Annotated in this window: 56 protein-coding genes (1 of these 56 cut by a window edge); 29 read left to right on the forward strand and 27 right to left on the reverse strand. The window is 64.1% G+C overall.

The annotated features are described in order from the left end of the window. The coding region (locus QCE48_RS14040; RefSeq protein ID WP_309794174.1) for a hypothetical protein at positions 1 to 190 on the forward strand (190 nt) is incomplete at its 5' end. 72 nt (positions 191 to 262) lie between these two features. Here QCE48_RS14040 and QCE48_RS14045 read toward each other — a convergent pair. Continuing rightward, positions 263 to 1,549 (reverse strand): SGNH/GDSL hydrolase family protein, encoded by a 1,287-nt coding sequence (locus QCE48_RS14045; protein WP_309787131.1) that lies wholly within the window; start codon positions 1,547 to 1,549, stop codon positions 263 to 265. 162 nt (positions 1,550 to 1,711) lie between these two features. Here QCE48_RS14045 and QCE48_RS14050 point away from each other — a divergent pair, with 162 nt between their 5' ends. Next, on the forward strand, positions 1,712 to 2,881 hold the full coding sequence (locus tag QCE48_RS14050; RefSeq protein WP_309787130.1) for a class I SAM-dependent methyltransferase: 1,170 nt from the start codon (positions 1,712 to 1,714) through the stop codon (positions 2,879 to 2,881). 1 nt (position 2,882) lies between these two features. On the opposite strand, the gene QCE48_RS14055 is transcribed toward QCE48_RS14050, so the two are convergent. Further along, positions 2,883 to 4,148 (reverse strand): TIGR03862 family flavoprotein, encoded by a 1,266-nt coding sequence (locus QCE48_RS14055; protein ID WP_309787129.1) that lies wholly within the window; start codon positions 4,146 to 4,148, stop codon positions 2,883 to 2,885. Positions 4,149 to 4,310: 162 nt separating this feature from the next. On the opposite strand from QCE48_RS14055, the gene QCE48_RS14060 reads away from it, so the two are divergent. From QCE48_RS14060 to QCE48_RS14100, 9 genes are all read left to right on the forward strand, one after another. Then, positions 4,311 to 5,807, forward strand: a complete 1,497-nt coding sequence (locus QCE48_RS14060) for an MFS transporter (RefSeq protein ID WP_309787128.1) — start codon at positions 4,311 to 4,313, stop codon at positions 5,805 to 5,807. Positions 5,808 to 6,031: 224 nt separating this feature from the next. Continuing rightward, positions 6,032 to 7,039 (forward strand): 1,2-phenylacetyl-CoA epoxidase subunit PaaA, encoded by a 1,008-nt coding sequence (paaA, locus tag QCE48_RS14065; RefSeq protein ID WP_309787127.1) that lies wholly within the window; start codon positions 6,032 to 6,034, stop codon positions 7,037 to 7,039. Positions 7,040 to 7,052: 13 nt separating this feature from the next. Next, a complete protein-coding gene (paaB, locus tag QCE48_RS14070; RefSeq protein WP_309787125.1) occupies positions 7,053 to 7,337 on the forward strand; it encodes a 1,2-phenylacetyl-CoA epoxidase subunit PaaB in 285 nt (94 codons plus the stop codon). Positions 7,338 to 7,349: 12 nt separating this feature from the next. Beyond that, complete coding sequence (paaC, locus tag QCE48_RS14075) at positions 7,350 to 8,150, forward strand: 1,2-phenylacetyl-CoA epoxidase subunit PaaC (protein WP_309787124.1); 801 nt, start codon at positions 7,350 to 7,352, stop codon at positions 8,148 to 8,150. Between the two features lie 4 nt (positions 8,151 to 8,154). Further along, on the forward strand, positions 8,155 to 8,685 hold the full coding sequence (gene paaD / locus QCE48_RS14080) for a 1,2-phenylacetyl-CoA epoxidase subunit PaaD (RefSeq protein WP_404983094.1): 531 nt from the start codon (positions 8,155 to 8,157) through the stop codon (positions 8,683 to 8,685). A 9-nt stretch (positions 8,686 to 8,694) separates the two neighbouring features. Continuing rightward, positions 8,695 to 9,783 carry a 1,2-phenylacetyl-CoA epoxidase subunit PaaE gene (paaE, locus tag QCE48_RS14085; RefSeq protein ID WP_309787123.1) on the forward strand — a complete coding sequence of 363 codons (1,089 nt, stop codon included), beginning with the start codon at positions 8,695 to 8,697 and terminating at the stop codon, positions 9,781 to 9,783. Between the two features lie 84 nt (positions 9,784 to 9,867). Beyond that, positions 9,868 to 10,692 (forward strand): DUF1835 domain-containing protein, encoded by an 825-nt coding sequence (locus QCE48_RS14090; RefSeq protein WP_309787121.1) that lies wholly within the window; start codon positions 9,868 to 9,870, stop codon positions 10,690 to 10,692. Between the two features lie 19 nt (positions 10,693 to 10,711). Further along, positions 10,712 to 11,317, forward strand: coding sequence for a TetR/AcrR family transcriptional regulator (locus tag QCE48_RS14095; protein ID WP_309787119.1), 606 nt, complete (start codon positions 10,712 to 10,714; stop codon positions 11,315 to 11,317). A gap of 223 nt (positions 11,318 to 11,540) precedes the next feature. Further along, positions 11,541 to 12,203: a GNAT family N-acetyltransferase gene (locus tag QCE48_RS14100; protein WP_404983339.1), complete on the forward strand. Its 663-nt coding sequence runs from the start codon at positions 11,541 to 11,543 to the stop codon at positions 12,201 to 12,203. A gap of 96 nt (positions 12,204 to 12,299) precedes the next feature. Here the strand turns inward: QCE48_RS14100 and QCE48_RS14105 are convergent, their stop codons facing one another. Then, complete coding sequence (locus tag QCE48_RS14105; RefSeq protein WP_309787116.1) at positions 12,300 to 12,800, reverse strand: Lrp/AsnC family transcriptional regulator; 501 nt, start codon at positions 12,798 to 12,800, stop codon at positions 12,300 to 12,302. A gap of 138 nt (positions 12,801 to 12,938) precedes the next feature. Here QCE48_RS14105 and hppD point away from each other — a divergent pair, with 138 nt between their 5' ends. Further along, positions 12,939 to 14,039, forward strand: a complete 1,101-nt coding sequence (hppD, locus tag QCE48_RS14110) for a 4-hydroxyphenylpyruvate dioxygenase (RefSeq protein ID WP_309787115.1) — start codon at positions 12,939 to 12,941, stop codon at positions 14,037 to 14,039. A gap of 93 nt (positions 14,040 to 14,132) precedes the next feature. Here hppD and QCE48_RS14115 read toward each other — a convergent pair whose 3' ends face one another. Next, positions 14,133 to 14,333, reverse strand: coding sequence for a hypothetical protein (locus QCE48_RS14115; protein WP_309787114.1), 201 nt, complete (start codon positions 14,331 to 14,333; stop codon positions 14,133 to 14,135). A 357-nt stretch (positions 14,334 to 14,690) separates the two neighbouring features. Here QCE48_RS14115 and QCE48_RS14120 point away from each other — a divergent pair, with 357 nt between their 5' ends. Next, positions 14,691 to 18,281, forward strand: coding sequence for an indolepyruvate ferredoxin oxidoreductase family protein (locus tag QCE48_RS14120; RefSeq protein WP_309787113.1), 3,591 nt, complete (start codon positions 14,691 to 14,693; stop codon positions 18,279 to 18,281). Between the two features lie 93 nt (positions 18,282 to 18,374). On the opposite strand, the gene QCE48_RS14125 is transcribed toward QCE48_RS14120, so the two are convergent. Both QCE48_RS14125 and QCE48_RS14130 read right to left on the reverse strand, forming a co-directional pair. Then, entirely contained in the window at positions 18,375 to 20,648 is a 2,274-nt protein-coding gene (locus QCE48_RS14125; protein WP_309787112.1) for an NADP-dependent malic enzyme, read from the reverse strand. A gap of 302 nt (positions 20,649 to 20,950) precedes the next feature. After that, on the reverse strand, positions 20,951 to 22,180 hold the full coding sequence (locus tag QCE48_RS14130; RefSeq protein ID WP_309787111.1) for an MFS transporter: 1,230 nt from the start codon (positions 22,178 to 22,180) through the stop codon (positions 20,951 to 20,953). A gap of 286 nt (positions 22,181 to 22,466) precedes the next feature. Here QCE48_RS14130 and QCE48_RS14135 point away from each other — a divergent pair, with 286 nt between their 5' ends. Continuing rightward, on the forward strand, positions 22,467 to 23,153 hold the full coding sequence (locus QCE48_RS14135) for an orotate phosphoribosyltransferase (RefSeq protein ID WP_116566667.1): 687 nt from the start codon (positions 22,467 to 22,469) through the stop codon (positions 23,151 to 23,153). Between the two features lie 76 nt (positions 23,154 to 23,229). Here the strand turns inward: QCE48_RS14135 and QCE48_RS14140 are convergent, their stop codons facing one another. Beyond that, positions 23,230 to 23,943, reverse strand: coding sequence for a response regulator (locus QCE48_RS14140; protein WP_309787109.1), 714 nt, complete (start codon positions 23,941 to 23,943; stop codon positions 23,230 to 23,232). A 290-nt stretch (positions 23,944 to 24,233) separates the two neighbouring features. On the opposite strand from QCE48_RS14140, the gene QCE48_RS14145 reads away from it, so the two are divergent. The 3 genes from QCE48_RS14145 (at position 24,234) to argC (ending at position 26,644) form a co-directional block, all read left to right on the forward strand. Further along, on the forward strand, positions 24,234 to 24,836 hold the full coding sequence (locus QCE48_RS14145) for a YbhB/YbcL family Raf kinase inhibitor-like protein (RefSeq protein WP_309787108.1): 603 nt from the start codon (positions 24,234 to 24,236) through the stop codon (positions 24,834 to 24,836). A gap of 170 nt (positions 24,837 to 25,006) precedes the next feature. Beyond that, complete coding sequence (locus QCE48_RS14150) at positions 25,007 to 25,573, forward strand: flavodoxin family protein (protein WP_309787107.1); 567 nt, start codon at positions 25,007 to 25,009, stop codon at positions 25,571 to 25,573. A 123-nt stretch (positions 25,574 to 25,696) separates the two neighbouring features. Further along, a complete protein-coding gene (gene argC, locus QCE48_RS14155; protein ID WP_309787106.1) occupies positions 25,697 to 26,644 on the forward strand; it encodes an N-acetyl-gamma-glutamyl-phosphate reductase in 948 nt (315 codons plus the stop codon). 251 nt (positions 26,645 to 26,895) lie between these two features. Here argC and QCE48_RS14160 read toward each other — a convergent pair whose 3' ends face one another. The 4 genes from QCE48_RS14160 to QCE48_RS14175 form a co-directional block, all read right to left on the reverse strand. Continuing rightward, complete coding sequence (locus tag QCE48_RS14160) at positions 26,896 to 27,261, reverse strand: response regulator (RefSeq protein WP_309787105.1); 366 nt, start codon at positions 27,259 to 27,261, stop codon at positions 26,896 to 26,898. Positions 27,262 to 27,268: 7 nt separating this feature from the next. Then, positions 27,269 to 27,709: a hypothetical protein gene (locus QCE48_RS14165; RefSeq protein ID WP_309787104.1), complete on the reverse strand. Its 441-nt coding sequence runs from the start codon at positions 27,707 to 27,709 to the stop codon at positions 27,269 to 27,271. A 220-nt stretch (positions 27,710 to 27,929) separates the two neighbouring features. Then, positions 27,930 to 28,553, reverse strand: coding sequence for a LysE family translocator (locus QCE48_RS14170; protein WP_309787103.1), 624 nt, complete (start codon positions 28,551 to 28,553; stop codon positions 27,930 to 27,932). Between the two features lie 95 nt (positions 28,554 to 28,648). Next, positions 28,649 to 29,521 (reverse strand): NAD(P)-dependent oxidoreductase, encoded by an 873-nt coding sequence (locus QCE48_RS14175; RefSeq protein ID WP_309787102.1) that lies wholly within the window; start codon positions 29,519 to 29,521, stop codon positions 28,649 to 28,651. Between the two features lie 106 nt (positions 29,522 to 29,627). On the opposite strand from QCE48_RS14175, the gene QCE48_RS14180 reads away from it, so the two are divergent. Both QCE48_RS14180 and QCE48_RS14185 read left to right on the forward strand, forming a co-directional pair. Then, complete coding sequence (locus QCE48_RS14180; RefSeq protein ID WP_309787101.1) at positions 29,628 to 30,386, forward strand: Mut7-C RNAse domain-containing protein; 759 nt, start codon at positions 29,628 to 29,630, stop codon at positions 30,384 to 30,386. A 77-nt stretch (positions 30,387 to 30,463) separates the two neighbouring features. After that, positions 30,464 to 30,736, forward strand: a complete 273-nt coding sequence (locus QCE48_RS14185; RefSeq protein WP_309787100.1) for a hypothetical protein — start codon at positions 30,464 to 30,466, stop codon at positions 30,734 to 30,736. Positions 30,737 to 30,751: 15 nt separating this feature from the next. Here the strand turns inward: QCE48_RS14185 and QCE48_RS14190 are convergent, their stop codons facing one another. The 5 genes from QCE48_RS14190 to QCE48_RS14210 all read right to left on the reverse strand — a co-directional run bounded on the left by QCE48_RS14190 (position 30,752) and on the right by QCE48_RS14210 (position 35,310). Then, the gene (locus tag QCE48_RS14190; protein WP_116566684.1) at positions 30,752 to 31,063 is read right to left on the reverse strand and encodes a cupin domain-containing protein; all 312 of its coding nucleotides are present in this window, start codon (positions 31,061 to 31,063) and stop codon (positions 30,752 to 30,754) included. Between the two features lie 10 nt (positions 31,064 to 31,073). After that, on the reverse strand, positions 31,074 to 32,381 hold the full coding sequence (locus QCE48_RS14195; protein ID WP_309787099.1) for an MFS transporter: 1,308 nt from the start codon (positions 32,379 to 32,381) through the stop codon (positions 31,074 to 31,076). Positions 32,382 to 32,600: 219 nt separating this feature from the next. Next, positions 32,601 to 32,915 carry a high-potential iron-sulfur protein gene (locus QCE48_RS14200; RefSeq protein ID WP_309787098.1) on the reverse strand — a complete coding sequence of 105 codons (315 nt, stop codon included), beginning with the start codon at positions 32,913 to 32,915 and terminating at the stop codon, positions 32,601 to 32,603. Between the two features lie 125 nt (positions 32,916 to 33,040). Continuing rightward, positions 33,041 to 34,147: an NAD(P)/FAD-dependent oxidoreductase gene (locus QCE48_RS14205; RefSeq protein WP_309787097.1), complete on the reverse strand. Its 1,107-nt coding sequence runs from the start codon at positions 34,145 to 34,147 to the stop codon at positions 33,041 to 33,043. Between the two features lie 185 nt (positions 34,148 to 34,332). Further along, on the reverse strand, positions 34,333 to 35,310 hold the full coding sequence (locus QCE48_RS14210; RefSeq protein ID WP_309787096.1) for an AAA family ATPase: 978 nt from the start codon (positions 35,308 to 35,310) through the stop codon (positions 34,333 to 34,335). 398 nt (positions 35,311 to 35,708) lie between these two features. On the opposite strand from QCE48_RS14210, the gene QCE48_RS14215 reads away from it, so the two are divergent. Both QCE48_RS14215 and QCE48_RS14220 read left to right on the forward strand, forming a co-directional pair. Further along, positions 35,709 to 36,227, forward strand: a complete 519-nt coding sequence (locus tag QCE48_RS14215) for a hypothetical protein (RefSeq protein ID WP_309787095.1) — start codon at positions 35,709 to 35,711, stop codon at positions 36,225 to 36,227. A gap of 44 nt (positions 36,228 to 36,271) precedes the next feature. Continuing rightward, positions 36,272 to 37,078, forward strand: a complete 807-nt coding sequence (locus QCE48_RS14220) for an endonuclease/exonuclease/phosphatase family protein (protein ID WP_116566694.1) — start codon at positions 36,272 to 36,274, stop codon at positions 37,076 to 37,078. 10 nt (positions 37,079 to 37,088) lie between these two features. On the opposite strand, the gene QCE48_RS14225 is transcribed toward QCE48_RS14220, so the two are convergent. Continuing rightward, positions 37,089 to 37,484, reverse strand: coding sequence for a response regulator (locus QCE48_RS14225; RefSeq protein WP_309787093.1), 396 nt, complete (start codon positions 37,482 to 37,484; stop codon positions 37,089 to 37,091). 239 nt (positions 37,485 to 37,723) lie between these two features. Here QCE48_RS14225 and QCE48_RS14230 point away from each other — a divergent pair, with 239 nt between their 5' ends. Further along, the gene (locus tag QCE48_RS14230) at positions 37,724 to 38,341 is read left to right on the forward strand and encodes an alpha-ketoglutarate-dependent dioxygenase AlkB (RefSeq protein WP_309787091.1); all 618 of its coding nucleotides are present in this window, start codon (positions 37,724 to 37,726) and stop codon (positions 38,339 to 38,341) included. A gap of 4 nt (positions 38,342 to 38,345) precedes the next feature. On the opposite strand, the gene QCE48_RS14235 is transcribed toward QCE48_RS14230, so the two are convergent. After that, the gene (locus tag QCE48_RS14235; RefSeq protein WP_404983337.1) at positions 38,346 to 38,720 is read right to left on the reverse strand and encodes a RidA family protein; all 375 of its coding nucleotides are present in this window, start codon (positions 38,718 to 38,720) and stop codon (positions 38,346 to 38,348) included. A gap of 83 nt (positions 38,721 to 38,803) precedes the next feature. Next, a complete protein-coding gene (locus QCE48_RS14240; RefSeq protein WP_309787089.1) occupies positions 38,804 to 39,817 on the reverse strand; it encodes a 1-aminocyclopropane-1-carboxylate deaminase in 1,014 nt (337 codons plus the stop codon). Positions 39,818 to 39,982: 165 nt separating this feature from the next. On the opposite strand from QCE48_RS14240, the gene QCE48_RS14245 reads away from it, so the two are divergent. Next, entirely contained in the window at positions 39,983 to 40,456 is a 474-nt protein-coding gene (locus QCE48_RS14245; RefSeq protein ID WP_309787087.1) for an Lrp/AsnC family transcriptional regulator, read from the forward strand. Positions 40,457 to 40,494: 38 nt separating this feature from the next. After that, entirely contained in the window at positions 40,495 to 40,992 is a 498-nt protein-coding gene (locus tag QCE48_RS14250) for an MgtC/SapB family protein (RefSeq protein WP_309787086.1), read from the forward strand. A 22-nt stretch (positions 40,993 to 41,014) separates the two neighbouring features. Here QCE48_RS14250 and QCE48_RS14255 read toward each other — a convergent pair whose 3' ends face one another. From QCE48_RS14255 to arsC, 4 genes are all read right to left on the reverse strand, one after another. Then, entirely contained in the window at positions 41,015 to 42,082 is a 1,068-nt protein-coding gene (locus tag QCE48_RS14255) for a hypothetical protein (RefSeq protein WP_309787085.1), read from the reverse strand. A gap of 91 nt (positions 42,083 to 42,173) precedes the next feature. Continuing rightward, a complete protein-coding gene (locus QCE48_RS14260) occupies positions 42,174 to 43,343 on the reverse strand; it encodes a GGDEF domain-containing protein (RefSeq protein WP_309787084.1) in 1,170 nt (389 codons plus the stop codon). Positions 43,344 to 43,559: 216 nt separating this feature from the next. Then, positions 43,560 to 43,847, reverse strand: coding sequence for a hypothetical protein (locus tag QCE48_RS14265; protein WP_309787083.1), 288 nt, complete (start codon positions 43,845 to 43,847; stop codon positions 43,560 to 43,562). A gap of 111 nt (positions 43,848 to 43,958) precedes the next feature. Further along, the gene (gene arsC, locus QCE48_RS14270) at positions 43,959 to 44,381 is read right to left on the reverse strand and encodes an arsenate reductase (glutaredoxin) (RefSeq protein WP_309788324.1); all 423 of its coding nucleotides are present in this window, start codon (positions 44,379 to 44,381) and stop codon (positions 43,959 to 43,961) included. 548 nt (positions 44,382 to 44,929) lie between these two features. Between arsC and QCE48_RS14275 the strand changes: the two genes are divergently transcribed. Beyond that, the gene (locus tag QCE48_RS14275) at positions 44,930 to 45,217 is read left to right on the forward strand and encodes a hypothetical protein (RefSeq protein ID WP_125469748.1); all 288 of its coding nucleotides are present in this window, start codon (positions 44,930 to 44,932) and stop codon (positions 45,215 to 45,217) included. Between the two features lie 85 nt (positions 45,218 to 45,302). Further along, complete coding sequence (locus QCE48_RS14280; protein WP_309787082.1) at positions 45,303 to 45,569, forward strand: cupin; 267 nt, start codon at positions 45,303 to 45,305, stop codon at positions 45,567 to 45,569. A gap of 109 nt (positions 45,570 to 45,678) precedes the next feature. On the opposite strand, the gene QCE48_RS14285 is transcribed toward QCE48_RS14280, so the two are convergent. Next, positions 45,679 to 46,122 carry a DUF2501 domain-containing protein gene (locus QCE48_RS14285; RefSeq protein ID WP_309787080.1) on the reverse strand — a complete coding sequence of 148 codons (444 nt, stop codon included), beginning with the start codon at positions 46,120 to 46,122 and terminating at the stop codon, positions 45,679 to 45,681. Between the two features lie 469 nt (positions 46,123 to 46,591). Between QCE48_RS14285 and QCE48_RS14290 the strand changes: the two genes are divergently transcribed. The 3 genes from QCE48_RS14290 to QCE48_RS14300 all read left to right on the forward strand — a co-directional run bounded on the left by QCE48_RS14290 (position 46,592) and on the right by QCE48_RS14300 (position 51,055). Next, positions 46,592 to 48,922 (forward strand): type VI secretion system Vgr family protein, encoded by a 2,331-nt coding sequence (locus tag QCE48_RS14290; RefSeq protein ID WP_404983336.1) that lies wholly within the window; start codon positions 46,592 to 46,594, stop codon positions 48,920 to 48,922. A 2-nt stretch (positions 48,923 to 48,924) separates the two neighbouring features. Then, positions 48,925 to 49,806, forward strand: a complete 882-nt coding sequence (locus tag QCE48_RS14295; RefSeq protein ID WP_309787078.1) for a hypothetical protein — start codon at positions 48,925 to 48,927, stop codon at positions 49,804 to 49,806. 79 nt (positions 49,807 to 49,885) lie between these two features. Further along, a complete protein-coding gene (locus QCE48_RS14300; protein ID WP_309787077.1) occupies positions 49,886 to 51,055 on the forward strand; it encodes a glycosyl hydrolase in 1,170 nt (389 codons plus the stop codon). A 604-nt stretch (positions 51,056 to 51,659) separates the two neighbouring features. Here the strand turns inward: QCE48_RS14300 and glmS are convergent. The 3 genes from glmS to ttcA all read right to left on the reverse strand — a co-directional run. Beyond that, the gene (gene glmS, locus QCE48_RS14305) at positions 51,660 to 53,477 is read right to left on the reverse strand and encodes a glutamine--fructose-6-phosphate transaminase (isomerizing) (protein ID WP_309787076.1); all 1,818 of its coding nucleotides are present in this window, start codon (positions 53,475 to 53,477) and stop codon (positions 51,660 to 51,662) included. 48 nt (positions 53,478 to 53,525) lie between these two features. Then, positions 53,526 to 54,887 (reverse strand): bifunctional UDP-N-acetylglucosamine diphosphorylase/glucosamine-1-phosphate N-acetyltransferase GlmU, encoded by a 1,362-nt coding sequence (gene glmU / locus QCE48_RS14310; protein ID WP_309787074.1) that lies wholly within the window; start codon positions 54,885 to 54,887, stop codon positions 53,526 to 53,528. A gap of 112 nt (positions 54,888 to 54,999) precedes the next feature. Then, positions 55,000 to 55,556, reverse strand: the 3' portion of a protein-coding gene (gene ttcA / locus QCE48_RS14315; RefSeq protein WP_309787072.1) for a tRNA 2-thiocytidine(32) synthetase TtcA. 406 nt of this gene lie beyond the right edge of the window; 557 of the gene's 963 nt are visible here — the last part of the coding sequence; its start codon lies off the right edge, out of view — the gene reads right to left on this strand; the stop codon is at positions 55,000 to 55,002.

A 55,556-nucleotide genomic window follows, 5' to 3' on the forward strand; every position in this document is an offset into this window, starting at 1 on the left:
ACCCTCAGTCGCCTTTGAAGTTCAGCCGCTTAACTACCGCCGCCACCCCTTCCGTTCTGCGTCGCTGCATCAGCAGCAGAGAAACGAGATTATGAAGAATCTTTTTCCCTCTGTCAACATCTTTTTTCGCTTTCGCTTCCAAATTTGCCGACTTCCGGAACCGCCTGTTCCCTTGGCGGCCTCGTTTTGAAACGAGGATGCGAATAGTAGGGCAACCCGGCGCCAATGACAAGAGAATGACGAAAATATTTTTGTCCGCCGTTTAATGAGCCTGCGTGGACGCCATCGCTTCAAGAGGAACCGCCTCCGCCATCGCCGAATATCCGGCGTCGCTCGGGTGAATGTGGTCGCCGCTGTCGTAGCGACGCTGCAGCACGTCCGGTCGCGCCGGATCGCGCAACGCCCGGTCGAAATCGATCACGCCGTCGAACGCGCGGCTTGCGCGGATCGACTCGTTCACCGCCAGCCGGATCTTTTCCCGCTCCGGCGGCAGCGACGCGGGCGTCAACGTGGCCCCATATATCTTGATGCCGCGCTGATGCGCCTGCGCGATCAGCCGCTGGTAGCCCCGCAGCAGCGAATCCGCCGTCACCTGGGTGTGCGGGTTGTCGCAGTCGAGGCCAGCGTGCGCAGGCATCGCGGCGAAATTGATGTCGTTGATGCCGATCAGCACGATGATCGCGCGCACGCCGGGCTGGCGCAGCGCGTCGCGCTCGAAGCGGCCGATCACCGCCTCGCCATAGCACGGCGAATTGCTCAGCAGACGATTGCCGCTGATCCCCGCGTTGACAACCGCCGTTCCCGCCTCGCCCTTTGCAGCGAGGCGACGCGCCAGCGCGTCGGGCCAGCGCCGGTTCGCATTGGGTGTCGATCGCATGCCGTCCGTGATCGAATCGCCGATGGCGACGACGCTCTCTGCCGACGCATCGTCGACGGCGACACCCGTCAGCCACGCGTATTGCGTGAAGCGGGTGCGAAAAGCATCGGCGGAGGTGTCGGCCGAATGGTCGCCGGGCGTCGAGACGTAATTGACCTGGCTCGCCACGCGATGCCACGCGGCAAGCCGCTGCTCCTTCGCCGCATGGATACTGACCGCGAGCGGCTGCTTGGCCGACACGTCGAAGGCGACCGGATCGCTGTCGATCTGGCCGCCCGGTGCGATCGTCACGTTCGGGCGTCCGCCGAACAGCACGGCGCGATCGGTTCCCGGACGCGTCGCCGCGCTGCCTGCGCCGAGCGCCCGCGCGATGTGCACCGACTCGATCGCGAGCGGCGCCGTGCCGTAGACATTGCTCAGACGCAGCCGGGCGCGTTTGCCGTCGAGTTGCGGATAGACCAGTTGCCGCATGGTCCGCCCGCCGATTTCAGGCGCGCGGTACAGCGGCGGCAAGTCCGCCTGCTGCGGGATCGCCTGCAGCGCGGTCGCCCAGGCGCTCACCCAATGGCCGCTGGACGGCGGTTCGGAGACGGTCTGCGCGAATGCAGCCGATCCGACAAGAAACTGCGCGGCCAGCATACCCGCGCTTGCAGCAAGAATTCGAAGCTTCATTCGGTTGATCGGAGGCAGAAAATAGAGCGATTGTGCCTGATCGACGCGCGCCGCCGAAGATCGCCGAAGCGGCTGCTTTTCGCCGGATTCCCGGCGACTCGCCGGAAAAGCCTCAGAATAGAGTCATACGGCCGACTGGCCCAACCTAGAATCGACATCCGCATGCAATCGAAGAATTCCGCAACTCCGGCCACCGCCGCCCACCAGTCACTCCACTGGGAGGAAGACGGCGTAAGCCACTCCGCGCGCTGGCGCTCGGAGAGCGGCAATGCGCCGCCGAAGCGCGTCGTGATCGGCGACGATCAGATGACCGCCGATTCCGCCTATCGGCTCGCATGTGAAGGGACGGCGATCCTCTGGCGCGGCGATTTCCAGAACGCGCGCCAGTTATTGCAGGCGATGGCGCGCCGGATCGAGAACAAGCCGAAAAAGCGCAAGGCGGCCGAAGCGCCCGAGCCGTCTCCCGTCGACCGCTTCAATCTGCATCGGCTCGCGCAGTCGCAGCGCGCTCGCACGCTGGCGATGCTCGTTCTTCCGCTCGACGAGCAGTACGCGATTCCGCTGCGCCGCGCGCCCGACGTGCGCGACGCCTGCGAAGAAGCGTATGGCCCAGCCGATGGACCGTCGGTGGTGTCGTTGCGGGAAGTGCTCGGCCTTGTCGGCGCGCACGAGTGGCGCAAGAAGGGCGTCGAAATCCCGGCGCTCGGCGCACGCATTCATCCTTATTACGGCGTGTTTTCGCCGGTGCGCGGCGAGTACATCAAGCTTGTCGCCGACCAGCCGCTGCCGTCGAAGTCGCTCGCCTTCGATATCGGCACCGGCACCGGCGTCCTTGCGGCGCTTCTCGCACAGCGCGGCGTCGAACGCGTGGTCGCGACCGACATGGACCCGCGCGCGCTCGCCTGCGCTCGTGAAAACGTCGAGCGGCTCGGGCTCGGTAATCAGGTCGATGTGATCGAAGCCGATCTCTTTCCCGATGGCCGCGCGCCGCTCGTCGTGTGCAATCCGCCGTGGCTGCCCGCGCGGCCGAGTTCGGCGATCGAGCATGCGATCTACGATCCGGAAAGCCGCATGCTGCGCGGCTTTCTCGACGGCCTCGCCGCGCATCTGACGCCCGGCGGCGAAGGCTGGCTGATCCTGTCCGATTTCGCGGAACATCTCGGCTTGCGCACGCGCGCGCAGTTGCAGGAATGGATCGACGCGGCCGGCCTGAAGGTCGACGGGCGGCTCGATGTCAAGCCGCACCACCCGCGCGCCGCCGACAAAACCGATCCGCTTTTCTCGGCGCGCTCGAAGGAAACGACGTCGCTGTGGCGGCTCGTGGCCGCCTGATTCAGGGACGCGCCGCGTTCAGCGACTGCAGATAGGCGAGCGCGCCCTCACCCGCGACGAGTCCGCTCGCGAGACACGCCGTCAGCAGATAACCGCCGGTCGGCGCTTCCCAGTCGAGCATTTCGCCGGCGCAGAACGCGCCCGGCAAAGTAGCGAGCATCAAATGCGCGTCGAGCGATTCGAACGCGACGCCGCCCGCGCTGCTGATCGCCTCGGCGATCGGCCGCGGCCGCCGCACGACGAGCGGCAACGCCTTGATGCGCCGCGCGAGCGTCGGCAGATCGGCGAATTCTTCCTTGCCGACGCACTCGCGCAGCAACCCCGCCTTCACGCCGACAATGTGCAGCCGGCCTTGCAGATGACTCGACATCGAGCGCGCGCCGCGCGGATGCGTCACTTCGGCGAGCACCCGCTCGGGCGTCATACCCGGCGCGAGATCGAGCAGGATCGTCGCGCCGTCGCCGGGATTCTGCTTCAGCCATTCCCGAATCGGCGCCGACAGCGCGTAGACGAGACTGCCTTCGATGCCCGTCGCCGTGATCAGGCACTCGCCGGCGCGCCAGTCGATCGCGCCCTTTTCCCGCTCGATGCCGATCGCCACCGATTTCAGCGCTTCGCCCGCAAAACGGTTGCTGAAATGTTCGCTCCAGTCGACGTCGAAACCGCAATTTGACGGTTCGAACGGCTGCACGCGCGCCCCGCGCGCTTCGAGAAACGGCACCCACGTGGCATCCGAGCCGAGCCGCGGCCAGCTCGCGCCGCCGAGCGCCAGAACGACCGCGTCGGCCTGCACGCGCACTTCGCCTTCGGGCGCGGCGAACACCAGCGCGGACGACGCCCATCCCGTCCAGCGATGCCGCATATGGAACCGGACGCCCGCCCCGCGCAGCCGATGCAGCCACGCACGCAGCATCGGCGCCGCTTTCATGTCGGTCGGAAAGACGCGCCCCGAACTGCCGACGAACGTTTCGATGCCGAGTTCGTGCACCCATTGCCGCAGCGCGCCGGCATCGAAACGGCGCAGGAGCGGCGCGATCTGCTCGCTGCGCGCGCCGTAGCGGGCGAGAAACGGCGCGGCGGCCTCCGAATGCGTGAGGTTCATGCCGCCCTTGCCCGCCATCAGGAACTTGCGGCCGACCGACGGCATCGCGTCGTAGACATCGACCTGCGCGCCGCCCGCCGCGAGCGCCTCGGCCGCCATCAGGCCGGCCGGCCCGCCGCCGATGACGGCCACGCGTGAAATCTGTTTCGGTTCGGGTGCGGACATGCTCTCGGCTGCGGTGGGAAACGCCGACATTGTCGCATTCCGTCGCGCGCGGGCCCGCTCCGGCCGTAAGTCATCAAATAACAAAAATGAATTTGGCCAGGCGCGCGCGAGCACGTAGCATCGCGCGATCGTTGCCTCGTCAAACTTTTTAACGGTTCACTCATGTCAGCTTCTATCGCCTCCGGGCGCGCCCACGCGCCGGCCGCCGCCTCCGCCGCCGATGCGCGGCCCGTCATCCGCAGCGCCGCCGATGTCTCCGATCTCGTCAACCGCGGCGCGGCGGTCGGCAGCGACGCACGCGTCGTCATTGCGATCGCCCTCGGCGGCGTATTCCTCGACGCCTACGATCTCGGCGCGCTCGCGTTCGGCGTCAAGGACATCGCCCGCGAGTTCTCGCTCACGCCGACCGGGACGGGCTTCGTCGCGTCGGCGATCACGTTCGGCGCGATCGTCGGTGCGCTGATCGGCGGCTATCTCACCGACAAAATCGGCCGCTATCGCGTGTTCATGGCCGACATGTTCTTTTTCGTCATCGCGGCGATCGCCTGCGCGCTCGCGCCGAACGCCTGGGTGCTCGGCGGCTCGCGCTTCGTGATGGGGCTGGGCGTCGGCATCGACCTGCCGGTCGCGATGGCCTTTCTCGCCGAATTCTCCCGGCTGAAGGGGCGCGGCAACAAGGCGGCCAGCATCGCGATGTGGTGTCCGACGTGGTACGCGGCGATCAGCGTGTCGTACCTGCTCGTGCTCGGGCTGTACGCGGTGCTGCCCGAAAGCCACTCCGGCTGGCTCTGGCGCCTGATTCTCGGCTTCGGCGCGGTGCCGGCGATCGTGATCATCGCGATTCGCAGCCGGTATATCAGCGAGTCGCCGGTGTGGGCGGCCAATCAGGGCGATCTCGCCGGCGCCGCCGCGATTCTCAAACGCTCCTATGGCCTCGACACGCGCGTCGAGGCGTCGCCCGCGACCGCGGCCGCGACGCGCACGCCGCGCAAGGCGTCCTGGAGCAACTACGGCGCGCTTTTGCGCGGGGTCTACCTGCGACGCACCGTGCTCGCGACGATCATCGCGATCGCGTCCTCGTTCGCGTACAACGCGGTGGCGTTCGGTTTGCCGGTCATCATTTCCAGCTTCCTCAAGCAGTCGATGCTCACGACCATCCTCGCTTCGCTCGCGCTCAATCTGTGCTTCGCGTTCGTCGGCGGACTGATCGCGGTGCGCACCGTGCCGAAGATCGGCGCGTGGAAGCTGACGGTCGGCGGCTACGCGTTCCAGCTGGCGGCGCTCGTCGGACTGGCGATCGTCGGGCGTCCGGCGAACGGCGCGGAAGTCGTCATGGCGATCGCGTTCCTCGCGCTATTCCTGCTCGGACAGGGCTTCGGGCCCGGCTCGCACAGCATGACGTTCGCGTCGCTCAGTTACCCGACTTCGCTGCGCGGCGTCGGCGTCGGCTTCAACCAGACGCTGATGCGCTCCAGCTCGACCGTGTCGCTGTTCCTGTTCCCGGTGTTGTCGGCGGCGCTCGGGACGAAAGTGTTCTGGATCATCGCGGCCGCGCCGCTTGCCGGACTGATCGCGCTCCTCGCGATTCGCTGGGAGCCGTCGGGTTACGACGTCGATGCCGAGGATTTCGAGACCTCGGGCGGGCGAGTCGCCGGTTGATCGAGTTTGCTGCGACATAGCTAGCACCGCTCATCCCGTCTGGAAGAAGGGCCGCTTCAGCAGAAGCGGCCCTTTTTTTGTCGCCGGACACGGCGTTCCTCGACTTGCCAGTTCCCTTCCCGCCCGAGGCAAAAATCCTCGCGTTACTGTCAAAAAAAGTTATAAACCGACCGGCCGGTCGGTTTATAATCGCCGCACAGCGACTTACCTTGAGCGAGATCGTCATGTACACCCAATCCCTCGATATTCCCGGCAACGTCCAGCCGATCGGCGCGCAAGCCGATACGAGCGCCTCTCCCGAGCAGCAACGCTTCGACGCCGTGATGCAGGCCGACGGCAAAATCGAGCCGCAGGACTGGATGCCCGAGGCCTACCGCAAGACCCTGATCCGCCAGATTTCGCAGCACGCGCATTCGGAAATCATCGGCATGCAGCCGGAAGGCAACTGGATCAGCCGCGCGCCAAGCCTGAAGCGCAAGGCGATCCTGCTCGCGAAAGTGCAGGACGAAGGCGGTCACGGCCTCTATCTATATAGCGCCGCTGAAACGATGGGCGTCTCGCGCGATCAGCTGGTCGCCGCGCTCCACGCCGGCAAGGCCAAATATTCGAGCATCTTCAATTACCCGACGCCCACCTGGGCGGATGTCGGCGTGATCGGCTGGCTGGTCGACGGCGCCGCGATCATGAACCAGATTCCGCTCTGCCGCTGCACCTACGGTCCGTACGCCCGCGCGATGATCCGCATCTGCAAGGAAGAGTCGTTCCATCAGCGGCAAGGCTTCGACGCCCTGCTCGCGATGATGAAGGGCACGGAGGCGCAAAAAGAGATGGTCCAGCAGGCGGTCGACCGCTGGTGGTGGCCGGTGCTGATGATGTTCGGCCCGAGCGACAAGGATTCGATCCACAGCGGCCAGTCGTTCCAGTGGGGCATCAAGCGCATTTCGAACGACGATCTGCGCCAGAAATTCGTCGATGCGACTGTCGAGCAGGCGAAGATCCTCGGCGTCACGCTGCCCGATCCCGATCTGAAGTGGAACGAGGAACGCAAGGCGCACGACTACGGCGCGATCGACTGGGACGAATTCTGGCGCGTCGTGAATGGCGACGGCCCGTGCAACAAGGAGCGTCTCGCCACCCGCGTGAAGGCGCACGACGACGGCGCCTGGGTCCGCGAAGCCGCGCTCGCGCACGCGGAAAAACAAGCCGCCCGCGCTCATCAACAAGCTGCGTAAATTGGAGACGAACATGAACAAGGAATGGCCGATCTGGGAAGTATTCGTTCGCAGCAAGCAGGGGCTCGATCACAAGCACTGCGGGAGCCTCCACGCACCCGACGCGCCCGCCGCGCTGCGCATGGCGCGCGACGTCTACACGCGTCGTCAGGAAGGCGTGAGCATCTGGGTGGTGCCCTCGTCGGCGATCACGGCGTCCGATCCCGCCGACAAGGCCGAACTCTTCGAGCCCGCCGGCGACAAGATCTACCGTCATCCGACCTTCTTCGTGCTGCCCGACGAAATCAACCACATGTAAGGCGCTGAAGACATGACGACGCCCCAACATCTCGCCTACGTGCTGCGTCTCGCCGACAACGCGCTGATCCTCGGACAGCGCAACGCCGAGTGGTGCAGTCACGGTCCGGCGCTGGAAGAAGACATCGCGCTCGCGAACATCAGCCTCGATCTGATCGGTCAGGCGCGATTGCTCTATTCGCACGCGGCGACGCTCGACGAAGCGCTCAACGGCAAGAAGAAGACCGAAGACGATTACGCCTACTTCCGCACCGAGCGCGAGTTCGCGAACTACACGATCGCCGAGTTGCCGCACTTCGGGCCGCTTGCGGGCACTGCGCGCACCGAGCGCGACTACGCGGTGACGATCGTGCGCAACTTCCTGTATTCCGCGCTGATGAGCCATCTGTGGACGGCGCTCGAATCGTCGACCGACGAGCATCTCGCCGCCATCGCCGCGAAATCGCTGAAGGAAACGCGCTATCACCTGCATCACGCGGGCGACTGGCTGATCCGCTTCGGCGACGGCACCGAGGAATCGCATCGGCGCGCACAGGCGGCGCTCGACTACCTGATGCCGTACACGCGGGAGTTCTTCAGCGTCGACGACGTGGAAACGGCGATCGCCGCGGCGGGCATCGGCCCGCTTCCGACCGATATCGAAACCGCGTGGCGGGAAGACGTCGCCGCGACGCTCGAACAGGCGACGCTCGTCGCGCCGCCCGAGGCGAAGCACGTGAGCACCGGCAAGCACGGCGAGCATTCCGAACACATGGGCTATCTGCTCGCCGAGATGCAGAGCCTCGCGCGTCAGCACCCCGGCGCGGGCTGGTAACGCCATGATGACGACCGCCGACGCCACCCTCGAACGCGCCTGGGAAGTGCTGGAAAACGTGCCCGACCCGGAAATTCCGGTGGTATCGATCCGCGAACTCGGCATTTTGCGCGACGTGCGTCGCGGGGCGGACGACGTCATCGAAGTGGTGATCACGCCGACTTATTCCGGCTGCCCGGCGATGTCGCAGATCGCCGAAGACATCGAGGACGCGCTGTCGCAGGCCGGTCTCGGCGCGCACCGGATCGAAACCGTGCTCGCGCCCGCCTGGACCACGGACTGGATGACCGACGACGCACGCGAAAAGCTGCGCCGCTACGGCATCGCGCCGCCGACGGGCAATTGCGGCAGCGCGGCGCCGAAGGAAAAGACGATCCGCTTCGTCCCGCGCGCCGCCGTCGTCGAGACGCCCGCCTGCCCGCGCTGCGGCTCGACGCACACCGAGCGCCTCGCGCAATTCGGCTCGACCGCGTGCAAGGCGCTGTACCGCTGCATCGACTGCCGCGAGCCGTTCGACTATTTCAAACCCTACTGACCCGACATCATGGCGACTCCGCAATTCCATCCGCTGCGTATCCGCGAAGTACGGCCCGAAACCGCCGATGCCGTCACCGTTTCGTTCGACGTTCCGCCGCATCTGCGCGACGCGTTCCGTTTCACGCAAGGCCAGTTCGTCACGCTGAAGACGCACATCGACGGCGAGGAAACGCGCCGTTCGTATTCGATTTGCGTCGGCGTGACCGACTACGACCGCGACGGCGAACTGCGCATCGGCATCAAGCGCGTGCGCGGCGGGCGCTTCTCGAACTTCGCGTTCGACACGCTGCAGCCCGGTCACGAAATCGACGTGATGACGCCCGACGGCCGCTTCTTCACGCACCTGAACGCGGATCACGCGAAGCATTACGTCGCGTTCTCGGGCGGCTCGGGCATCACCCCGGTGCTCGCGATCGTCAAGACGACGCTCGAATCGGAGCCGACGAGCCGCTTCACGCTGGTCTACGGCAACCGCAGCGTCGACGCGATCATGTTCGCCGAGGAACTCGAAGACCTGAAGAACCGCTTCATGAGCCGGTTCTCGCTGTATCACGTGCTGTCCGACGATTTGCAGGACGTCGAGTTGTTCAACGGCGTGCTGGATCAGGACAAGTGCGCGGCGTTTTTGCAGACTCTCACGCCCGCCGCCGACATCGACGAAGCCTTCATCTGCGGCCCCGGCCCGATGATGGACGCGGCCGAAGCCGCCTTGAAGGACGCGGGCGTGCCGCCGAAGCAGGTGCACGTCGAGCGCTTCGGCACGCCGCTGCCGCAGGCGGGCGTGCCGCCCATCGAGATCACCGAGAACACGCCGGCCGCCGACCTCGAACTGATCATCGACGGGAAAAAGCGCAAGCTGCGCCTGCCTTACGCCGGCCTGAGCGTGCTCGATGTCGGCCTGAAGGCGGGTCTCGCGCTGCCTTACGCGTGCAAGGGCGGCGTGTGCTGCACCTGCCGCGCGAAAGTGCTCGAAGGTGAAGTGAAGATGGAAAAGAACTTCACGCTGGAACAGCACGAAATCGACGATGGCTACGTGCTGACGTGCCAGTGCCATCCGGTTTCGGATCGCATCGTCGTGAGCTACGACGAACGTTGATCGTCATGAAGCCTGGCTTACACTAGGGCCGCTTCGTGCGGTCCTTTTGTTTTGCAGCCAGCTTTCGTCAGCGGACACACAACGATGAGCATGATCCACGTCACCAACGGCGACCACGCCGCCAACACCCTTCGCGAAGCGCTAAAGCTCGCGGGCCGCGACGAACGCGTCGTCGCGCTGAAGGACGATCTCGCGGTCGGCCCGATTCGCAACGTCGACGACGCGCCCGACACGCGCGCCGCGTTCTGGCGTCACGTGCTCGCGCGCGACGGCATCGACTTCGACGCCGAGTTCGAGCAGCAGGAAACGCAGTTGCAAGCCCTCGTGCGCAACGACGCGCAGATCGTCGTCTGGCACGGCCAGAGCGCGTCGGATCAGCTGGCGCTCAGGCGTGTCGCCTATCATCTGCGCAATGCGCCGCAGCGGCTGAACGAAGCCAAACTCTCCGACCGCGATCTCCCCTTCGTAACCGACGCCGACGGCCAGGAGCGGCGTCGCGGCCGCCGGGACGGCGTGACGGCCGTCGGCATGTTCTCGGCGGAGGAACTGCTCGCGAAATTGCCGAGCGCCGCGCCGATCTCGGTGCTGCGCATCGGACGGCTCGCGCTCGAATGGCAGGAGGCGAAGCACGTGAACGCGGAAACGCGGCGCTGGCAGGACAACACGTTTGTCGCGGGCACTTACGCCGAGATCGACCAGGCGATTCTCGACATCGTCACGCCGGACTGGCAGCCGGCGCGGCGCATCGCCGGACAGGTGATGGCCGCCGAATTCGGCTTCATGGTCAGCGATTCGATCGCCTTCTGGCGCTGCCGCGAACTGGCGATGGCGGGACGGCTTAAACTTCGCGGCGAACCCGGCGACATCGTCAACGCAGACCTCCGGCAGAGCGCCGGCAACTCCGACTAAAACCGTATTCGACTTCTCAATGGCCCGCACAAGAGCGCCCGATCACGACACCCAACGCGAACAGATCCTCGAACTCGCCGCCGCCAAATTCGCCCAGACGAGCTATCCGAGCACCTCGATGGCCGACCTCGCCGCGGCGAGCGGCACGTCGAAGGCGCGCCTCTACCACTATTACGAGAGCAAGGAAGCGATCCTCTTCGATCTGCTCGACCGCTACACCAAGCGGCTGATGCTGATCATCGCGGAGGTGGAAGGCGCGAGCCAGCGACGCGGCCTTACCGAGCGGGAAGCGTTCGCGGAACTGGTCCGCGCGTTTCTCGCGGAGTACGAGACGTCGCACAGCCGGCACGTCGCGCTGCTCAACGACGTGAAGTATCTCGAAGACGTCCAGCGCACGATCGTGCTCGACCGGCAGCGCGATATCGTGGCCGCGTTCGCCCGACAACTGGCGCGCGCCTATCCGAAGCGCGCGACGAAGGAAAACCAGACCGCCCTCACGATGATGGTGTTCGGCATGATCAACTGGACGTTCACCTGGCTCAAGCCGGGCGGGAAACTGGGCTATCGCGAGTTCGCGGAACAGGTCGTCGATGTGATCGAGCACGGGCTCAACGGCGATCAATGACGTGCTGCGCGACAGCACCAATCCGCGAACAGTGAATGTTGTTTTGAGACACAATCACTAAATAGTTGATTTTGTTAAGATTTCTTATTTGTACGCGATTTTTTAGAACGCCGCCTCAGGGGCGTTTTAAGGGTTTTCCCGTATCCGTATTTCACTATTCGGGTAAAATTCGTTTTGCGATGCAGCACGTCGCATGACGAATCAAGGAGAACCCATCGTGAACATGACTATCAACCGCGTTGCCGCACCCACCGTCGCAGCCGAGCGCGCGCTGCCGGACGCCGGTCGACGGCCGGTTTTGGTTCGCGAGCTGTCTTCGGGCGACCGCGAGCGTCTGCTCACCCATTTTCTCGCGCTCGACGAAGACGACCGCCTGTTGCGCTTCGGCCAGATCGTGCCGGATCACGTCATCGACAACTACGTGCGCAATATCGATTTCACGCGCGACACGGTATTCGGCGTCTTCGACAACGAACTGCAACTGATCGGCGTCGGTCATCTGGCGTATCTGCCGGCTGAAGGCGACAAGCGCACCGCCGAATTCGGCGTGTCCGTGCTGGAAAGCGCGCGCGGCCGCGGCATCGGCACGAAGATGTTCGAGCGCGCCGCCATCCGCAGCCGCAACACGCAGGTATCGATGCTCTATATGCACTGCCTGTCGCGCAATTCGACGATGATGCACATCGCCAAGAAATCGGGCATGAAGATCGAGTACGCGTATGGCGAGGCGGATGCTTATCTGTCGCTCACGCCCGCCGATCAGTCGAGCCTCATCGCGGAAATGCTGCAGGAGCAAGCTGCCACGTTCGACTACGCGATCAAGCGCCAGGCGCGCCGCGCGTCGCAAATGTTCAACGTGTTCATGCCGACGGCGGGCGCTGCGTAAGGAAACGCGGGGTTGGCGTTGCGAGCGGGACCAAACAAAGGGCGGCCATGACCGCCCTTCTTCTTTTGTGCCGCGCCGACAGTATCGGCGACGGGGTCAGCGCAGCGGCAGCGCGGTTGTTTCCTTGATGCGCTCGAGCGAAAAGCTCGTCTTGACGTCGATCACCGACGGATGGTGCAGCAACTGGTCCTGCACGAAGCGCGAAAAGTGCGCCATGTCTTCCACCTGAACGCGCAGCAGATAGTCCATGTCGCCGGTCATCGCGTCGCAGGCGACGACTTCCGGCCATGTGCGCACGGCTTCGCGAAACAGATCGGCGTGGGTCGCGGGATTCGGCGAGCGCGTTCCTGCCGTCCCGCCGCGCTTTTCCAGGCGCACATTCACATACGCCAGCAGCCCCAGCCCGAGCTTTTGCGGATCGAGCAACGCCACATATCCGCGAATGACGCCGCTTTCCTCCAGCCGCCGGATGCGCCGCAGGCACGGACTCGGAGATAGATTCACCCGCTCCGCGATCTCCTGATTCGACAGCCGCCCGTTCTCCTGAAGAATCGCGAGAATTCTCCGATCGATCGCATCGAATTCGGCATCGGCCATTTTCTGTCTCCGGTTCTTTGAAACGCAGCAGCAACTTGCGCAATCGTATTCATCGACAATTTATTTCGCAAGCTTTCGCTGGACGCGCTTGATTACACTTCATCTCACTATTTCCGCACAGAGATTCAAGGAGACGAGATGACTTTTCAGGGCTGGGACAACCCCGTCGGCACCGACGGCTTCGAGTTCATCGAATACACCGCGCCGGATCCGGTCGCGCTCGGCAAACTCTTCGAGCAGATGGGCTTCACCGCGATCGCGCGCCATCGCCACAAGAACGTGACGCTGTACCGCCAGGGCGAGATCAACTTCATCATCAACGCCGAGCCGGATTCGTTCGCGCAGCGCTTCGCGCGCCTGCATGGACCGTCGATTTGCGCGATCGCGTTTCGCGTCGCCGACGCAGGCAAGGCCTACCAGCGCGCGCTCGAACTCGGCGCATGGGGCTTCGACAATAAAACCGGCCCGATGGAACTGAACATCCCGGCGATCAAGGGCATCGGCGATTCGCTGATCTATTTCGTCGACCGCTGGCGCGGCAAGAACGGCGCGCAGCCGGGCAGCATCGGCGACATCAGCATCTACGACGTCGATTTCGAGCCGATTCCCGGCGCCGAGCAGAATCCGGTCGGCCACGGACTCACGTATATCGATCACCTGACGCACAACGTCCATCGCGGCCGCATGATCGAATGGGCCGAATTCTACGAGCGGCTTTTCAACTTCCGCGAAGCGCGCTATTTCGACATCGAAGGCAAGGTGACGGCGGTGAAGTCGAAGGCGATGACTTCGCCCTGCGGCAAAATCCGCATTCCGATCAACGAGGAAGGTTCGGAGACGGCCGGCCAGATTCAGGAATATCTCGACGCGTATCGCGGCGAAGGCATCCAGCACATCGCGCTCGGCACCGACGACATCTATCGCACCGTCGACGGCCTCAACGGCGCCAAGATCTCGCTGCTCGACACCATCGACACGTATTACGAACTCGTCGACCGCCGCGTGCCGAGCCACGGCGAATCGGTGGCGGAACTGAAGAAGCGCGGGATTCTGATCGACGGCGTCGCCGACGAAATCCTGCTGCAGATCTTCACCGAGAACCAGATCGGGCCGATCTTCTTCGAGATCATCCAGCGCAAGGGCAATCAGGGTTTCGGCGAGGGCAATTTCAAGGCGCTCTTCGAATCGATCGAACTCGATCAGATGCGCCGCGGCGTACTGAAGGACACGACCAGCTAAAGCGGACGCGCAAAGAAAAAGGCGAGCGATCGAATCGATCCTCGCCTTTTTTGTTTTTGACGGCTCATGCTGGAAGAGCCGCCGAGTGTCCGGTCAGTCTTGCGCCTCGTCGTCGGCCTGCGACGCGTCCTGGCGCGTGCTGCGGGCGTCCGCGATTTGCGCGCGCATCTGCGCGACTTGCTGCGCGGGCGATGCGTTGACGTGCGAAGTGGCGTTGCCGCCGCGAATCGGGGCGTTCATCGCGAAAAAGGCGGCCGAAACCATCAAAAAGCTCTGGATATGGCGCTGCTTCATTGTTTTATCTCCTTCTGGACTGCGTGCTGCATGGGTACGGCTAGTGCTGCTTCGTAAAGCCTGACTCCGAAATTCGGTACGCAAAAAGGTGCGCAAGCGCGAGGTTAGACAGGATAAGGGATATGAGTTCCGCGGCCCGGTCGTTTTTACAGCTAGTAACATCCGTGTGCAAAAGCACTCGAACGCGTCGTCAAAACGACATAAACTGAAGCAAGCGCCTCATTTTTCAGCGGGTTTTTACCACTGCCCGAAACGCGCGCGACTCGGCACACTCACAATCCCGGCCAACGCGTCCACAAGATGCCGCAGCCCACAGAATGCTTTGGTGATCCCAAACTGGGTGGAGGAGTACACATAATGAATGCCCCGCTAGACGCAGAACAAAGAGCTTCGCTAGAAGCCGCGCTGAAATCCGTCACGCTCGACGACAAATACACGCTCGAACGCGGCCGCGCGTACATGAGCGGCATTCAGGCGCTGGTCCGGCTGCCGATGCTGCAACAGGAACGCGACAAGACCGCCGGGCTCAATACCGCCGGTTTCATCTCCGGCTATCGCGGTTCTCCCCTCGGTGGTCTCGACCAGTCGCTCTGGAAGGCGAAGACGCATCTCGCCGCGCATCAGATCGTGTTCCAGCCCGGCGTGAACGAAGACCTCGCGGCCACCGCCGTCTGGGGTTCGCAGCAGGTCAACCTGTACCCGAGCGCCAAATACGACGGCGTGTTCTCGATGTGGTACGGCAAGGGTCCGGGCGTCGACCGCTCCGGCGACGTCTTCAAGCACGGCAATTCGGCGGGTTCGTCCGCGCACGGCGGCGTGCTGGTGCTCGCCGGCGACGACCACGCCGCGAAATCCTCGACGCTCGCGCATCAGTCGGAACACATCTTCAAGGCGTGCGGCCTGCCGGTGCTGTTTCCGTCGAACGTGCAGGAATATCTCGACTTCGGCCTGCACGGCTGGGCGATGAGCCGCTATTCCGGCCTCTGGGTCGCGATGAAGTGCGTCACCGATGTGGTGGAATCGTCGGCTTCGGTCGATATCGATCCGCATCGCGTGAAAATCGAACTGCCGACCGATTTCGCGATGCCCGACGGCGGCCTGAACATCCGCTGGCCCGATCCGCCGCTCGTCCAGGAAGCGCGCCTGCTCGACTACAAGTGGTACGCCGCGCTCGCCTACGTGCGCGCGAACAAGCTCGATCGCGTCGAAATCGATGCGCCGAACGCGCGCTTCGGCATCATGACCGCGGGCAAGGCGTATCTCGACGTGCGCCAGGCGCTCGCGGACCTCGGTCTCGACGACGAAACCTGCGCGCGCATCGGCATCCGGCTGTACAAGGTCGGCTGCGTGTGGCCGCTCGAAGCGCAGGGCGCGCACAAGTTCGCGCATGGGCTCGAAGAGATTCTGGTGATCGAAGAGAAGCGGCAGATCCTCGAATACGCGATCAAGGAAGAGCTGTACAACTGGCCGGATGCGCAGCGTCCGCGCGTGTACGGCAAGTTCGACGAGAAAGACGGCGCGGGCGGCGAATGGTCGGTGCCGATGGGCAACTGGCTCCTCCCGGCGCATTACGAGCTGTCGCCGGCGATCATCGCGAAGGCGATCGCCACGCGCCTCGACAAGTTCGACCTGCCCGCCGAAGTGCGCGCGCGCATCGCGACGCGCATCGCCGTGATCGAGGCGAAGGAGCGCGCGCTGGCAAAGCCGCGCGTCGAAGCGGAGCGCAAGCCGTGGTTCTGCTCGGGCTGCCCGCACAACACGTCGACGAACGTGCCAGAAGGCTCGCGCGCGATGGCGGGCATCGGCTGCCACTACATGACCGTGTGGATGGACCGCAGCACGAGCACGTTCAGCCAGATGGGCGGCGAAGGCGTCGCGTGGATCGGCCAGGCGCCGTTCACGAACGACAAGCACGTTTTCGCCAATCTCGGCGACGGTACGTACTTCCACTCCGGCCTGCTCGCGATTCGCGCGGCGATCGCGTCGAAGGCGAACATCACGTACAAGATCCTCTACAACGACGCGGTCGCGATGACGGGCGGCCAGCCGGTCGACGGCGTCCTGACCGTGCCGCAGATCACGCACCAGCTCGCCGCTGAAGGCGCGGCGAAGATCGTGATCGTCACCGATCAGCCGGAGAAATACACGGCGAGCGTCGGCCTGGCGCCGGGCATCGACGTGCATCATCGCGACAAGCTCGACGAGATTCAGCGCGAGCTTCGCGAGATTTCGGGCACCTCGATCCTGATCTACGACCAGACCTGCGCGACCGAAAAGCGCCGTCGCAGGAAGCGCGGCGCGTTCCCCGATCCGGCGAAGCGCGTGGTGATCCACGAGGCCGTGTGCGAAGGCTGCGGCGATTGCTCGGTGAAGTCGAATTGCCTGTCGGTCGAACCGCTCGACACCGAGTACGGCACGAAGCGCCAGATCAACCAGTCGACGTGCAACAAGGACTATTCGTGTCTCAACGGCTTCTGCCCGAGCTTCGTGACGATCGAAGGCGGACAGTTGAAGAAGCCGCAGGCGTCGAGCGTCGCGGGCGACGCGATGCCCGTCGTGCCGGAACCCGATCTGCCTGAAATCGCGCGGCCCTATGGCGTGCTCGTCACGGGCGTCGGTGGAACGGGCGTCGTGACGATCGGCGCGCTGCTCGGCATGGCCGCGCACCTGGAGCAGAAGGGCGTGACCGTGCTCGACGTCACCGGCCTCGCGCAAAAAGGCGGCGCCGTGATGAGCCACGTGCAGATCGCCACCCGGCCCACGGACATCCACGCGACGCGCATCGCGATGGGCGAAGCGGATCTCGTGATCGGCTGCGACGCGATCGTGACCGCCAGCGACGAATGCGGCTCGCGGATGCAGCCGGATCACACGCGCGTCGTCGTGAACAGCGCGCAAACGCCGACCGCCGAGTTCATCAAGAACCCGAACTGGCGCTTTCCGGGCGCGAGCGCGGAAGCCGACATCCGCGCGGCGGCGGGCGAGCATGTCGCGATGGTCGATGCGAACCGCTTCTCCGTCGCGCTGCTCGGCGACGCGATCTACACGAACCCGTTCGTGCTCGGCTTCGCGTGGCAGCGCGGCTGGGTGCCGCTGCGTCACGAATCGCTCGTGCGCGCGATCGAACTGAACGCGGTGCAGGTCGAGAAGAATCTCGCGGCGTTCGAGTGGGGACGCCGCGCCGCGCACGATGTCGAAGCCGTTCGGCGTATCGTCGATTCGCAGGGACGCGCGCCGTCGCAGGAAACGACGAGCAAGATCATCGCGCTGCATTCGCCGAAGGCGCTCGACAAGCTGATCGAAAAACGCCTCGCCTATCTCGCCGACTATCAGAACGAGGCGTATGCGGCGCGTTACGGACGTCTCGTCGCGCAGGTTCGCTCGGCGGAAGGGGAGTTGGGCTTAGGCGACGGGCAGTACGCGCTGACCGAGGCGGTCGCGAAGAATCTGCACAAGCTGATGGCGTACAAGGACGAGTACGAAGTCGCGCGCCTCTATGCCGATCCGGCGTTCGTGGAGAAAGTGAAGAGCAGTTTCGAAGGCGACTGGAAGATCAAGTTCCACCTCGCGCCGCCGGCGTTCGCGAAGAAGAATGCGAAGGGACAGCTCGTCAAGAAGCAGTACGGCGCGTGGATGCTGCCCGCGATGCGCGTGCTCGCGAAGCTGAAGGTCCTGCGCGGCACGGCGTTCGACGTGTTCGGCAAGACCGAAGAGCGCAAGATGGAACGTGCGCTGATCGTCGAGTATGAGGCGCTCGTGAAGGAACTGATCGCCGGATTGACGGCGCAGAAACTCGCGCTGGCGATCGAACTGGCGAGCCTGCCCGACTCGATGCGCGGCTACGGCCACGTGAAGGACAACAACGTGCGGGCGGCAAAGACGAAGTGGAATGCGCTGCTCGCTCGCTGGCGCGACGGGTCTGCCGGAGAGGCGCGGCAAGTGGCTTGACGTTTTGCTTCGGTCGAAAAAAAGCGGCGATCCGAAATTTCGGATCGCCGCCTCTGATTCGCTGGCGCGTCTATCGACGCGCCAGCGAATGCTTTACTTCCCCACTCGCGCTCCCGCCGATGCCACCGCCGTCATATTGATGATCCGTCGCACGGTCGCGGCCGGCGTCAGGATATGCACGGGCTTGTCGGTGCCGAGCAGGAACGGCCCGACCGTCACGCCCTCGCCGCTCACCATCTTGAGCAGGTTGTACGTGATGTTCGCCGCTTCCACGTTCGGCATGATGAGCAGGTTCGCCTCGCCATGCAGCGACGTGCCCGGGAACGACGCCTTGCGCACCGCCTCCGACAACGCCGCGTCGCCGTGCATCTCGCCATCGACTTCGAGGTGCGGCGCGCGTTGCGCGATCAGCTTGCGCGCTTCTGCCATCCGCTTCGCCGAAGCGGTCGGCACGCTGCCAAAGTTCGAATTCGACACCAGCGCGACCTTCGGCTGGATGCCGAACTTCTCGATTTCGCCCGCCGCGAGGATCGTCATGTCGGCGAGTTGCTCGGGCGTCGGCACTTCGTTCACGTAGGTATCGCTGATGAAAAGATTGCGGCCTGGCAGCATCAGAAGGTTCATCGCCGCGAAGTTCTCCACGCCCTTCGCCTTGCCGAGCACCTGCTCGACGAACTTCAGGTGGTCGTGATACGTGTCGATCAGACCGCAGATCATGCCGTCGGCGTCGCCCATGCGCACCAGGATCGCGCCGATCAGCGTGTTGAACTTGCGCAGCGCCGCCTTCGCGCTTTCAGGCGTCACGCCTTCGCGCGCGGCGATCGTGTGATATTCCTGCCAGCTCTTCTGATAGCGCGGATCGTCTTCGGGATTGACGATCTCGAAATCCGTGCCCGCTTTCAGCTTCGAGCCCATTTTCTTCAGCCGCATCTCGACGACCGCCGGCCGCCCGACGATGATCGGCTTTGCGATCTTCTCCAGCAGCACGAACTGCGCGGCACGCAGGACGCGCTCGTCTTCGCCCTCAGCGAACACGATGCGCGCGGGCGCCGCCTTCGCGGCCTGGAACACGGGCCGCATCACCATGCCGGTTCGATAAACCGTCGCGCCGAGCGTCTCGCGATAGGCGTCCATGTCCTGGATCGGACGCGTCGCGACGCCCGAATCCATCGCGGCCTGCGCGACGGCCGGCGCGATCTTGATGATGAGGCGCGGATCGAATGGCTTCGGAATCAGATACTCGGGGCCGAATTCCAGCGAATGGCCTTCGTATGCCTTCGCGACTTCATCGCCCTGATCGGTTTCTTCCGCGAGTTCCGCGATCGCGCGCACGCACGCGAGCTTCATCTCTTCGGTGATCGTCGTCGCGCCCACGTCCAAGGCGCCGCGGAAGATGAACGGGAAGCACAGCACGTTGTTGACCTGGTTCGGATAGTCCGAACGGCCCGTCGCGATGATGCAGTCCGGGCGCACCTTCTTCGCTTCTTCCGGCCGGATCTCCGGCTCCGGATTCGCGAGCGCGAGAATCAGCGGCTTGTCGGCCATCGTCGTGACCATCTCGGGCTTCAGCACGCCCGCGCTCGAACAGCCGAGGAAGACGTCGCAGCCGTGCATCGCATCGGCGAGCGTGCGCGCGTCGGTGCTCGACTGATAACGCTCCTTCGACGCATCCAGGTTGCCGCGCCCTTCGTAGATCACGCCCTTCGAATCGACGACGAGCGTGTTCGACTTTTTCAGCCCGAGATCGACGAGCAGGTCCAGACACGCAATCGCCGCCGCGCCCGCGCCCGAACAGACGAGCTTGATTTCCTCGAGCTTCTTGCCGACCACCTTCAGGCCGTTGAGAATCGCCGCCGACGCGATGATCGCCGTGCCGTGCTGATCGTCGTGGAAGACGGGAATCTTCATGCGCTCGCGCAGCTTCTTCTCGATGTAGAAGCACTCGGGCGCCTTGATGTCCTCCAGATTGATGCCGCCGAGCGTCGGTTCGAGCATCGCGATCGCGTCCACGAGCTTGTCCGGGTCGGTCTCGGCGAGCTCGATGTCGAACACGTCGATGCCCGCGAATTTCTTGAACAGACACCCCTTGCCTTCCATCACCGGCTTCGCGGCGAGCGGTCCGATATTGCCGAGGCCGAGCACGGCCGTGCCGTTCGTCACCACGCCGACGAGGTTCGCGCGCGAGGTGTACTTCTGCGCGTCGAGCGGTTCGTCGAAGATCGCCATGCACGCGGCGGCCACGCCCGGCGAGTAGGCGAGCGAGAGGTCGAGCTGGTTGGAGAGCGGCTTGGTCGGCGTGACCGAAATCTTGCCGGGCCGGGGATTCTGGTGATATGCGAGGGCGCTTTGCTTCAGTTGTTCGTCCATGATTAGCCTAGAGACGTTGAGATTATTCGAGTTGGGCCTCGCTGCCGGCACGCGAGCCGCGGGGTGTAAATCGATGGATCGATCGATGAATACGGCGGCGCCCAGCGCGCCTGGTAGGCGCGTCGTCTCGCCGTTGCGGGATGACAGCGGCGGACAGAGCCCTTTTTTTGGGAGAATTAGTGTACACCCCGCACACGCGTTGACGCGAAGCAGCAATCGCGGAATCGCGCGCTCGGAGGCGGGGTGAAACCCTTATCGGACGGGCTTTCCTTCGACGAAAGCGCGCGTGATGCGCAGGTCGGTCACTGCAATGGCGCGCCGCGCCGCTCGGGAATCAGGAAGAGCGTCGCGAGGATGTCGAGTACGTAGATCGACGCCAGAAGCGCGAGCGCCGCCGCGAACGAGTAACGCGCCGCGAGCGCGCCCACGGCCACCGGCCCGAAGCCGCCGACCGCACGTCCGATGTTGAACAGCACGTTTTGCGCGGTCGCACGCGCCTCGGTCGGATACAGCTCGGAGATGAGCGCGCCGTAGCCGCCGATCATTCCGTTCACGAAGATGCCCATCACCGCGCCGCCGATCAGGAGCGCGAACGGCGTCGTCAGGTGCGAATAGACGAACACCATGACGACCGCGCCGATCTGATACGCGAGAAACGCGGGCTTGCGGCCGAAGCGGTCGGCGGCGATGCCGAAAAGCCAGATGCCGAGCGCCATGCCGAGCACGGTCGCTGCCGTCCAGACGCCCGACTTCGTGAGCGAATAGCCGAAAGTCTTCGACAGATAGCTCGGCAGCCAGATCATCAGGCCGTAATAGCCAAAGTTCTGCACCGAACAGAGGATCACGACCCCGAAACTCGCGCGCGCCGTGCTGGCATCGTCGAAGAGACGCCTGAGCGGAAAGCCGCGGCTAGCCTTGGCGCGCGCGGTGAAGAGCGCCGGCTCCTCGACGCGCCGCCGCACCGCGAACGACACCACCGCCGGCAGCAGGCCGACCGCGAACATGCCGCGCCAGCCGATCAGCGGCAAGAGGAGCGGCGTGAGGAGCGCGGCGGCGAGCACGCCCGCCTGCCAGCCCAGCCCGACATACGACGACGCCCGCGCGCGCTGCCCAGCCGGCCACGCCTCGGCGACGAGCGCCATGCCGATGCCGAACTCGCCGCCAAGCCCGATGCCCGCCACGGTCCGGTAGAACAGCAGGTCGCCGAAACCCTGCGCGAGCGCGCACAGGCCGGTGAAGACGGCAAACAGCAGGATCGTCCAGGTGAGCATCCGCACGCGGCCGTAGAAATCGGAGAGCGTGCCGAAAATCAGCCCGCCCGCCACCGCGCCGACGAGCGTCCACGTGACGAGCGAGCCCGCCTGCGTCGAGGTGAGATGCAGATCGGCGGCGATCGCGGGCAACATAAAGCCGAGAATGAGCAGGTCGAAGCCGTCCATCGCGTAGCCGAGCATCGAGGCGACGAGCGCGCGCGCGGCGTGGCGATCGGGCAGAGCATTCGATTCGGCGGAAGAAGGGGACGCAGAAGTCATGGCAGCAGCGGATGCGCGCGGCATCTCGGCAAAGAGCCGCGAGTGTACGTGGGGCGCGCAACGCCCACAACTCGCGAAAATTCGCCGCGACCGCTGGCTTTCATGCGTGTTACGGACGGACCCGGCATTCGCAGCAGGACTCGGAACTCGGGTAAAATCGCGGGCTACGCGCGCAGCCATCGTCGGACACGCCGGATCTTCCGCCGCTCGTCCGCCTGAGTCGCTGCGCCACGGGCCCACGGGCCGCCTCCGCGCTCTGCGCCGCTCAACGTCCAAGGATTCGCCCATGACAGGCAACGATCGCCAGACGATCTCAGACACCACCGCAAAAATGCTCCTGGAAGTCCAGGCGGTGCACTTCAACGCGGAAAAACCGTACATCTTCACGTCCGGCTGGGCAAGCCCGGTCTATATCGACTGCCGCAAGCTGATTTCGTATCCGCGCGTGCGCCGCGGCCTGATGGAAATGGCCGAAGCGACCATTCTGCGCGACGTCGGCTACGAGCAGATCGACGCCGTCGCGGGCGGCGAAACCGCCGGCATCCCGTTCGCGGCGTGGCTGTCGGACCGCCTGATGGTGCCGATGCAATACGTCCGCAAGAAGCCGAAGGGTTTCGGCCGCAACGCGCAGATCGAAGGCCTCTTAACCGAAGGACAGCGCGTGCTGCTGGTCGAGGACCTGACCACCGACAGCCGCAGCAAGATCAACTTCATCAATGCGCTGCGCACGGCGGGTGCGACAGTCAACCACTGCTTCGTGCTGTTTCACTACAACATCTTCAAGGAAAGCGTGTCGGTCCTGAAGGACATCGACGTCGATCTGCACGCGCTCGCCACGTGGTGGGACGTGTTGCGCGTCGCGAAGGAATCGGGTTATTTCGAAACGAAGACGCTCGACGAAGTCGAAAAATTCCTGCATGCCCCGGCCGAGTGGTCGGCGGCGCACGGCGGCGCGACGGCCGCACCGCAATAGACGTCTTTCAGGTGCGCATTAAAAAACCGCTGGGTGACCAGCGGTTTTTTTGTTTTTGCGCGAAGGCAGCAAAGAATTAACCGATAGCCGGTCTGGACGCGGACGGCGTGTCGGGATTACCGTCTCCAACATACGCCGCCAGATTTAATAGCCCATTACTTTGGGCGTACTGAAACAGTTCGGAATCGCGGTCGATACCCAGTTTGCGCATTGCGGTGTTTTTTTGCGTGCTGATGGTTTTTATACTGCGACGCAAGTGCGCGGCAATTTCGGTAATCGTCATTCCCGAGACAAAAAGTCGCACGACTTCCAGTTCCCGCTTCGAGAGCACGACGTCACGCTGCTGCCCGCTCGCGGAGAGTCCCATGCTGTCGAGCGCCGCCTTTACCGACGGCCCGATGTATTCCTGTCCGCGCATGACCTGCACGATCGCGAGGCCGATATGACTCAGATCGTCGGCCTTGCTGATGACCGCAGTCACGCCGACTTCGCGCAAACGTTTGAGCAATGCCGGATTTTCGAGCATCGTCAGCACGACGATTCGCACCGAGGCAAACTGCCGGCCGACATAGCCGAGCAGCGGCATGCCGTCGCCGAATTGCCCGCCCGGCATGGCGAGATCGGAGACCAGAACGTCGCAGGGCGTTTTCTGCAACACCTGAATGAGTTCCGTGGACTGCCGTGCCTGGCCGACCACTTCGATTTCCGGAAAACGAGCCAACGCCTGCGCAGCGCCGAATAGAATAACCGGATGGTCGTCAGCAATAATCACTCTTATTCGCTGGCTCATTATTTCCCCAACCGTTGTAATTGACGCGATAGCCCGCGAATAAGCGCCGACCTGAACTTTTTCATTTGCTGATCCATACCAAACCCGGGATCCAGGCTCTACTTTAGTCTTTCTCTGACAGACAGGATAGCCACAATGCACACGGCATCCGAGATCCGACAACAAAACGTTAAACGTTTGTTGCAATGTTAAACTCGAAAGTGACATATGGTGCAGTTTGAGACAAATTACATCGTTACACAATCGTAACGATGTCAGCTCCGATGTCGAGAAAAAGGAGAATCCGCACCATGCGTCTGGCAAGCCTCGCCGCGCGTCTTGCCGTACTCAACTCCGGCCGTTTCGTCATTGTTCTCGGCGCGCTGTGCGCGGCGGTGATCGCCTTAAGGTCGCCTCACGTGCTTGCCGAACCCGCATTCACCGTCAAGAGCAGCGATTTGATCGCCGGCAAGCCCGTGTCGCCGTCGCTACTCTTCGATCAGACCGACTGCAAGGGCGGCAACCGGTCGCCGCAACTCTCCTGGCACGGCGCGCCCGCCGCAACGCGCAGTTTCGCCGTCACGATCGTCGATCCGGACGCGCCCGGCCGCGGCTGGTGGCATTGGGCCGCTGCCGGCATTCCCGCCAGCGTCACGCAGCTGCCCGGCAACGCGAGCGCATCGGGCGCACTGCGGACGATGGGCGCCGTCGAGGCCCGCAACGATTTCGACACCGACGGCTATGGCGGCCCCTGTCCGCCGCCCGGCAAGCCGCATCGCTACGTGATCACCGTCTACGCGCTCGACAGCGACGACCTGCGCCTGCGCCAGGGCCGTCCCGCGCTGATGTTCGAGCACGAAATCCGCACGACGATGCTCGCAAGCGCGCAGCTCGTCTTCACCTACGGGCGCTAGTCCCACGACGGCGGGACGACGCGCCGCCGTTGGCTGGCGAACCGAGCGCCCGAATTTGTTCTTGCTAGACTGGTCCGGCCGAGTCATCCCTGGCGCCGTCGTCACCGGAAAGCGCGCAGGCCGCCCGTGACGCGACGACGGACGCCCCATCGCAGTCCAAGGACATCACCATGCCGAAGATCGTCATCGTTTATCACAGTGGGTACGGTCACACGAAGAAGGTCGCCGAAGCGGTGCTCGCCGGCACGCAGGACGCGGGCGCCGAGGCGAAACTGATGCCGGTAGGCGATCTCAACGACGCCGGCTGGGCCGAACTCGACGCCGCCGACGCCATCATCTTCGGCGCGCCGACCTACATGGGCGGTCCGTCGGCCGACTTCAAGAAATTCGCCGATGCCAGTTCCAAGCCGTGGTTCGCGCAGAAATGGAAGGACAAGGTGGCGGCCGGCTTCACCAATTCCGCGACGATGAACGGCGACAAGTTCAACACGATCACCTATCTCGTCACGCTCGCGATGCAGCACGGCATGATCTGGGCGGGCACTGGCATGATGCCGTCGAACACGAAGGCGGCCACGCGCAACGACCTGAACTTCGTCGGCGGCTTTACGGGGCTGCTCGCGCAATCGCCCGCCGATGCGTCCCCGGAAGAAGCGCCGCCGCCGGGCGATCTCGAGACCGCGAAGGCGTTCGGCGCGCGCATCGCGGCCGTCACCGCGCGCTGGGCCGGAAAATGACGGCGGCATCGTCCGAACGGCCAATCCGCACCGCCCGCCATCACGCTGACTCGGAAGCGCATTAAAATGACGGTTTTGCCGCCCCGCGCGCGACGCAGCCGGGGCCGAACCAGCGAGATCGAGATGACCACGAAAGTATTTGTCGACGGACAGGAAGGCACCACCGGCCTGAAGATTTTCGAATACCTGTCGGAGCGCCGTGACATCGAGGTGCTGCGCATCGACGAGGCGAAGCGCAAGGACATCGAGGAGCGCCGCCGCCTGATCAACGCGTCGGACGTGACGTTTCTGTGCCTGCCCGACGTGGCTTCGCGCGAGTCGGTGTCGCTCGTCGACAACGACAACACCTGCGTGATCGACGCGAGCACGGCGTTTCGCACGCAGGACGACTGGGCCTACGGCCTGCCGGAACTGACGCGCGCCCAGCGCGAGCGGCTGCGCACGGCCAAGCGCATCGCGGTGCCCGGGTGTCATGCGTCGGCGTTCGTGCTGTCGGTGCAGCCGCTCGTCGCGGGCGGGCTCGTTCCCGCCGACTTCGACGCGCACGCGTACTCGATCACGGGCTACAGCGGCGGCGGCAAAAAAATGATCGCGGAGTACGAAGCCGGCGGCAACGCGAAACTCACGAGCCCGCGTCCCTACGCGCTCGGGCTCACGCACAAGCATCTGCCGGAAATGGCGGTGCGATCGGGACTCGAGCGCGCGCCCGTCTTCACGCCGATTGTCGGCAACTTCCTGAAGGGTCTCGCCGTCACGACGTATTTCTCGCCGAGCCAGCTTGCGCGCGCCGCCAAGCCGCAGGACGTGCAGTCGGTGCTCGCCGAGTACTACGCGAACGAGCCGTTCGTGCGCGTGTTGCCGTTCAACGCGGACAGCAATCTCGACGACGGTTTCTTCGACGTGCAAGCCTGCAACGACACGAATCGCGTGGACCTTTTCGTGTTCGGCAATGACGAGCGCTTCGTGACCGTGGCGCGTCTGGACAACTTGGGCAAGGGCGCATCGGGTGCGGCGATCCAGTGCATGAACCTGCACATCGGCGCGGACGAAGAAGCAGGACTGAAGCGGTAGTAGACAAAAACACTCGGACCGAAGGCCGGTTTCGCCAGATGGGCGGACCGGCCTTTTTTGTTGCTGCTCGAACGGCAGGCACCAAACGAACGGACGAAAAAAAGCCCGCTCGTTGTGGAGCGGGCTGAATCCATATCAATGGAGACATGGAGGAGACAAGAACGACTGTACCAAAACGATTGGTGCGCCGCAACATCCTACGGCGCGGTGCGTCGATCTGTCTCGCTCTTACAACGGTAGGCCCGACGCCGCTACGACTGTGTCATCGACAGAATGAAGCCGAGCTGGTCCGCCGACACGGGCTTGACAAGATGCACGTCGAACCCGGCGAGTTGCGTCATCTCGTGATGCTGCGGCTGGCCCCAGCCGGTGAGCGCGACGATCAGCAAGGCCCGGCCGTTCGGCAGATTTCGCAGCGCCCGCGCGGCCGCGAGTCCGTCCATCAGCGGCATGCCGAGATCCAGGATCACGACTTCCGGTTCGAACTGCTGCGCGACCTCGACGGCCTGCGCTCCGTTCGCCGCGAGCGCGACCTCGTGGCCCATTCCGTTAAGCAAGTTCGAGAGTCCGACGAGCGCGTCGTCGTCATCGTCGGCAATCAGGATGCGTTTGGTCACGGCAGTCTCACTTGTTGCCCGAAACGACGAGCTTGAGCTTGTTGGCGCCCGCCGTAGCCGCGACGATCTGCGTGCGCTGACCGCGCGCGCCCAGATAGAAGTGCTGGCGGGATGGAGAATTCTGGTCGTGAGTGGCATCCGGCAGGCACGACGCGACGTCGGCCGCGACGCCCTGCAACGCATCCGCGCTCGAACCGCCGCGCGCTGTCCACGTGCACTGATAGCTGCCGTGCGTGGCGGCGCATGCGGCATCGTCGCCGTAGGGAAGCGCGGCTGCCCTGCCGTCCTCCGGCGCCACCGCCGAAAATCCGGGCGCCGCCGCGACGATGCGCTTGAGGGCGTCGCAGGGACTCGGCGTGTCGTCGGCGAGCGCGGCGGCCGGCGAAAGCGCTGCACCGACGGTCGACACCAGCGCCAGGCGGGCGATCGTTCGCGTGGATGAAAACATGGGGCGCCTCCCTTTCTTGCTGTTCTTCTGCGATCGACGCAAGACTTCACCGACGGCCACTGTGCGCTCAGGCCGCCACCGCGTATGTTCGAAACCGAATGAAACCCATCATGACAGTAGCAAGGCGCGAACCACGCACGATAGACGCCACAACCGCGTGACATACGCGTTATCCGCGAGATTCATCACATCTTTGCGATGCAGACGGCCCTTGCGCGCGTCAATGCCGCATGAGCGCCATCATCGCGCCGAAACCGGCGAAGACGCCGCCCGTCAGACGATTGAACGCCTTGGCGACGTTGCGGTTCTTGAGCGTCACGCCGATCCGCGTGCCGAGCCCCGCGTAAAGCACATACCAGCTCACTTCGATCACCGCGAAAGTCGAGACGAGTACGCCGAACTGCGGCAGCGTCGGACGGCTGGCATCGATGAACTGGGGGAGCAGCGCGGCCGCGAACAGGATCGACTTCGGATTGCTGCTCGCGACGAGAAAGCCGTTGCGAAAGAGCGCGCGCGGCGACCGCCCGACCGGATCGACGACCGGGACTTCGGTCTCGTCGATGTGCGCGCGCCAGCTTTTCACGCCGAGCCACACCAGATAAGCCGCGCCGACGAAGCGCAGGGTGTCGAACATCGCGGGCCACGCTTCGAGAAACACGCCGAGCCCCGCCGCCGACACCGACAGGATCAGCACCAGCGCCGTCAGGCAGCCCGCCATCGTCGCACTGGATCGCCGCAGGCCGTGGCGCGCGCCGTGCGTCATCACGAGCAGCATGTTCGGCCCGGGAATCGCCGCAATCACGAAGACGGTGGCAACGAACAGCCACCAGGTATGCAGGTTCATCACGGCGCGCACAAATATTGAGATAGGACCGGATTATGCCGGTTGTGCGCGCCGCCGACTACGAAATGCCACGCCGATTCACTTTAGTTGACAATTCACCGTCCGGCGCGCCGGATCGCCACTTCGCCGAGCACGGCGAAGTCCTTGTCGCCGCCGCCATGCGCGATGGCTTCGATCAGGCTGTCGCGCAGGAGGCTGCCGATGGGCAACGGCGTGTCGACGGCTTCCGCCGCCGCGAGCGCGAGCCGCACGTCTTTCAGTCCGAGCCGCGCCTTGAAGAGCGCCGGCTCGTAGCGGCGCTCGGCGATCATTTTCCCGTAGCCCTGATAGACCGGTCCGGGAAAGAGCGTGTTCGCGATGATGTCGAGGAACGACTGCGGCTCGATGCCGTGCCCCGACACGAGCGCCGCCGCCTCGCCGAACGTTTCGATCGCCGATGCCAGCATGAAATTGGCCGCCAGCTTGAGCACGTTCGCGTGCTGCGGTTCGCGTCCGACGCGCCAGGTCTTCTGGCCGACCGCGTCGAAGATGGGCTGGACGCGCTCGATCGCGTCGTCGGCGCCCGCGGCGAGGATGTTGAGCTTGCCGGCCGCCGCGACGTCCGGCCGGCCGAGCACCGGCGCCGCCACATACGCCACGCCGTGCTGCGCGTGAAGCTCGGCCAGTTCGCCCGCGAGCGCGGCCGAGATCGTCGCCATGTTCACGTGGACGAGCCCTTTCGGCGCGTGCTTGAGCAAGCCGCCGTCGATCAGCACCGAGCGCAGCGCGGCATCGTCGGCGAGCATGGAAAACGCGGCGTCGCCGGCGAAGGCCTGCTCCGGCGTGTCGACCACGGTCGCGCCCTGATCCGCGAGCGCTTTCGTGCGATCGCGCGAGCGGTTCCAGACCCGCACCGTGTGGCCCGCCTTCAGCGCGTTGCCCGCGATCGCGCCGCCCATTTCGCCGAGTCCGATGAAACCGATGTCCATGTCGTGCTCCTTTCTGTCCTTGCCCAAAACCGTCGGAGAAAGCTCGAGCGCCAGTAGAGCACATCGATTCGAAGCATGCAGCGCCGGGCGATGCGATACTCGTCGCATGGTTCATGCACGCTTTCGATTTCATCGCGAACTGAACGAATTCCTCGCGCGGGGGCAGCGCGAGCGCGCGTTCGATTGCGCGTGCGCGAAGGCTTCGTCGACGAAGCACATGATCGAAGCGCTCGGCGTGCCGCATACCGAAGTCGAGTTGATCGTGCAGAACGGCAGCCCGGCCGGATTCGACGCGCCCATCGCGCAAGGCGACGTGATCGATGTCTATCCGAAGCGCGCCGTGCCGCACGACCTGCGCGCGGGCGCGTTGCTCTTGCGTGCGCCGCTCGATCCCGAGCGCATTCGTTTCGTCGCGGATGCGCATCTGGGTGCGCTCGCGCAACTGCTGCGGCTCGCCGGTTTCGATACGCGCTACGACAACAACTTCCCCGACGACGAAGTCGAGCGCCTCGCACTCGACGAAGCACGCGTCGTGCTGACGCGCGACCGCGAGTTGCTCAAACGCCGCTCGGTGGTGCACGGCTGTTATGTACGCGCGCTGCAGGCCGATGCGCAGTGGCGCGAAATCGCGGAACGGCTCGATCTGCTGCCGCACGTGCGCGCGTTCCGGCTCTGCCTGATGTGCAACGCGCCGCTGCGGCCCGCGCATTCCCGCGATCTCGACGGCCGCGTGCCGGAAGGCGTGCGCGAGCGGCACACGCGCTTCGTCACGTGCGACGTCTGCCGGCGCGTATTCTGGGAAGGCTCGCACTGGAAGCGGATGCGCGAGCGCATCGCGTCGCTCGCGCACGCGAGCCGCACGTGAGTTGCGAATGAGCGCGGCGCAACCTTACGTACAATACGCGTCCTCTCAGACGTTCAACCTACTGCCCGGAGCTTCGCGTGAAGAAATTCGACCTGGAAAAGAACAAGGCGCTCAAGCTCGCCAACGACCTGAAGCAAAGCAGCGCCGCGAAATTCGGCGCCGCCGGCGCGCCGCCGAAGCTGGATCGCCGCGAGCAACGCCGCATCGATCAGGAAAAGGGCCTCGTGCCGTTCGCCTGCAAGCTCGACGCCGCGCTCGTCCAACAGTTGCAGGAACGCGCCGCCGCGCATGAAGGCGGCATGACGGAAGCGCTCGCCGAACTGCTGGTCGCCGCCGGACTGACGCGCTGAAACGCGCAGCGTCGCTCAGACGCTGCCTTCTTTTTCGATCACCAGAATGCGCGCTTCGCCCACCGGTTCGGCGAAGTGCTCGTCGCCCGCCTGCGCATGGAAGATGTCGCCGGCCTTGAGCGTCAGCGTGTCTTCGCGTCCCTCGCGGCGCACGTGCATTTTCACTTCGCCCTGCATCACGGCGAAGACTTCCTCGCCGTCGTTGACGTGCCATTTGTACGGCTGATCCGTCCAGTGCAGGCGGCACGTGATGCCGTTCATCGTGCAGACATCGAGTGCGCCCCAGGCGCGCGCGGCGGTAAATCGTTCGCTTTCGATGACTTTCATGATGGTCGTTTCATCGGGTGGATTCGCGCGCTTCGTCGACGTCGACGCGGCGCGCCGCCGGAATGCACGCCACCGCGATCAGCGACAGCGCGATGCCCGCCATCACGTAGAAGGTCGGCGCGAGCTGCGATCCGGTCGTCTTGATGAGCCAGGTCACGATGAACTGCCCGAAGCCGCCGAAGATCATCACCGCGACGTTGTAGGCGAGCGAGAGGCCGGTCGAGCGGATATGCGCGGGGAAGAGTTCCGCGATCAGCGCGCCGAAGGGACCGTAATAGCCGGACAGCGTGATCGACAAAGCCGCCTGCACGATTACGAGCCGCAGCACGCTCGGCTCGGCGGCGAGCCACGCGAAAAGCGGATAGATGATCACGAGGCTGACGGCGAGCGACCACAGCGACAGCCCCTTTCGGCCGATGCGGTCGGACCATGCGCCCGCGATCGGCGAGAGCACGGTCAGCAGCAGGTTGCCGACGATCAGCGCCGTGAACGACTCGCCAAACGGCAGCTTCAGCTGCTTGACGGCGAAGGTCGGCAGATAGGCGATGAACACATAGATGGTGACGGTGAGCGCGATCACCGAGCCGAGTCCGCACAGCACTTCGCGGGTGTGTCCGCGAAAGACTTCGCCGAGTGTCGCGCGGCGGCCCGTCTTCTTCGCGTGGAGGAACGCTTCCGTATCGGTCATGTTGCGGCGGATGTAGAAACCCACCGGCCCGATGACGAGCCCGAGAATGAACGGCACGCGCCAGCCCCAGGCATTGAGCGCCTCGGGCGACATGCCGCGCGAGATCGCCGCGCCGACGATCGCGCCGAGCAAGAGCGCCGCCGCCTGGCTCGCCATCTGCAAGCTGCCGTAGAAGCCGCGCTTCGAGAACGGCGCGGCTTCGATCAGGAGCGCGGTCGAACTGCCGAACTCGCCGCCCGCCGAGAAACCTTGCAGAAGCCGCGCGAACACGATGATGAGCGGTCCGCCGATGCCGATCGCCGAATACGGCGGCGCGATCGCGAGCAGCAGGATGCCCACCGTCATCAGCGCGATGACAAGCGTGAGCGCCGCCTTGCGGCCCGCGCGGTCGGCGTAGAGACCGAGGACGATGCCGCCCACCGGCCGCATCACGAAGGCGACGCCGAAGGTCGCCGTGGTCAGCAGGATCGAGGAATAGTCGCTGTGACTCGGGAAGAACAGTTGCGCGATCACGACGGTCATGAAACCGAACACCGTGAAGTCGTACCACTCGAGCGCATTGCCGATGACCGCGGCCACGACCGCTCGGACATTGGGTGACCGGACTGCCTTGCGATTCACCGTTGCCATGAATTCTCCCCGCCCGTCGGGCGCACTGCCTCGGTTGTATTGTCCGCCCGACGCAAATTCGGCGCCGGACGGTTTTGTGCCTTGGCGAGTGTAATTAGGGCGCGCAACGTTATCAAGAGATGAAAAAAGCGCGCTCGACCGCAAGGCCGGCGCGCTTTCATTCTTCTTCTTTTTCGCTTCTCTTACGCTCTCAGGTCTGCTACGGCCGAACTCGATGAATCAGGCCTTCTTGTTGTACGCGCTGCACCATCCCTTCGATGCCACCTGCTTGTTCGCGAACATCGGGCACGGCGCCCAGGCATCGGCCGGCTTGCCCTGATAGAACGAGCAGTTGCCGCAATCCTGGCCGGCCGCGTACTTCGTGTACTTGGCCTTGTCGACCTTGCTCGCGTCGTGCTTGTAGCCGAGCGCCTGCGCGGTCGGATCGGTTTCCTCGACTCGGGCGGCGTCGGCGGCGAAGGCGGTCGTGCCGAGCGCCAGCGTCGAGGCCACACCGATACTCGAAATCAGGAACGTTCGACGGGATGTCTTCATGATGCTCACTCCTTGTATTGTGGGGACGCGCCGTTCTGACGACGGCGACGTCCGAGCATAACAATGCGAAGCGGCAACAGACAGCCCAAATCTTATAGATAAGAAACGCGGGACCGGCGGCCGGATCAGGGCGGCGGGAGCATGTCGGCGACGCGCTCGGCGATCGCGAGCGACGCCGTCAGCCCCGGCGATTCGATGCCGAACAGGTTCACGAGCCCGCGCACGCCGTGCGCGGATTTTCCCTGGATCATGAAGTCGGCGGCGCTCTGGCCCGGCCCCGAGAGCTTCGGCCGGATGCCGGCGTAGGCCGGTTGCAGCGCGCCGTCGGGCAGGCCCGGCCAGTACGCGCGGATCGCCGCATAGAATGCGTTCGCGCGTTGCGGATCGACGTCGTAGCTGATCGACTGCACCCATTCGACGTCCGGCCCGAACTTCGCCTGGCCGCCGAGATCGATGGTCAGATGCACGCCGAGGCCCGCTTCGTTGGGCATCGGATAGATCAGGCGGTCGAATGGCGCGCGCCCGCTCACGCTGAAATAATTGCCCTTGGCGAAGTAGAGCGGCGGGACGTGGCGGTCGTCGAGACCGTGGATCTTCCGGGCGATGTCGTTCGCATGCAGACCCGCGCTGTTGACGACCTGCGCCGCGCGCAGCCGCGCGGGCGTCTCGCCGCCGGTCTCGATGATGAAGCAGCCTTCGCGCGCGTCGATCGCGGTAACGGGCGTGCGAAACGCGATGATCGCGCCGTCGCGTTCGGCGTCGCCTTGCAGGGCGAGCATGTACTGATGGCTGTCGACGATGCCCGTCTGCGGCGAATACACCGCCGCGACACACTCGAGCTGCGGCTCCATGGCCGCCGCGTCGGCGCCGGACAGCCGTTCGAGCCCCGTGACGTGATTTTCGATGCCCTTTTGCTCGATCGCCGCGAGTTGTGGCAGTTGATTGCGCGCGGTGGCGACCAGCAGCTTGCCGCAGCGCTGGTGCGGCACGCCGTGCGATTCGCAGAATTCATACAGCATCGCGCGGCCGCGCACGCAGAGTTCCGCCTTGAGCGAGCCGCGCGGGTAGTAGATACCGGCGTGGATCACCTCGCTGTTGCGCGAACTCGTGCCGATCCCGATCCCTTCCCCCGCCTCCAGCACGACGACTTCGCGCCCGCGCGCCGCCAGCGCCCGCGCGATGGCGAGCCCGACGGCGCCCGCCCCGATGACGACACATTCGATCTGGTCCATGTCTTTTCCGTCGCAGGTTCAATCAATCCATTCTACTTTCTGGACTATTGCGTGTTGCACAACAACGGAAGGTGAATTACACCGCGTTATGAAACGATTCACGAAAAGGCAAGAATTACGGCGTTTCGAGCCGAAAAAACCGGTTTTTGATGGCTTTTTTGGCAAGTTTTAAAAATCGCACCCTTTCAGAAGCCGATCGCTTTCTTACGCGAGTGCGCGTCGATCTGGATGTCGCCGGCTTCGACGTGATGCCGTCCGCCGATGCGCGCGTTGCCGAACGCGTTGAGCATCGCCCGGCGCATCGCGCGCGGGGACGCCTTCGTGAGCGCGTCGAGCGGGGCATCGCCGAGCGTTTCCGGGAAGCGCCGTCCCCATGCGTGCGCGTTGCGGATCTCGGCGTAGATCGCCTGCGCGATGCGGCGTGCGCCGTCGCGATCGGGCGGCGGGATTTCGTAGACATTCATCCGGTTCAAAAGCGGCTCGGGGATCGCGCGGGCGTCGTTCGCGGTCGCGATCCAGACGACATTGCCCGCGTTGATCGGCACTTCGGCGAATTCGTCGATGAAGCATTGCGCCGTGTCGTGTTCCAGCAGCGCGTAAAGCGCGCCGAGCGGATCGTATTGCGCGTCGCCCGTGGCCTTGTCGATTTCGTCGACGGTGATGACGGGGTTCGCGTAGCTGCCGTTGACGAGCGCGTCGAAAACCTTGCCCGGCTTGGCGTTGCGCCATTGCGACGACGCGCCCGAGAGAATCCAGCCCGCCGTCAGCGAACTCATCGCGACGTAGTGGCAGGTCGTGCCGAGCAGGCGCGCGAGCTGTTTCGCGAAATGCGTCTTGCCGATGCCCGGGTCGCCGAGGAGCAGCATCGGCATGAGTTCGAGGCGGTCGTCGGTTTCGAGACAGAGCGCGATTTGCTTGCGGATGTCGGCGAGCGGCTCCTCGAAATTCGGCAGATTGGCGACGAGATCGTCGATCGACGGCATGCGGTTCGGCTTCACGCAAAAGCGCAGGTTGCCGACCTTGAGCATCTTTTCGTAGGTGGCGCGCAGCGCTTCGCTGGCGCCGTCGGAGAGATCGTTGAGCGCGGTTTCGACGTCGTCGAGACTGTAGACCTTGCTGAACGATGCGACCGCGAGTTCCTGTTTGACCACGGCTGTCGTCATGTCACACCCCGTCGTTTTCTGTAGTCGATGAGGCCAGTGTATCGACGACAAAAGGCGGCGCAAGCGAGCAGTCGGAGGGGTTTGCTGCTAATTGTGCGCCCAAGCCGGACTGATAACGTCAGAAGTATGAAGAAAACACTTCCCGCCAAGCGCTAGTATCATCGACACGTCTCGACGCGGATCGAACCGCCAGCCATCGGGTGCAAAACGTGCTGCCGAAAGGCGGAGCGCCGTCGGCGAATTGCAACGCGCGCATCCGGACCCAAATACGGAACGACGCACGCAAAGCAGCCTCCGGCTGAACCCGCCGATGCCCGCGGTGTCACAAATACGTTCCCGACCACGGGCCGCGCGGGCAAAAACCGCGCGAACGCTCGCTCTCCAGGAGAAGACTTTCGATGCTGAACCCGCGCGCCATCCGTCTGCCGATCCTGCTTCTCGCCGGTGCATCGCTCGCCCTGACGCTCGCCGCCCACGCGCAAAGCACGTCGCAGCCGGTGGCGTGGGAGCTTCAGGTTCTGCGCGACGGCCAGCAGATCGACTCGTTCTCCGCGACCACCAACGTCGGCCAGGCGCGCACCGACACGCATCACAACGTCGTGAAGAACAACGTAGGCTGCGCCGACAGACCGGCCGGCGACATCGACCTGCAACGCACCCTCACGGTCTCGCCGATCCACGCCGGCCCCGACGACATCACGCTTTCGATCGAAGCCCAGGAAACGCTCCAGGACGACGCGTCGCGCGCGACCGCGCAGGGTTGCAAGCTGCCGCCGCTGCCGCGCGTCGTGAACGCGTCGCATCCGGGGCTCGTGCTCAAGCCCGGCGAATGGTCGAACTGGCAGATCGTCGAAAAGAATCCGTCGCTTGCGTATCGGGTACGTGCCAGCCTGAATACCACTGCGGCGGCCCAATGACGGCCTGAGCGATTCGAGCCGCGCCGCACGACAACACGAAACGCATGCGAAACCCCGACCATTTCCCGCCGAGCCTTCCTTCCGCGCACGAAACGCCCGATTTCACGGCGGTGAGCTGGAATCTGCACAAGGGCCGCTCGCCGCTCGGGCTGCAGGCCTGGAGCGCCATGCAGCGCTGGGTTCAGTCCACCAACGCCGACGCCTATTTCCTCCAGGAAGCGATGGCGCGGCGCATGCCCCAGCCGATGCTCGCCACGGGTTTCGGCAATCCGCTCGCCGGCCCGCCCGACGACATCTGGCATTGCCAGGCCACCGAAATCGCGCAGGCGCTCGAACTTCAGATCGCGCTCGGGCCGAACGTGTTCAAGCCGTCGTGGCGACACGGCAACGCGATTCTCTCGCCGCATCCGCTCGATCTCTCCGGCCGCTGGGACATCTCGGCGCATCGCTTCGAACGGCGCGGCCTGCTGGTCGCGCGCGCGACCTTCGCGGGACGCTCGATCACGCTGCTCTGCGCGCATCTCGCGCTCACGCGCCAGGCGCGTCTGCGCCAGATGAACTGGATCGCGCACTGGATCGCGAAAGAGGCGCCAGACGGCCCGCTCGTGCTCGCGGGCGATTTCAACGACTGGCGCAACGATTCCGTGCCGCTCTTCGGCGAACTCGGCATGCATGAAGTCGCGACGCTGCTCGGCGAATCGGGCCGGACGTTTCCGGCGTTTTCACCGGCGCTCGCGCTCGACAAAATGTTCGTGCGCGGCATGAAGCCGGTCGAATGGATCACGCCGACGCAGGACACCGCGTGGCTCTCGGATCACCTTCCGTATATGGCGCGGCTGCGCGTCGAATGACGAGCGCCGCTTACGCGATCAGCGTTTCGAGTTCGGAGAAGGAAACCGGCTTGACGAGATGATGATCGAAACCGGCGTCGAGCGAGCGCTGCCGGTCCGCGTCGCCGCCGAAGCCGGTCAGCGCGATCAGGAGCGCATCGCACGTCGAATCCCGCTGGCGCAGTTTGCGGGCGAGCGTGAAGCCGTCCATGTCCGGCAGACCGATGTCGAGAATCACCACGTGCGGCCTGAATCCATCGACGGTGGCGAGCGCGCTCGCGCCGTCGAAGGCCGCGCGCACGTCGTGTCCGAGCGTTTCGATCAGCATCGACAGGGCTTCTGCCGCATCGACGCTGTCGTCGACGACGAGCACGCGGCGATGAAGCCCCGTGCGATCGTCCGCGCCGGTCGTGTCCATGTCGTTCATCGTGGTCCGAGAGATGGGCGCGCCCCGCATCGGCGCATTTTTTGAGATAAGTCCGGCCGACTGTAGCACAGGCGTTCGGGCCGAGTAAATTCGCCCGGCCGCGCTGGCCTGTGCTCGTGCGGCAAGGCCGTGCGGGGTCGAAGCGCGCCGGAAAATGGATGCGCAAACCTTGTGCGGCCGCCTCTGCTATGGTGAATGTTCGGGCCGCGGCGCGCGGCCGACTTCACGCGTGACGCACCATGTTCGACCTCTTCGACGACATCCCCAAGCCCGATATCGACTGGCATCCGGACTGGCTTCCCGCCGATCTCGCGTCCGATCTGATGGCGGCCTTGATCGACGAAGTCCGCTGGCAGCAGGACACGATGACGACGCCCGGCGGCCGCGTGCCGCTGCCGCGCCTGACCGCGTGGCAGGGCGAGCCGGATGCCGTCTACGTCTATTCGGGCATTCGCAATGTGCCCGCGCCGTGGACGTCCGCCGTCGCGCAGTTGCGCGCGCGTGCCGAAGCGGCGTCGCAAACGCGCTTTAACAGCGTGCTGCTCAATCGCTACCGCACCGGCCAGGACAGCATGGGCTGGCACGCCGACAAGGAGCGCGAACTGGGGCCGGAGCCGGTGATCGCGTCGGTGAGCCTCGGCACGACGCGCACGTTCGAGTTCCGCCACGCGCGCACGCACGCGACCCATACGCTCTCGCTCGCGCACGGCAGCCTGCTCGTGATGCGCGGACGCACGCAGCAGGAATGGGTTCATCGCGTGCCGAAGGAGCCGGCCGCGCGCGGCGAGCGCATCAATCTCACCTTTCGCTGGGTCGATGCCGCGGCCGCGCCGAAAGGAAAGCCGCGGCGCGCCTGAGCATTTACGGCCGCCTGGCGACGAAATCGATCTCGACGAGCGCGTCGCGCGCCAGTCCCGTCACGCCGATGCAGGTGCGCGCCGGCAGCGGCTTCGGCAGGAAATAGGACTGGTAGACGGCGTTCATCGCGTCGTAGTCGCGCTTGAACTCGATGAGGAAGATGCGCACGCTGACCACGTGGTCGAGTGTCAGACCGACCCCGGCCAGCACGAGAATCAGGTTGTCCATCACGCGACGCGTCTGCGCGGCGACGCCTTCCGGCAGCGGCGCGCGATCGTCGGCGGGATCGGTCGGCATCTGGCCGGTCAGGAACACCCAGCCGTCGGCTTCGGCCGCGTGGGAGAACGGGCCGACCGGCGTCGGCGCGGCGTCGACCATCGTGAATGTGGGCAGGCTCAAACCGGCTCCCTCCTTTAACTCATTGAAACCCCAGCCTATCGCGCCAAAAACCGCACTTCCTCTCACGCGAACGCCTTGTGATAAGCGTTGAGCGCGGGCGCGCCGCCCAGATGCACATACAGCACGTTCGCGCCCGCAGCGATTTCGCCCGCCTTCGCCATCGCGATCAGCCCGGCCATCGATTTGCCCTCGTACACCGGATCGGTCAGCATCGCTTCGAGTCGCGCTGCCGTGCGGATCGCGTCGATCGTCTGCTCGTCCGGCAACCCATAATCCGGCCCGGCAAAACGCGGATCGATGATGACGTCGGCGTCGTCGATCGGCTTGTCGATGCCGATCAGTTCCGCCGTCTGCCGCGCGATCTTCGTGACGGCGCGGCGGGTCATCGCTTCGTCGCAGGCGGTGTCGATGCCGATCAGCCGACGGGGCCGCTCCTGCGCCTTGAAGCCCGCGACCATGCCGCCTTGCGTCGAACCGGTGCAAGTCGCGGTGATGACGGTGTCGAAGAACACGCCCAGATCCTTTTCCTGGCGTTCGAGTTCGTCGGCGAAATTCGCATAGCCGAGGCCGCCCAGCGGATGATCCGACGCGCCCGCCGGAATCGCATACGGCTTGCCGCCGTCGCGGCGCACCTGGTCGAGCGCGCGCTCCCAGGTTTTTTTCACCTCGGTCGAGTAGCCTTCGCCCTCCAGCAATGTCTCGGCGCCCATCAGCCGCGACAGCAGGATGTTGCCGACCTTGTCGTACACCGGGTCCTCCCAGTGCGTCCATTCCTCCTGCACGAGCCGGCAGCGCATGCCGAGCACCGCGGCCACCGCCGCGACCTGCCGCGTGTGATTCGACTGGATGTTGCCGATCGAGACGAGCGTGTCGGCGCCCTGCTTCACGGCGTCGGCGGCGAGCCATTCGAGCTTGCGAATCTTGTTGCCGCCGAACGCGAGTCCGGACGAGACGTCGTCGCGTTTCGCCCACACCGACACGCCGAGCGCCTTCGACAGCCGTTCGAGCTTGTGGATCGGCGAGGGAAAGAAGCCGAGCGTGACGCGGCCGAAGCGCTTTTCGAGATCGAGTGCCATGAGTGAGATTCCTGTTGGAAGGCGACGAAAGGAGATCTCATTCTAGAAACTTGCCCGCTGAATGTGCTTTGTTCAAAAACCGCGCTTGGCGTAGTATTTTTATATTCGATGGACATTTCGAATTATGTTTTCGAAATAAACGCTCATTGCAAAACGATCTTCATCATGCCCGACCACGACATCCCGCTCGATCCGACCGACCGCAAGATCCTGCGCGCCCTTCAGAACGACGGCCGGCTGAGTAACGCCGAACTGGCGAAACTCGTCGGACTGAGCGCGGCCGCGTGCTGGAACCGCACGAAGCGTTTGTTCGACCTGCGCGTGATCCAGGGCGTGCACGCGCGCATCGATCCGGCGGCCGTTCAGCGGCCGGTGCTGGTGGTGGTCGGCGTGGTGCTCGACCGCTCGACGCAGGAAAGCTTCGCGCTCTTCGAAAGCGCCGCGCGCGAACTGCCGCAGGTGCTCGAATGCGTGCTGGTCGCGGGCGACGTCGACTATTTCCTGAAAGTGCGCGTGCGCGATCTGGCCGCGTTCAACGTCTTTCACAGCGAAAAAATCCTCGCCCTGCCAAGCGTGCGGCAGGTGCGCACCTTCTTCGTGATGAACGAAGTCAAACTCGACGGACAATTGCTGTTCTGAACGGCCGAACCGCGCCCCCGATCAACCCGGAACCCGCCATGCTCCCTTTTCCCATCCTGATGGAAGTCGTGATCCGCATGCTCGTGGCGGTGGCGATCGGCTGCATCATCGGCATCGACCGCGACCTGCACGGCAAGCCGACCGGCATGAAGACGCTCGGGCTGGTCTCGCTCGGCGCGTGTCTCGCGACGATGTCCGCGATGGGTTTTTCGGTGGCCGCGCCCTCCGCGAACGCCGACGTGTCGCGCGTCGTGCAAGGGATCGTCACCGGCATCGGCTTTCTCGGCGCGGGCGTGATCATCCAGAATCCGGACCAGAACCGCGTGCGCGGGCTGACGACGGCGGCATCGATCTGGGTGACGGCGGCGGTCGGGATCGTATGCGGTCTCGGGCTCTGGAGCGTGGCGCTCGCCGCGACCGTGATCCTGATCGCGCTGCTGACGCTGGGCCGCTTGATCGAGAAGTCGCTGCATCGGCAATGGCTGCAAAAGCCGCCCGCCGAGCGCGAAGCACGCAGCCTCCCCGAGGACGACTGAGCCCGCCGCGAGTCCGCGCCGCCTAGAACCGGTAGCCGACGCCCGCGACGATCACGTCGGTGTCGCGGTTGTAGCGCGTGACGATGCGGTTCCAGGTGACGCGTGTCGTCCATCGCTGGCCGAGCCGGTACGACGCCGACATCGAGACGATGCCGGCAAAGCGGTCGTCGGTGTCGTTGTCACCGGTGACGTCGGTGTTCGAGCGCTGCTTGACCGCGAAGTACACGCCCGCGCCGAGGCCGAGCGTCAAGCGATCGTCGAAGAAGGCGCGCGTCGCCCAGAGCTGCGTCGTGAGGCCGTCGCGCCGCACCAGATCCGCGTTGCCCTCGTGCAGATAGCCGACCGTCCAGTCGAGATATTTCATCAGGCCGCGCCGGTATTCGAGCGCCGCGGCGAACGATGTCTGCGACTCGTTGCTGTTGACGATCGTCTGCCCGAGAAAGGCCGTCACTTCGTTGCCGGTCACGCGCGTCGAGCGGCCGGGCGCCCAGTCGCGCGGGCCGGGCACGCTCGGCGCGTCGAGCTGGTACGCGACGCCGATCAGCGCGGCGCTCGTGTTCGGCCCGTGTTGCACCTGAATACGGTTCAACTGCAATTGCGCGATCCAGCGATTCGCAAAGTAGTACTGCGCGCGAAGGCTGTACACGATGCCCCAGCCGTGCACATTGGAATAGCTGGCGCCGTCCTGTTCGGTCGACGTATCGAAGTAGCGGTACGGCCCGATGCCCGCCGACAGCACGATGCGCCGGTTGGCGAGCGGCAGGCGCGCCCAGCCCTGGATCACCTGGCCGTCGCGATGGTGGCCGGTGACGTGGCCCTCGTTGATCCAGGTGAAGCTCGCGGCGAAGTATTCCCCGAGCCCTTCCTCGTAGGACGCCGCCCACGAATACGTGTGCTCGCCGATGCCGCGCGACACGCCTCCGAGCAGCGAAATCTCCTGCGCGTGGAGCGCGCCGGACGCGGCCAGCAGTATCGCGCCGAGCGCCGTGGGCCAACGCCTGCCAGTTCGCCTGGCACCGGTGGCGTGCGGGAAAGTCGGGTCTCGGAATGAAAGACTGTTTGAAGCCGGCTTGTCAGAACCGATCGTCATTGTCATCTCGAATTTTGTTCGAGACCCAATCCTAACAGCGTCGCAGGATTTGTACTGGACGAATATAAACGCGAAGCTTTCGTCGACGATTTCACGCCGCGACGCTCGCCGCCTCCGATTCGACGCGGTTGCGTCCGCCGACTTTCGCCGCGTAGAGCCGTGCGTCGGCGCGCGCGAGCAGCGTCGCGAGCGACTCCGAGTCGGAGCGGCAGGCGATTCCGGCGCTGAATGTGTAGCGCAGCATCACGCCCGGCAACGGGCACGGCGTGCTTTCGACTGCCTGCCGCAGCATTTCGACGAGCCCCGCGAATTCCGCGCGAGTTCGCGCGGCGCGCATCAGGCAGAACTCTTCGCCGCCGATCCGGCCGAACGCCGCCTCGCCGATTCTCGCCGTCACGAGCGCGCAGAAGTGGCGCAGCACTTCGTCGCCGGCGGCGTGGCCGTAGCGGTCGTTCACGCTCTTGAAGTGATCGATATCGATGACGGCCACGTATTCGCGCGCGCCGTCCTGCGCCGGGCGCGCGAGCCGGGCGGCGGCGAGTTGCAGAAACGCCTTGCGCGAGAGCGTGCCGGTCAGGTCGTCGAAACGGGCGAGACGCTCCAGACGTTGCGAGAGGCGGTCGTGCGCCATCATCACGAGACCGATCGACAGCGACGGCAGGACGAGGATGCCGAGCGCCAAAAACGCGATCTGCATCGCGCCGGGCTGCAGCAGCGCCGTCTGCGAGGGTGGCGCGGCGACGTAGATCGAGCCGCGCACAAGATGGCCGATGCCGCCGAGTCCCGCCGCGCCCGCCGCAAAGAAGTAGTTGTAGCGGGGACGCTCGCGTGGCCGGGCGATCAGCACGCGCGCCATGATGGCGAGATCGCAGGCCGCATGAAACGCCGAGACGATCACCACGCGCATGTTCACATCGGGCGTCTCGTAGGTGAAATACGCGATGCCCGCGAGCACCGCGAGCCACGCGATCCAGCCGACGTTCGAGCGCGCCGGCCGCGTGGCGGCGTCGAAGAACTGAGTGCAGCCTTCGAAGATCAGGAGGACCGTCGCGGCGAGCAACTGGTTAGCCAGCAGGATGCCGAGCACCGGCGGCAACCCGCCCTGCATCGCGAAAAGCACGATCGAGACGAGCGCAAGCACGTTGGCGCAGATCCAGCGCGGCACGCCCGCGATCGCGTTCGGCAGAAGCGAGATCAGCACCAGGATCGAGAGGATGCTCGACAGTGCAGTGACGACGAGGATGCTGACAGGGCTGAACATCGTGACAGGTCGGTGGATTCGGCCGCTTGCGACCGTCGTGTGAGCGGCGCTGCCCGGCGCGGCCAGCGCGCGCGTCGTACAGACACGCTCATCGGAATAACGGCAATCGCGGCGCAAACTTGATCCGCACACGTCACAAACGTCGCGCCCAATGCAACCGGCGGCGATGCCGTCAGGCTCCGCCGCCGTGTCTGTGTGCCGCCTGCTCCGCCGGACTCAGTTCCAGCCGTGACGTTCGCGCCAGCGCTCCTCGCGATGCGCTTCGTGACGCCAGTGGCGCTCGTGCCATTCGCGGCGTTCGCGCCACTCACGGCCGCGCCAGTCGTCATAGCCGCCGTAACCGTAGGCCACCGCGACGGGCGGCGGCGCGACATACACCGGCTGCGGCGCCGCATAGTAACCCGGCACGCCGATGCCGACCGCCACATCCACATGCGCCGACGCCGCCGTCGACGCCGCCAGCACCGTCAAGCCGAGAACCGCCCCGAGGATTGTCTTGTTCATCGCTTCTCCTTGCACCGAGTGCACTGTGTGACCACGAGCGCAGTCTAGAGGGCGAGTCCGGACACAGGTGCAACAGGAGCGGCAGAAAGGTAACGCATCGTTACCGCGGGTTCAGCGCACGCGCTGCCCTTTGTCGTCGATGACGACTTCGCCGTCTTCCTTCGCGAACGGCCCTTGCTGCGCCGAAGGCAGGATGTCCAGCACCTGTTCCGAGGGCCGGCACAGTCGCACGCCGAGCGGCGTCTCGACGAACGGCCGGTTGATGAGGATCGGATGAGCGAGCATCGCGTCGATCAGCTGGTCGTCGGTGAGCGTGGAGTCGGCGAGGCCGAGTTCGGCGTAGGGCGTGCCTTTCTCGCGCAGCGCGTCGCGCACCGAGAGGCCCGCGCGCGCGATCAACGCGATAAGCGTGGCGCGATCCGGCGGTGCAGTCAGATATTCGACGACCCGCGGCTCGATGCCGGCATTGCGGATCAGCGCGAGCGTGTTGCGCGACGTGCCGCACTGAGGGTTGTGGTAGATCGTGACGGTCATGATGATGTCTTCCTTCTGGTTTCGAGCGTGCATGAAGGCCCGGTCAGTCGACATTCTAGTGCCGGTACGGCCGACGTTCGAAGCGCACGAGCATGCCGCAACCGGCGTCGGAAGATGGCCGGCCGTCGGCGGCAATATGGCAGGACTGTCATCCCGGACACCGCGTCGAGCGCCGACGCGGCTCGCCGCGAGAATGTACTGTCAATTCCCGCATCCGCGCGCTATAACGAAAATGCAGTGCGGCTTCCGGCGCGCTCGGGACGCGTCCCGGACCTCTGGGTCCCATCGTCGGCGAATCGCCGGCGCACCGCGCGCTTCGCACCGGCAACGGGTCCGAGCGACACCTGCGTATTTGCGTATTTGCGTCATTTGCGTATCAGTCCAACCAGTTCGGCACGCCGGATAAAACCGGCGCAGAACCGACGTCAGCCGCTCTGCATGACCACGCCGTCCGACGATGCGGCACGCGCCTTGCGAACGGAAAACGAGCCCGCCATCGGTCGCGTGCGGGTCTCATGTGATCAGCGCCAATAGATGAAGGAGTCGATATGAAATCACGTTTGGTATTGACGGCGGTCGTCGCATCGCTCGTCGCGGTGGGCGGTCTCGCCTCCGCCCAGGAAACCTACCGCACCGCGCAGCCGCCGATGCAGGGCGCCGATACGACCGGGCAATCGTCGATGACCCAGCCCGGCATGCAGCAGGACGCGAACGCGCCCGGCCAGCCTGCCGACAGCAGCGCCTACGGCGGCACGCCGTCGACACGCAGCGCGGCGGGCATGGTCTCGAAGCCGTGCGTGCGCGGCCCGGGCTGCGACATTTTCTTCGGCCAGTGAAGGTTGCAATCGGGAGAATCCGCGAGGCGTTTTCACGCCGGCGGATTCTCCTCTTCAGTTGTAAAAACCGATTTCCATTGATCTCATGACACGCGACGAATTCCTCGCCGAACTCGCGCGCGAAGGCTTCCAGGAAATCGTGACGGTCACGCGCGAACCGAACCTGGCGATGGACCTCCATGCGCATCCGTTCGAAGCCAAGGCGCTGATCATCGCGGGCGATTTGACGATCCGCGCCGGCGAGTCTCAACGGCACTACGGGCCGGGCGACGTGTTTCACCTCGCGACGAACGCGCCGCACTCGGAAAGCTACGGACCGGACGGCGTGACGTATCTCGTCGGCCGCAAGTAAAAATCGCCGGCGCCTTCGGCGCGATCAACCTGGCCTTGCCCACTCTTCCGCCCACTGCGTAACATTTGTTGTCGAAACGAATGAGGCGGCACGTGCCAGAGAGAGGCGGTCACAACATCGACTTGCCTTGTTCGAGGATCTTGTCGCAGACCTGCTTCGTGACTTGCTCCTTCAGACCGCCAGCGCTTAGGTCGACCTTTTGACCACTGCCGCTGTTCAGGATGCCCTTGGCGCCGTCGGTGTAACCGCTATCGGATGACGGCGAGCCGCCCAGCTTGCTCATCAGCGAATCCTTCACCGACGACGCCCCGCTGCCGCTCAGGTAATTGTTCTTCATGCAGTATTCGATGATGCCGGTGACGTTGCCGAGGCTTCCCGAGCTGAGCGAACTGCCGGACAACGCGCTGCCGAGACCGCCCAGGCCGCCGGCGGCACCCGTCGTGCCGCCGTTGTTTTTCAAGAGGTCGCCGAGTTGGGCGTAGGCGACGGATGTCGACAGGCTCGCGACGGCGATCAGAATCGTTGCCGTGGTGCGGCATGCATTGAGTTTCATGCTGAGTCCCTCCATGACGTGCGTGCTCGTCACTATAGTGCGTTTTCGGTTGGGCGGTATGCGCCAGGGACGGTCGAACGCTGCGCTCGCGTTGGGTCGACTTGCACATCCGTTCTTTGCGGCACGCTTTCGAGATCAACGCGCGACGCGTGATAAGCGGACTAGCAGGCCTGCATCGCCCGCCGCACGGCGAGAGGCATAAGCATCGGGTAGGCAGCCCCCGGCTATTGGTCAATATTTGTCAAGACGCGCTCATCCCCCAATTAATTCGCTAACCTTAATATTTAGCGCGGTCAGTTAAGAGGTTGGCAGCTAACGCTGCGTCGTTGGCCTTTAGGGGGAGCACGAAGTGGGCGAGTTTGATTTATTGCGTAAGGCCGTCACGGGACGCCAGGCGTATTTTCTCGACGTGCCTGGCACGAGTAGCGCGGCGGCGCTCTCCGTCGTGTCCTTCGAGGCGATCGAAAAGATGGGCGCACCCACCGAAGTGCGCATCGAGTTGACTCATCCGCAGCAGCTTGCCCGTGCCGACTATTTGAACTGCGACGCGGCGTTTTCCATCGTGCCCGACAATGGGCCGCCCCGAAAATTCTCCGGGTTCATTGAGCGCTTTTCCACAATCCAGACGACGAAGGACTTTGTCAAGTTCGAAGTCGTACTCAAGTCGCACTTCGCTCGACTGGCGGCCGTGACCCGCAGAAAAATCTTTCAGCACGCGAGCACACCCGACATCATCGCGGCGATTCTGCGCAGTCATGGTTTCCGGCCCGAACAGATGGCGTTTCGGCTGCGCGCGCAATATCGCAAACACCTGTTTCGGATGCAGCACCAGATGAGCGATCTGGCCTATGTCCACATGCTGATGGAAAAGGCCGGCATCTACTGCTACATCCTGGAGACGAAATACGGCGATCAGGTGGTATTTGCCGATGACATCGATCATTACCTTTACGACCCGCCCCTGATCGTGCCATATCGCGAGGCGGCGGGACTGGAGGCTAACGGCATCGAAGCCGTGACGGCGATCAAAACCCACGCCGTGACCGTGCCGCAATCGTTCACGGTCGCGGATTACAACCCGGGGCAAGCCTGGGAGCGTTTTCGCGACACGTCCAACGTTGCTCCGCAAGACCCGACGACTTACGGTCAGCCGTACATCTACGGCACAAATCACCTGGACCAGGCCGGCGCGAAGTGGGAGGCACAGCTTCGCCATGAAGCGGCCATTGCCTGGCAAGTCGTCTATGAAGGCGAGAGCAGTGTGCTCGCGTTGCAGCCGGGTCGCGTGCTGGAAATGGATACCGCTTTACCAGATGCGCCAAAAGGCCAGCTAATCATAGAAGTGACACACAGCGGCGCGCGCGATGTGTCCTATTCGAACACCTACAAGGCGATCCCCGCCGACCGCCGTTTCCGCCTCGAACTGGAGCCGGAAAACTGGGCCAAGGTGACCGGCACACTGAGCGCACGCGTCACCAGTCCGGACAAGTACACCTATGCGTACATCACCGCAGCCGGTCATTACACGGTTCGCTTCGATTCGGATTTCGAGACGTGGCCCAACGGCGGCGAAAGCGTCCCGCTGCGTCTCGCGAAACCGTTCGCGGGCAAGCAGCAAACCGGGATGCACTTCCCCGCGCTGGACAACGATGAAGCGATGATTACCTGCCGTGACGGCGATCCGGACAAGCCCGAAATCGTCAGGTTCCATCATCACAGCCAGGCGCGCGACCTGGTGACGAATGATCGTCGATGGCTCTCGCGCAACGTGATCCGCACGCAGGCGAACAACAAGCTGCGCATGGAGGACTGGGCGGGGCAAGAAGGCATCAAGCTGAGTACGGAGCATTCGGGAAAGTCTCAGCTCAATCTCGGCTATCTGGTGAACAGCAAGCTCGAATACAGGGGCGAAGGCTTCGAGGCAAGAACATCGGGCTGGGGAGTGCTTCGCGCAGGCAAGGGCGTGATGGTCACGACCTACGACCGCCCCGGCGCGAGCGGCAAGCAACTGGACATGCAGGAGACCATTGCGCAGCTCGAAAGGGCATTGGTGACGGCGAAGGCGCTGGCGGCGTCCGCGAGCAGCGCGAAGGCCGAGCCTGCCGACACCGACGCGCAGCAGCAGATGAAGGACGATCTGGATGGCCTGAAAAAGCCGGGGCTGTTGATGAGCACGCCCACCTCGGCGGGCATCGTCGCCGGTGGTGGCGTGCAGATCGCGGCGCAGGACAGCATGTCCACCGTGGCCGGGAAGAACGCCGACTGGAGCGTGCTGAAACGCTTCACGGTCGCGGCAGGCGAGAAAATATCGCTGTTCACGCAGAAAACCGGCATCAAGATTTTTGCGGCGAAGGGTCCGGTCGAAGTGCAGGCACAGAGTGATGCCATGTCACTGATTGCCGCCCAGGATCTGACAATGGCGAGCGTCAACGGCACGGTGCGGCTCGTCGCGAAGAAGGAGCTCACGCTTGAATCGGGCGGCGCGTTCATCCACATGAAGGACGGCAGCATTACGGTAGGCGGCCCGCTCGACCTCTTCCTGAAGGTCATTACGATCCAGAAGAAAGGCGCGCAAAGACTGTCAACCGCAGTTCCACCATTGCCGGAATCTACTGGGGCGTTTGATGAGGCGTTCGTTGCGCATTGGGCCGGGTCCGACGTTCCCGTTGCCAATACGCGTTATCAGATGTTCTCTGAGGGCAAGCTGATTGCCGAAGGTACAACCAACGAGCACGGCGAAACGTCGCTGTCGCAGAGTCATGTCCCCCAAGGTGTTTCGATCAAGTTGAAGGGCAGCTAAAAATGGCAGATGAAGACAAGGATGTGGGTTACGCGGAATCGTACATGACGGTGAAGTCATACACGAAACGCGCCCGCGTGGAGCGTACCGCCTGTGACGATCATGTGCCACCTGCTGCGGATTCGATCATCGGACATTGCGAGTACTACTACAGGCCGTTGCAGTGCGAATACACAGAAACAGTCGAGAAGGTCACGGCGGGCAGCGCCTGGGCCACCGTGAAAGCCTTCGCCACGTCCTGGGACCCGTGGACCGACAAGGAAGTTTCCGCCCGTCTGCTGAACCAGCGGCAGACGCTAATCCAGCCCGATTGCACCGCCTCCGACTGGTCCCGGCATAGCAACTTCATGATGCGGCACATCGGCTGCGGGCATAAGCCGCCTGGCTATTACGTCAGCTATGGCTATTTTTATTGCTCGAGCTATGGCGCGAAGCTGAAGCCAACGCTTTCTCAAGCCGGCAAGGATTGGCTCGACAGCGCGAGGTGGTATCTACAGGCAAACATGGAAGATGGACTGAAGCAAAACATGAAGGGAAACATCATCCAGATGAGCAGTATGAAGCCTGGAAACGGCAGCTTCAAAATGACGGTACCTCAATACAAGCTTGAACTGGACAGCGATACGTTTAAGAGCTTTGCGTTCAAGACACACCCGCTCGCCTATCTTGATGGCGGACTGGCCGGTTTACAGCTTCCGGACATGATGAAGATCATGGGCGGTCCAGCGTTGGAAGAATGGGCCGACTGGCGCACCTATGAGCAGGTCTGGGACAGCGGCAAAGTGGTTGCACGCAAAACCATTGGCGATGCGTGGGATGCCACCAAGGCCGATGTTGCCGATCCAGTAAGCACGGCGCTCGGCCGCCTGATGAGCGCTAAGTGACATGCGGATGCCCAAGCACAGGACATTCTTTTTCGGTGGCCTTCTCCTGGCTGCCGTCGCAACTTACGGGTATCACAGCATGACAACACCAGGCTGGCAGACCATTTCAACAACGTTCATGAAGAACGATAAGCCGTATGGGGGCGGCAATTCTCGAATCAACGGGAATGAGGTTATCAGTCTTAAGATCGCGGGACCAGAGATTACGTTCAAGCCCGCCAACCAGCGAAAGGATTCTGAATACGCTGAGCCTAGCGAAGCATGGATGAATAATTCCAGTGAGCGACTTAATCGGCGCACCGTTGGCTTTTTTCGCGGCACAATCGACGGTGGCCTGACGCGCTACTTCGAGCAGCCAGGACAGGATGCGTCTTGGTGGTATTCGAAGGACTGGAGCACGCAGTACGTCAGCACGGACTGGATGGACTACAAGCAGGCCGACTCCCAAAAGGGACCCGCACCGCACATCACGAAGCTCTGGCGCTCGCGCGATGGCGGCAAGAACTGGACGCAACTCGACTGGCCGGCGAACCGGAATATCGGCCAGCTACTTTTCCTTGATACTGATCGGGGATACGCGGTTGGATGGGGACCGCGCGTCTGGCGCACGGCGGATGGCGGGCGCACATGGAGAGAGATCAAGGGCCCGCTCCACGCAACCGAGGACAACGCGCCGCGAAAAACCTTTGACGCCGTCGACCTTGGTCCGGATGGCACGCTACGTGTTGCCTACTACGTGCCCGAAGAAATGAAGGACATACACCCTGAAAGCATCGTCGACCGGTTGAAGTGGGACAGCGACGCGTTCGAGCCGGACGTGAAGCTACCTGATCAGGTCGTCGTTTCGCTCCAGTCCGAGCAGGTTCCGCCCGATTACGCCTATTCGGTTTACGCACTATCCAGGCTCGGGCCGCCACGCAACTGGGAGGACCTGAGTGACAATGGGCACCGAACCGGAGCGCTATCGACATGGGGAAATCGCCGCGCTCAGACGGTCGAGCAACCGCATACCTTCGATGCACGTCTAACACTGGATGGACTCAGCGTGGGCCGGCGTGGCGTACTTCTTGTGTATGCGACGGATGCCACCGGGCAGGGCGCGCCCCGCGACATTACGCTCGCCAGCAAGGACTACGGCAAATCGTGGACCGAGACCGATGACGGCATCACGCAAGGCGTTTATTTCGACCCCTTCACAAATACACAGTATGGCCTGTACGCCTATACGCTCAAAAAGCGGACCTGGTAGGCGTTGACGTGGTTCCACGCGTGGTGGTTGCTGTCGGAAAGCGTCCGGGCGTATCGCTCTTGGCCTTGACCCGGCGCAGCAGTGAAGTAAGCGCCATATCGCTGAGTACCTTTTCGGGCGACGATGGAAAGAGAAGGATTGCGAGTTGCTTCCGTTCTTTGTGCGTTTTGACAAGGGCGAGGGCGAGAGCCGATAGCGGCACGCGGTGCGGCTCTTTTCGCTTTCATCCGCGCGCCGGGAAAGATCACCGCGTATCCACGTTCTGCTCACTGGTGTTTACTGCTTCTGTATGTATACGTAGTAACAGTTAACAAGGCCGCCCGTTTTCTGTGGATAACAGGTGAATCGGCTTTGCGCTCAGCGCGTTGCAGACCGAATGACTTGCGTAGAAATGCGGGATGACAAACATGAGGCTGGGACAACTTTTCTGCGTTTACGATGGCTTCGAAGTTATGCACATTCGGCGCACAGGAGTCGAGCAACTCGTTTCGACATGATTCATTGGCCTGTCGATGGCGGAACGCACCAATGCAAACGGCCACCGAATGGTGGCCGTCTTGTGATGCTGCTTCGATCGAGAGCGAAGGCGCTTACTTTGACACCATCACTCCACCGTCACCGACTTCGCCAGATTCCTCGGCTTGTCGACATCGGTCCCCCGTGCGCACGCCGTGTGATAAGCCAGCAACTGCAACGGCACCACATGCAGGATCGGTGACAGCAACCCATAATGCTCCGGCATGCGGATCACGTGAATCCCGTCTTCGCTGACGATGCGCGTATCCGAATCGGCGAACACATACAGTTCACCGCCACGCGCCCTGACTTCCTGCATGTTCGACTTGAGCTTCTCCAGCAGCGTGTCATTGGGCGCCACGGTCACGACAGGCATCGCCTCCGTCACCAGCGCCAGCGGCCCGTGCTTCAGCTCACCGGCCGGATACGCTTCCGCGTGGATATACGAAATCTCCTTGAGCTTAAGCGCTCCTTCCAGCGCGATCGGATAGTGCAAGCCACGGCCGAGGAACAGCGCGTTTTCCTTGCGGGCGAACTCCTCGGCCCACGCGATGATCTGCGGTTCCAGCGCCAGCACGCTGTTCAACGCGGCCGGCAAATGCCGCAATTGCGCGAGATACGCGGCTTCCTGCCCCGCATCGACGTGTCCGCGCAGTTTGCCAAGCGTCACGGCCAATACGAACAATCCCACGAGCTGCGTCGTGAACGCCTTCGTCGATGCCACGCCGATTTCCGTTCCTGCATGCGTCAGGAACGACATGCCGGTCAATCGCACCATCGCGCTCGTCGCGACATTGCACACCGCGAGCGTATGCGTGTGTCCGAGCGACTGCGCATGCTTGAGCGCCGCGAGCGTATCGGCGGTTTCGCCCGATTGGGAAATCACCACGACCAGCGCCTTCGGATTCGGCACCGAATCGCGATACCGGTACTCGCTCGCAATCTCCACCTGCGTCGGAATTTTCGCGACCGATTCGAGCCAGTACTTCGCCGTCAACCCCGAGTAATAGCTCGTGCCGCACGCGAGGATCAGCAGGCTGTCGATATCGCCGAACACTTCACTCGCGCGATCGCCGAAGAGCGATGCATCGAACTGGTCCGCTTGCGGAATGGTGTCGGTGATCGCGCGCGGCTGCTCGAAGATTTCCTTCTGCATGAAATGCCGGTACGGTCCGAGTTCGACCGCGCCGCCGTAAGCCGCAACCGTGCGCACTTCGCGCTCGACGTGATTGCCCTCGCGATCGACGATCTTCGCGCCTTCGAGCGTGATCTCCACCACATCGCCTTCTTCGAGGAACGCGAAACGGTCGGTGCTGCCCGCGAGCGCGAGCGCATCCGATGCCAGGAAGTTCTCGCCCTGCCCCACGCCGACGACGAGCGGCGAACCCTGCCGCGCACCGACCACCGTATGCGGCTGATCCTTGTGAACGACGGCGATCGCATACGCGCCGTGCAACTGCTTGACGGCATCGCGCACGGTCTGGAACAGGTCGCCGCGATACATGCTGTGGATCAGGTGCGCGATCACTTCGGTATCGGTCTGCGAGACGAACACGTAGCCCTTGCCACGCAGCATTTCACGCAGCGATTCGTAGTTCTCGATGATGCCGTTGTGAACCAGCGCCACGGCGTCGCGCGAAAAGATCGGGTGAGCGTTGTCCGTGACGGGCGCGCCGTGCGTCGCCCAGCGCGTGTGGGCGATGCCCGTGACGCCGTCGAGACGCGTGTCGCGCACTTGCGCGTCGAGGTCCGACACGCGCGCGACGCTGCGCGCGCGCTTCGGCTCGCCGCCGGCGAGCACGGCGACACCGCAGGAATCGTAACCACGATATTCAAGCCGCCGCAGGCCTTCGACCAGCACCGAGACGATGTTGCGTTGCGCGACCGCGCCGACGATTCCACACATGGTTTTCGTCCTTCAAAAGTTTGTTTCGAGCCGACGCTGTAGTCGCGTTCAGGCTTTTTTCTTGGTCGGCCGCACGTAACCCTGGCGGCTCACCTGCGTCTTTTCGTTCAGCACGAGTTCGCCCTCGGCGACGTCCTTCCACACCGTCGTGCCCGCCGCGATCGTCACGCCGCGGCCGATGCGCACCGGCGCCACGAGTTGCGTATCCGAGCCGACGAACACGTCGTCTTCGATCACCGTGCGATGCTTGTTCGCGCCGTCGTAATTGCAGGTGATCGTGCCCGCGCCGATATTCACGCGCGCGCCGACATCCGAATCGCCGACATACGCGAGGTGGTTAGCCTTCGAACCGCGCCCGAGCACCGCGTTCTTCACTTCGACGAAGTTGCCGATATGCGCCTCGTCGCCGAGCACGGCGCCCGGGCGCAGCCGCGCGTAAGGCCCGAGTACGACGTTCGCGCCGGTCGTGCCGCCTTCGATGTGCGTGAACGCATCGACGCGCGTGCCTTCGCCGATCCGCGCATCGCGGATCACGCAGTTCGCGCCGATCGTCACGTTGTCCGCCAGCGTCACTTCGCCTTCGAACACGCAGTTCACGTCGATCGACACATCGCGGCCGCACCGGAGCGTTCCGCGCACGTCGAGGCGCGCGGGGTCCATCAGCGTCACGCCTGCGGCAAGCAAGTCGTTCGCGACGTTGCGTTGGTGCACGCGTTCGAGTTCGGCGAGCTGCTGCTTGCTGTTCACGCCGAGCGTTTCCCACTCTTCGTCCGGCTGCGCGGTGACGACTTCGACGCCCGCTTCGAGCGCGCGCTCGACCACGTCGGTCAGATAGAACTCGCCCTGCGCGTTGTCGTTTTTCAGCGACGCGAGCCAGGTCGCGAGCTGTTGCGTCGGCGTGACGACGATGCCGGTGTTGATCTCGGCGATCTCGCGTTCGTCGGGGCTGGCGTCCTTCTGCTCGACGATCTTGCGCACGGCGCCCGCCGCGTCGCGCACGATGCGCCCGTAACCCGTCGGGTCATCGAGCGTGACCGTGAGCACGCCGTAGCGGCCGTTGCTCGCGGCATCGACGAGACGTTCGAGCGTGCTCGACCGCGTGAGCGGCACGTCGCCGTAGAGCACGAGCGTCGGCACCGACGGATCGACGAGCGGCAGCGCCTGCTGCACCGCGTGGCCCGTGCCGAGTTGCTGCGCCTGCACGGCGAACTGCACGTCCGGCGCGCCGACGGCCGCCTGGACCTGCTCGGCGCCATGTCCCACCACGACGACGAGGCGCGTCGGCTTGAGCGTTCTTGCCGTGTCGATCACATGCGACAGCAGCGGTTTGCCGGCCAGCGGGTGCAGCACTTTCGGCAGTGCCGAATTCATGCGCTTGCCCATGCCGGCAGCGAGGATGACTATGTTCATCGCGTCGAATTAATGTGAGGAAAACGAATCGGTCAATATAGCATGGCGATCGCGGCGGCCAAGGACGCGCGAAGCCCGCGCGGCCTTGGCAGGAACCGGATTGCGCGGTGCGTCAAAGATCATCGAACTGGACGATTGAAACGGTGTTCGTCGCGCCTGACGGTTCGCTCGCGCACGGTTCCTCGTCGAATGCGATGTCGCCTTGCGGATCCGCCTCGCCCGTCGCCCGGAGGCCGGCGAACGGAAAAAGTTTGTGATCCATCAGATGCGATGGCACCACGTTGCCGAGCGCGTTGAACATGTTCTCGACGCGCCCCGGAAACCGCTTGTCCCATTCGCGGATCAGCGCTTTCATTTCCGCGCGCTTCAGGTTCGGCTGGCTGCCGCACAGGTTGCACGGAATGATCGGGAATTCGCGCAGGTCGGCATATTTCTCAAGATCCGTTTCCTTCACGTAGGCGAGCGGCCGGATCACGACGTTCTTGCCGTCGTCGGACTGCAGCTTCGGCGGCATGCCCTTCAGCTTGCCGCCGTAGAACATGTTGAGCAAAAGCGTCTGCAGGATGTCGTCGCGATGATGGCCGAGCGCGATCTTCGTCGCGCCCAGTTCGCCCGCGACGCGGTACAGGATGCCGCGACGCAGCCGCGAGCAGAGCGAACACGTCGTCT

The organism is Caballeronia sp. LZ024 (assembly GCF_031451455.1).
GTDB classification, from domain to species: Bacteria; Pseudomonadota; Gammaproteobacteria; order Burkholderiales; family Burkholderiaceae; genus Caballeronia; species Caballeronia telluris.

Bases quoted from the DNA above. Each gene is read 5' to 3' on its own strand.
- QCE48_RS14045 (WP_309787131.1), bottom strand. From the start codon at position 1,549: ATGAAGCTTCGAATTCTTGCTGCAAGCGCGGGTATGCTGGCCGCGCAG.
- QCE48_RS14050 (WP_309787130.1), top strand. From the start codon at position 1,712: ATGCAATCGAAGAATTCCGCAACTCCGGCCACCGCCGCCCACCAGTCA.
- QCE48_RS14055 (WP_309787129.1), bottom strand. From the start codon at position 4,148: ATGTCCGCACCCGAACCGAAACAGATTTCACGCGTGGCCGTCATCGGC.
- QCE48_RS14060 (WP_309787128.1), top strand. From the start codon at position 4,311: ATGTCAGCTTCTATCGCCTCCGGGCGCGCCCACGCGCCGGCCGCCGCC.
- paaA (WP_309787127.1), top strand. From the start codon at position 6,032: ATGTACACCCAATCCCTCGATATTCCCGGCAACGTCCAGCCGATCGGC.
- paaB (WP_309787125.1), top strand. From the start codon at position 7,053: ATGAACAAGGAATGGCCGATCTGGGAAGTATTCGTTCGCAGCAAGCAG.
- paaC (WP_309787124.1), top strand. From the start codon at position 7,350: ATGACGACGCCCCAACATCTCGCCTACGTGCTGCGTCTCGCCGACAAC.
- paaD (WP_404983094.1), top strand. From the start codon at position 8,155: ATGATGACGACCGCCGACGCCACCCTCGAACGCGCCTGGGAAGTGCTG.
- paaE (WP_309787123.1), top strand. From the start codon at position 8,695: ATGGCGACTCCGCAATTCCATCCGCTGCGTATCCGCGAAGTACGGCCC.
- QCE48_RS14090 (WP_309787121.1), top strand. From the start codon at position 9,868: ATGAGCATGATCCACGTCACCAACGGCGACCACGCCGCCAACACCCTT.
- QCE48_RS14095 (WP_309787119.1), top strand. From the start codon at position 10,712: ATGGCCCGCACAAGAGCGCCCGATCACGACACCCAACGCGAACAGATC.
- QCE48_RS14100 (WP_404983339.1), top strand. From the start codon at position 11,541: ATGACTATCAACCGCGTTGCCGCACCCACCGTCGCAGCCGAGCGCGCG.
- QCE48_RS14105 (WP_309787116.1), bottom strand. From the start codon at position 12,800: ATGGCCGATGCCGAATTCGATGCGATCGATCGGAGAATTCTCGCGATT.
- hppD (WP_309787115.1), top strand. From the start codon at position 12,939: ATGACTTTTCAGGGCTGGGACAACCCCGTCGGCACCGACGGCTTCGAG.
- QCE48_RS14115 (WP_309787114.1), bottom strand. From the start codon at position 14,333: ATGAAGCAGCGCCATATCCAGAGCTTTTTGATGGTTTCGGCCGCCTTT.
- QCE48_RS14120 (WP_309787113.1), top strand. From the start codon at position 14,691: ATGAATGCCCCGCTAGACGCAGAACAAAGAGCTTCGCTAGAAGCCGCG.
- QCE48_RS14125 (WP_309787112.1), bottom strand. From the start codon at position 20,648: ATGGACGAACAACTGAAGCAAAGCGCCCTCGCATATCACCAGAATCCC.
- QCE48_RS14130 (WP_309787111.1), bottom strand. From the start codon at position 22,180: ATGACTTCTGCGTCCCCTTCTTCCGCCGAATCGAATGCTCTGCCCGAT.
- QCE48_RS14135 (WP_116566667.1), top strand. From the start codon at position 22,467: ATGACAGGCAACGATCGCCAGACGATCTCAGACACCACCGCAAAAATG.
- QCE48_RS14140 (WP_309787109.1), bottom strand. From the start codon at position 23,943: ATGAGCCAGCGAATAAGAGTGATTATTGCTGACGACCATCCGGTTATT.
- QCE48_RS14145 (WP_309787108.1), top strand. From the start codon at position 24,234: ATGCGTCTGGCAAGCCTCGCCGCGCGTCTTGCCGTACTCAACTCCGGC.
- QCE48_RS14150 (WP_309787107.1), top strand. From the start codon at position 25,007: ATGCCGAAGATCGTCATCGTTTATCACAGTGGGTACGGTCACACGAAG.
- argC (WP_309787106.1), top strand. From the start codon at position 25,697: ATGACCACGAAAGTATTTGTCGACGGACAGGAAGGCACCACCGGCCTG.
- QCE48_RS14165 (WP_309787104.1), bottom strand. From the start codon at position 27,709: ATGTTTTCATCCACGCGAACGATCGCCCGCCTGGCGCTGGTGTCGACC.
- QCE48_RS14170 (WP_309787103.1), bottom strand. From the start codon at position 28,553: ATGAACCTGCATACCTGGTGGCTGTTCGTTGCCACCGTCTTCGTGATT.
- QCE48_RS14175 (WP_309787102.1), bottom strand. From the start codon at position 29,521: ATGGACATCGGTTTCATCGGACTCGGCGAAATGGGCGGCGCGATCGCG.
- QCE48_RS14180 (WP_309787101.1), top strand. From the start codon at position 29,628: ATGGTTCATGCACGCTTTCGATTTCATCGCGAACTGAACGAATTCCTC.
- QCE48_RS14190 (WP_116566684.1), bottom strand. From the start codon at position 31,063: ATGAAAGTCATCGAAAGCGAACGATTTACCGCCGCGCGCGCCTGGGGC.
- QCE48_RS14195 (WP_309787099.1), bottom strand. From the start codon at position 32,381: ATGGCAACGGTGAATCGCAAGGCAGTCCGGTCACCCAATGTCCGAGCG.
- QCE48_RS14200 (WP_309787098.1), bottom strand. From the start codon at position 32,915: ATGAAGACATCCCGTCGAACGTTCCTGATTTCGAGTATCGGTGTGGCC.
- QCE48_RS14205 (WP_309787097.1), bottom strand. From the start codon at position 34,147: ATGGACCAGATCGAATGTGTCGTCATCGGGGCGGGCGCCGTCGGGCTC.
- QCE48_RS14210 (WP_309787096.1), bottom strand. From the start codon at position 35,310: ATGACGACAGCCGTGGTCAAACAGGAACTCGCGGTCGCATCGTTCAGC.
- QCE48_RS14215 (WP_309787095.1), top strand. From the start codon at position 35,709: ATGCTGAACCCGCGCGCCATCCGTCTGCCGATCCTGCTTCTCGCCGGT.
- QCE48_RS14220 (WP_116566694.1), top strand. From the start codon at position 36,272: ATGCGAAACCCCGACCATTTCCCGCCGAGCCTTCCTTCCGCGCACGAA.
- QCE48_RS14225 (WP_309787093.1), bottom strand. From the start codon at position 37,484: ATGAACGACATGGACACGACCGGCGCGGACGATCGCACGGGGCTTCAT.
- QCE48_RS14230 (WP_309787091.1), top strand. From the start codon at position 37,724: ATGTTCGACCTCTTCGACGACATCCCCAAGCCCGATATCGACTGGCAT.
- QCE48_RS14235 (WP_404983337.1), bottom strand. From the start codon at position 38,720: ATGGTCGACGCCGCGCCGACGCCGGTCGGCCCGTTCTCCCACGCGGCC.
- QCE48_RS14240 (WP_309787089.1), bottom strand. From the start codon at position 39,817: ATGGCACTCGATCTCGAAAAGCGCTTCGGCCGCGTCACGCTCGGCTTC.
- QCE48_RS14245 (WP_309787087.1), top strand. From the start codon at position 39,983: ATGCCCGACCACGACATCCCGCTCGATCCGACCGACCGCAAGATCCTG.
- QCE48_RS14250 (WP_309787086.1), top strand. From the start codon at position 40,495: ATGCTCCCTTTTCCCATCCTGATGGAAGTCGTGATCCGCATGCTCGTG.
- QCE48_RS14255 (WP_309787085.1), bottom strand. From the start codon at position 42,082: ATGACGATCGGTTCTGACAAGCCGGCTTCAAACAGTCTTTCATTCCGA.
- QCE48_RS14260 (WP_309787084.1), bottom strand. From the start codon at position 43,343: ATGTTCAGCCCTGTCAGCATCCTCGTCGTCACTGCACTGTCGAGCATC.
- QCE48_RS14265 (WP_309787083.1), bottom strand. From the start codon at position 43,847: ATGAACAAGACAATCCTCGGGGCGGTTCTCGGCTTGACGGTGCTGGCG.
- arsC (WP_309788324.1), bottom strand. From the start codon at position 44,381: ATGACCGTCACGATCTACCACAACCCTCAGTGCGGCACGTCGCGCAAC.
- QCE48_RS14275 (WP_125469748.1), top strand. From the start codon at position 44,930: ATGAAATCACGTTTGGTATTGACGGCGGTCGTCGCATCGCTCGTCGCG.
- QCE48_RS14280 (WP_309787082.1), top strand. From the start codon at position 45,303: ATGACACGCGACGAATTCCTCGCCGAACTCGCGCGCGAAGGCTTCCAG.
- QCE48_RS14285 (WP_309787080.1), bottom strand. From the start codon at position 46,122: ATGAAACTCAATGCATGCCGCACCACGGCAACGATTCTGATCGCCGTC.
- QCE48_RS14290 (WP_404983336.1), top strand. From the start codon at position 46,592: ATGGGCGCACCCACCGAAGTGCGCATCGAGTTGACTCATCCGCAGCAG.
- QCE48_RS14295 (WP_309787078.1), top strand. From the start codon at position 48,925: ATGGCAGATGAAGACAAGGATGTGGGTTACGCGGAATCGTACATGACG.
- QCE48_RS14300 (WP_309787077.1), top strand. From the start codon at position 49,886: ATGACAACACCAGGCTGGCAGACCATTTCAACAACGTTCATGAAGAAC.
- glmS (WP_309787076.1), bottom strand. From the start codon at position 53,477: ATGTGTGGAATCGTCGGCGCGGTCGCGCAACGCAACATCGTCTCGGTG.
- glmU (WP_309787074.1), bottom strand. From the start codon at position 54,887: ATGAACATAGTCATCCTCGCTGCCGGCATGGGCAAGCGCATGAATTCG.